Genomic DNA, 55,981 nt, shown 5'->3' with positions numbered 1-55,981 from the left:
TGACACGCTCTTCGTCGGCGTCCAGCACCTTCGTGGTGGAGGGCATACGGATCTCCGTTGCGGTAGGGGCGAGCGGATGAGGTGCGCGGCGGCGGCCGGGTGTCATGCCGCCGGCCGACACGCAGCCTTCAGCCGACCTACGGCGCGGCTGCGCCGCCGCTGCCACGCGCCGGCCGTGGTACCGGCGTGGGAGGCGGCCAGGGCGTCCGGGACAGGAGCGGTGTTGCAGTGCCAGGCGATCGCCTGACCGTCGGCCAGCGAGAGGGCGCCGGACTCCAACGCCTCCAGGACCAGCCCGAGCAGCTCCACCCGTGCGTCCCGTGCGTCGCCCGCTTCCAGCGCGGTGCCGGGCCCGGCCGGCTCCAGACCGGCCGCGGTCGCGGCGGCACGCACCGCGCGGGCGTGGGCCACCTCGTCCGGACCGGCCACGGTATCCGCCTGCTCCCCGGCGGCGGCCAGGTCGTCGCCGAAGAGCTCGCGCTCGGCGGCGATGTCACGGCACACACGGCCCAAGGCATCCAGCGTGAGGTTGGCGGCGGGACGGCCGGGCCGGGTGTGGATGCGGCCGGAGCGCGCCACGACGAACAGCGCGACCACCGCCATGTGACCGATCTCGTCGAAGGACCGGCCACCGAAGGGGCGGACCTGGCCACGGGCGATCCGCACCGCGGCCGGGATCATCGCCTGCACGATGATCCGGGCAGCCAGGACGGCCGATCGGCCACAGCTGGCGGCGCGCTCCAGGAGGGTGCGGAACACCGCGTCGACCAACTCAACGGTCAGCCCGTCGCCGCGCGGTTCGAGGGTGGCCAACACCTCGGCCGGGCCGAGGGCCCACCACGGGGAATCGGCCAGCGCGGCGACGCCCCCGGCCAGCCAATCGGTCACCCGCCATCCGGTCACGGTGGTCCGGGCGGAGGTGTCCGCGCACAGCACCGCCCACTCGGCATCCAGACGGTCGAAGATCCCGCCGGTGGTGAGGACGGGACACGACAGGTTGTCCACGGCACAGCTCCTTTCGGATCTCGTGCCGAGAACCCTCCTCACCTGGGCTTACCCAAAGGCTTGCCCGAAGGCTTGCCCAACCCCCTCAAAGAGCAAGTGGGAGGCTTGCCCACGTCGCGGGCAACCAGTCAGTGACCAATCAGGCAAGCCACCCAAGGAGCCGGGCAAGCCCCTGTCACCGATCGAACCGCCCCTGGGCAAGCCCCCTTCAGGGGCTGGGCAAGCCCGGAGGCTACACGGACTCGCGGCTACCGCCGGGGCCGCCGATCGGTCATGACCGATGCCCGATGAGGCCCGGATCGGTCACCGGTCACCAGCGCCCGGTATCGGTCACAGGCCCATCAGTCACCGGTCACCGCCATCGACCACGAGGCATCAGTCACCGCCCATCGGTCACGACCGCCTGTGGGCGAACACGAGTGGCCGATAACCGGCCCCAGTCATCAGCCACTGGCTGGACGACGTCGGTCAGCTACCGACCGACCGAAGGTGCGCACGGCCGGACCTCTGACGCTGCTCCTCCAGATACTCCGCCGCCGCAATGACCCGCCACTGCCCCGTCTTCGCGGACAGCTCGAACCTGCGAGCGACCTCCGACCCGGAAAGCTTCTTCCCGGTGCGCTCCGCCTCGGTCAGCCACTCGGCGACGAGGACGATCTACTGCCGCACCGGGTCCAGGTCCGGCTCCTGAGTCTGCTGCTCGGGGAGCCACGCCACAACCGCGCCCGAATCGGGCACCGCAGCCTCCCCGACAACCGAATCACCCGCAGCAGCCTCCAAGCCCCCGCTGGCCGCCGGGACATCGAGAACGGTCTCCCCCGGCACTCCCCCACCCGTCGTCGCCGGTGTCGCTTCTACGATCCAGCGCATGATCGACCCCGAGGTGCGGGAGCAGGTCACGGAGCCGCACGCGGAGCTGGAGTCTGGCGAGGTAGCTCTCGGGTGTTTTGTCGTAGCGGGTGGCGATGCCTCGCCAGTCCTTCAGTGTCCGCGTCCGTGGACACCGGACGATCTGCCGCGCGTTCACCGAGGCGCGGGGCTGATGGCGTCGGCCCGGCAGGCTCCACAGACCTGTGCGGGGCCGCCTTCGGTACGCACCAGGGCAGCGGCGGCGGCGACGAAGGCGCGGATGCGGGCGTTGTCCCCCGCTGTCCGCCATACCGCACCGAACTCGGCGGGTGGCGCATCCGAGTAGGGGACGAAGGCGATCGTCGGGCGGGTCTGGTACACCGCTGTCTGGCTCGGGACGGGGTGGACGCCATGGCCGGCGCCGACCCGGGCCAGCGTCTCCTGGAGCGAGCCGGCCGGCAGCACGCTCTCGCCGGCGAGGTCGCCTTCGCCGACCGCGTCGCGGCGGGCCAGCCGGTGGCGGGCGGGAACGGCGAGCATCACGGCGTCGGATATCAGCACCGGCCCGGCCGTCAAGTCCGGTTCGCTGACGGGGAATCGGACGATGGCCAGATCGACTTCGCCGGACCGGAGGGGCCTGTACGGATCGCCTTCGGGGACCTCATGGAGTCGCACCTCGCACTCAGGGTTGCCGGTGCGCAGGGCGGTCTGGACGGAGAGCGCCAAGTCACCCTGGAGCGCACCGGAGAAGCCCACGTGCAGCGGTCCGGCAACACCCCGGCCGGCCTCGGTCGCACGCGCGATCCCTTCCTGGATACGTACGAACGCCGGGCCGATGTCGTCCCGTAGGCGACGGCCTACCGGAGTGAGGGCGACCCGCCGGCTGGTCCGCTCGAACAGCGCGGTGCCGAACCGGCGCTCCAGCTTCTTGATGGTCTGGCTGACCCGGGCCTGCGAGACGAGCAGCCGCTCGGCGGTGCGCGCGAAGTGCAGTTCCTCGGCAAGCGTCAGGAAGATCTCGATCTCACGGCTTTCCATAACTCTCAGGTTATCGATCGTTGCAGGGATCGGCATTGTTCGGAAGTCGCCGCACGAGCAAGGTTGATGACATCACCTCCGCAGGTCCCGCCCGGAGGCGGTATCCAGAAGTCACGAGGAATGGAGCACACCATGGCACAGCCGCTCATCGTCATCACCGGCGCCGGTACGGGCATCGGCGCGGCCACCGCACGCGCCTTCGCCGACCGCGGTCACCCGCTCCTGCTGCTCGGCCGTCGCCTCGACCGGCTCACCGGCCTGGGCCTGCCCCGCGCGCTGGCGCGGGCGGTGGACGTCACCGACCGCTCCGCGGTGGCCGCCGCGGTCGCCGAGGCCGAGGCCGCCTTCGGACCCACCGACGCGCTCGTGAACAACGCCGGGACGATGCTGCTCGGCGAGGTCGCCGCCCAACCAGCCCAGCAATGGGACCAGATGGTGGACGTGAATGTGCGCGGCCTGCTCAACGGTATCGCCGCGGTACTGCCCGGCATGGTCGACCGCGGAACCGGCACAGTGATCAACATCGGCTCGGTGGCAGGTCTCAAGAGCTACCCGAAGCACACCGTCTACAGCGGCACCAAAGCCGCGGTGCACGCGATCTCGGAGAGCCTGCGCGAGGAGGTCGCCGCGCACGGAGTGCGGGTGGTGACCATCGCCCCGGGCGCGGTCCGTACGGACCTGCTGTCGCACACCACCGACGAGGCCGCCAAAGCCGATTACCAGGCATTCAAGGACGCGGTGGAACTGCCGACGGCCGATGAGATCGCGGAGGCGGTCCGTTGGGTCTACGAGCAACCGCAGCGGATCACCGTCCGCGAACTGGTACTGGCCGCGACCGGACAGGCCGCGTGACAGACCAGGAGAGGGAACCGCCGAGCGTGCGGCACAAACTCCCCGTGGGTACGCCGCACCCTCAGTTGGAGCGTGCGCCGAGTTCAGATCACGAGTTGGTCGTTCTGCTGTCCCGGCTGGGCCCGGGACGGTAGACAGGCGGCATGGCTCGGGGTGGTCTCACGGACGACGAGTGGGTGCTTCGCCCTCTTGGACTGCCTACATGGGCGGACAAGCTGGTTGGTGAAGTGATGCGACTCCTCCTGGAGGCGTACTACGAGCCGCAGTTCTCCGACCGTTCCTCGCCACCGTGCCCGCGCCCCGGGCTGCTTTGGCTCAGCCCAGCGCGTTCATCAGGGCGGTGACATAGGCATTCAGCCGCTCCTCCACGGCCCGCGTCGTCAGCTCTGCCCTCCCTGCCTCCCGCCATGGCTGCGCCATCTGCTGCACTTCTTCTGAGCACGCCAGCCCGTCCCGCACCCGCCAGTACAGCCGCTCGCTCGCGGCCGCGGCCAGCACCCCGCCGGCCTCCTCATACGCCTCGGCGAACCGCAGACCCCACGCCGGGCCGTGCAGAATCGCGAGGTTGGTGGAACAGTGCGCCACATCGAGATCCGCCGGGCCCCAGGAGGTCGCTGCCCAGTCGACGACCCCCGTGATCCGGGCACCCGCCGGCCTTGAAGGCGGCACGTCGAACAGCACGTTGCCGGGTTGGAAGTCCCGGTGCAGGAATCGCCCTGCATAGGGCGGCGCGGGCTTGCGGATCACGTCGATCGCCGCGGCCCATACCGCCGCGTCGGCGCCCTTCGGAACCACGACGGTGTCCGCGGTCGTCAACGCCACATACTCTGGGAGCCGCTCGGCGGGTCGCAACGCGTGGATCGCCACGAGTTGACGGGCCAGCAGAGGAACGTGCGTCTCCAATCCCTCATCGTCGAGGACCGTTCGTCCCGCCAGGTGTGTCATCAGGAGCGACGGATACTCGCAATGCGTGGCGGTCTGATCGACCGCGACCAGTCCAGGAGCCGGCACGCCGGTCCCCGCGAGCAGGGTCAGGGCGGCGGCTTCCCTGTTCAACCAGTCCTCGGCGTGCGCCACGTTGACGAAGGTCCGCAGCACCAGGTCACGGGCGCCTCCGTCCCGCGTGCTGATGGTCAGCCTCCGCATTTCGGCAGTGATGCCGCCCTGCAGCGCCTCGGCTCTGACGATCCGTTCGCCGACCTCCAGGTGCCGGCTCACCCAAGCCAGGGCCAACGGTCGGACAGCCGCCGCCTCATCGTGGTTGGTCACTGTGCCAGCTCATCATCCGGACGGCGGCACGCGCAAAAGCATTCGTTGGAGGCGATGGCACGCTGCTTTGCTCCTCTCACAGCTGCCACAGGCACCGTTCAGGCACTCGCATCGAACCGTGGCCACAGCTTGGAATTCCCCGTTCAGCGGACTCCGGCATTGATCGTAGGGAGCCGTCACGATCAGTCACTGAAGCAGGATCATCTTGCGGAGTAGTTCGAATCCGGCGCGTCCGTATAGCTGCCTTTTGATCTTCTTGATGCGGTTCACGGCGCCCTCGGTTCCGCCAGAGCTCCATTCCAGGGTGAGTCCGGCTGTCACAGCGTCGAAGTCACGGCGCAGGTGGCATGCGAAGCCGGTGAGGCCGGGCAGTTGGCCGGCTTCGACAGCGTCGATCCAGCTGGGGAGCATGGCGCCGAGGCGATCGGTGAGTATCTCGCCGAAGCAGCGGATGCGCTCGGCGGCCGTGTCCAACTCGGGGCAGTGGGCCAGGACGGCCTTCAAGGCTGTGCGGCCGTCCTCGCTCAAGGACGTGGGATGGCGGGTGAGCCAGCCAGTCACCTGCCGCACTGTCGGTGGTGGGGGCGGTGCTTCGGGCGGAGAAGCACGCAGGGCGGCGATATGAGCGCGGACCATGCCGTAGGTGACGGGAGCATTCTCGGCGAGCAGTTCACGGTGCAGCCGGGTGACACTCGTGCACCCTTCGGCGAATCGCCGCTCCAGGTAGGACTTGTACGGATCGAGTCGGCTGGGCCGGGGCCGGCCTTCGCGGATGGTGTCCTGCCAGCGGGGCGCGCTCGCATAGCGCAGCACGGTGTTGAGGCCCCAGCCCATGTGTCGGGCGACCGCCCGGCGCGAGTGGCCCTGCGCGAGCAGCTCGTGGACCTGGGCATGCGCGGCCTTCTTGCGCTGGGCCCGCGGCCCGGAAGGATCCCGGACACCGTGGTCCGAGTCGCTCTGTGGCAGGGCGGTGCCCGAACGCACCGGTTCCCACAGCGTGTCGGCGGACGACGGCTTGGGTTCCAGTGGCGGGGCCCGCAGGCAGTCACGGTGGGCGGCGACGCAAGTCTCCACCGCCCGGCCGAGGCCCTGCCAGAGGTGGAACCGGTCGGCGACCTGGAGAGCGTCAGGGGCACCGAGCCGGGCCCCTTCGGCGTAGGCACCTGCCCGGTCCCGGCAGATGATCTCCACGCCGGGGGTGCGCGGTGAGCCACGCGGCGAGCGGTCCCGCTGCACGTCCGGGCAGGACATCGATCGGATGGTGGCGTACACCGTCAGTGATCACAGTGGCGTACGACTGTCCGCGCCGGGTGGCGAAATCGTCAACCCCCAGCACCCGCGGCGTGCTGGACTGCGGATCCGGCATCGCCATGACCCGGCGCAGCAAGATCATCCTCCCTGCGCCAAAGCCCAGTTGGGCAGCCAGCCGGGAGCCAGCCCGTCCGGCCAGTGCCAGCCCGATGCGCTCCAAGGCGCGGTTGAGCCGACTGGTGAAGCGCGCGTACGGGGTGGTCAACTGTGCAAACGGCTCGGCGAACGTCCGGCGTGGGCAGTCCGCCGAGCCACAGATGAAACGCCGGACCGTCAACAGGATCACGACGCGGAACTCACCGAGCGGGAGATCTCTGAGTCTGCGCTGGTAGGAGTCATGCCACCCGGTCCGAAAAGCGCCTGCAGTCCGGGCGGGCCGCTCCGGCAGCCCGGCCTCTTGCCGCCACGTCGACCGTGCCGAAAGCGGCCGTCACCGCCTCGACGACCAGGTCGTCGATCCCGTCGAACACCAGCGAACCCCAGAACGATGCGTCGGCCTGCATACCCAACACCGTCACCGGCCACGGCCCCGAACGATGGAGAAATACAGCTACCTGACGGAGCGCCACTACCTACTGTTCGGCATCACGGCGTACGCGGTCTCACACTCGATTGGTGAATCGCGATCGAATACTGCGGTCACCCTCCGCGACCGCTCCCCAAGATCTGTGCCAGAGCCTTGTTTTGACGTCACTTGGGGGCTTGCGGTGGGACTGTGAGGTGTGCTTCTCCGCTGGGGGCCTCATGGGTAACTCGCAGTCGAAGGTCGAGTTGTACGCGGCGATCCGCCGGTCACCGGATGGGCATGTCGCTGCGTGCGCTTCAGCGCACGCACAACGTGACCTGGAGAACGTCCGGCGGGCCCTGGACGGGCAGTGGCCCGAGCCGCGGAAGAAGCAGCGGCGCAAGGAGTCCCGGCTCGATCCCCACAAGCCGCTGATCGACGGGATGCTGCGGGCTGGCCTGGACGCTCCGCCCAATCATCCAGACCGGCACCGAGTCCTACCGCCTCGCCCACACCAAAGCCCTGGCCGAGCAAACCCAGGCCAGCTGAACGGCGTCGCATGGCCGACCCCGGAGCCAGCGGGGTCGGCAGTTGGGCGAGATCAGCCGTTGACTTCCCGCGCCACGCGCTCCAGTCGGCACCGGTGGCCCTCCCACCATGCCTGATCACCTGGCGGCATGTTGTCCTTGCCCTGCAAATGCCCGACGGATCCGTCGATGAGCTCTCGCACGATGTCCGCGTGGCCGGCATGCCGCTGAGTATCGGAGATCACGCGCACCAGGATGTGGTGCAGTGTCACCTCTCCACGTTCCTCGGGCCACCACGGGACACGGCCGAGCGCTTCCAGCGTGAGTGCCGCGATCGTGCTGTCGGAGTGCTTCCACGCCTGCCGATACAGCCCGAGGATGTCTTCGCGCGACTCGTCTGCAGTGGCCCACATGTCTGAATTGGGTTCTGTGTCCTCGGTATACCACCAGGGCGGCGGGTCCGCGTCGAAGAACGGCCGCCCGAACGTGTCGCCGAAGTAACCCAGTTCCACGCTAGCGACATGCTTGACCAGCCCCAACAGGTTCGTGCCCGTGGGGGTCAGCGGGCGGCGGATGTCGTACTCCGAGAGCCCATCGAGCTTCCACACCAGGGCATCACGCGCCTCTTGCAGGTATCGGAGTAGGTCCGCTTTCGGGTTCGGTTCGATCATGCCGGGCAGTCTTCCACCCGGCACTGACAGTCGGGAGTGAAATCAAAAGCCACTGACATTGATCTTGTCTGACGTCGAGAAACGACTCCCCGTGAAAGTGGCACAGCCATGTCGGCGTACTTGAGAAAGTGCACAGGGAAGTACAGATGAACGTGCTCAGTCGGATGTTGGCCTGTGCGCTTGCGTGAGGTGAGCGCGTGCGACGATCGTAGCGTGGAGAGCCCTGATACCTCGTTCCGTCGACGTCTGCTGATCGAGTCGTTGTCAGTGCTGGCGGCCGATGCTCCGGTCCAAGTGGCCTGGCTGGTCAAGCATGATGTGGTGCCGGACGAGATCGCCTTGGACTTCGATCACGCTTTCCGCATGGCCGAGACCCTGGTTGAGGAGGGACAGCTCGATCGCGGTGCCTTGCCTGACCTGCGGGAGATCGATGTGGTCCTCCGCGGAATGAGCGGTGGAGAGAACGCTGATCGATGGACGAGAGGTGCACTGTCCATCGATGAGGGATGGAGTCAGGCCCGGCGGTTGGCCCGCCGGGTTCTCGTCGCGGAATTGGGCGGATGGGACCGGTCCATGCCGGAGATCTCTGTCATCCGGTGACTGGTTCCGCTGTTTTCGCTGGTCGGGCCAGCTGAGTGTCCCGTTCGATTGCCGCGAGCCGCTTCTTGAGCCGGTAGCTGGGGCCGTTGATGGAGACGACGTCGCAGTGGTGGAGGAGCCGGTCGAGGATGGCTGTGGCCCAGGACTTCGTCGCCGAAGACCTGGCCCCATTCGCTGAAGGTCTTGTTCGAGGTGAGGATGATCGAGCCCTTTTCGTAACGCTTGGAGATCACTTGGAAAACCAGGTTCGCCTCCCTCGTTCCAGGGGTTGGTAGCCGACCTCATCGACCACAAGGACGATCGGTCGAAGGTAGGTGCCGAGTTTGCTGGTCAGGCAGCCTGCTGTCTCGGCGACCGTGAGGTTGCGGACCATGTCGTCAAGGCTGGTGAAAGTAGATCGAGTAGCCGGCCCGGCAGGCCGCGACCGCAAGAGCGACGGCGATGTGGGTCTTGCCGACGCCGGGCGGCCCGAGCAGGGCGGCGTTCGCCTTGGATTCGACGAACGACAGGGTGGCCAGATCCTTGACCTTGCGCGGGTCGCGGTCAAACTGGAAGGAAAAGTCGTAGTCCCGGGTGGGGCAGGCCGAGCTTCCCGGCCGTGGTGCGGATGCGGGTGGAGACCAGCTCGCTCCTCGTCGGCCTGCACCAGCTTCGCGATCACCGGCACCCGGCCGCCGGCCGAAGCCAGCAGCATCACCGCGCGCCGGTAGCGCACAGAACCAGCACTTCCTCGGCGCACAATCTGCTGCAGTCTCTGCCCCTCCTGGTCGGTCAGTCTGCGCACACGGACAGGCTCAGCCACCACACCCCCAGCAGTCGGGCGGACCCATCCGGGCATCCAACCGCGGGAACCACCACCCCGGTCAGCCTTCGCGGTCAGAGCACTAGATCCGGGGGGCGCCGGTGACCGACATCACCAGGGAGTACAACGTGGTGGTCGCGGTGATGAACAGGCGGTTGTTCTTCGGGCCGCCGAAGGCGATGTTGGAGACGGGCTCGGGAACCCGGATCCGGCCGATCAGCGTTCCGTCCGGGTCGTAGCAGTGCACCCCACCGGCCATGGCCGCCGCCCACAGCCGCCTGTCCTTGTCGAAGCGAATGTTGTCGAACCGGGCGACACCGTCCGTGGCCTCGGCGAAGACCTTGCCGTCCGAGAGCGTGCCGTCCTCGCGCACATCGAACACGCGGATGTGACCGGCCCGGGTGTCGGAGACGTACAGCTGCTGCTCGTCGAGGGAGAAGACGAGCCCGTTGGGGCCGCCGAAGCCGTCCGCAACCAGGCGCACCTGTCCCGTGCCCGGGTCCACTCGGTAGACGTTGCACGCGCCGATCTCGCTCTCGGCGCGGTGTCCCTCGTAGTCGCTGGTGATGCCGAAGTCCGGGTCGGAGAACCAGATCGAGCCGTCGGAGCGCACGGTCGCGTCGTTGGGGCTGTTGAGCCGCTTGCCTTCGAAACGGTCGGCAATGACTGTGATCGCACCGTCGTGCTCAGTGCGGGTGACGCGGCGGTTGCCCTGCTCACAGGTGATCAACCTGCCCTCCCGGTCGAGGGTGTTGCCATTGCTGTGGCCCGCAGGCGAGCGGAAGAGGCCGACAGTGCCGGTCGCCTCGTCCCACCGCAGCATGCGGTCATTGGGGATGTCACTCCAGATGACCTGGCGCCAGGCCGGAAGGTAGAGCGGGCCCTCCGCCCAACGGCAGTCCTGGTAGAGCCTTTCCAGCCGCATATCCCCGTTGGCGCAGCGTCCGGTGCGGAACCGCTCGTCCACAACCTCGTAGACGTCGGGGCGGGTCTCGGATGACATAGGTGTTCCCTTCACGCCTGTCACAGAATTTCATTCGCTCAATCACGAACATTGCAGGATGAGATATGGTCTTCGCAAGAGGTGGCCGAAGGTCGGGGCACGGAAGAGGGAAGCATGGACGACATCGACCGCGAGCTTGTGGCACTGCTCCAGCAGGACGCCACCCAGCCATACGCCGCACTGGGCAAGGCGGTTGGCCTGTCGGCAGGCGCCGCCCACGAACGGGTACGCAAGCTACGCGAGCGCGGCATCATCCGTCGCACGACGGTGGACGTGGACCCGGCCGCGTTGGGGCGCGGGGTACTGGCCTTCGTCATGGTCGAGTCCTCGGCCTGGATGGGCGACTCGGCCGCCGACTTCGCCGCGATTCCCGAGATCCAGGAGGCGCACGTCATCGCGGGCAGTGCGTCCATCCTGGTGAAAGTGCGCACCGCAACCACCGAGCAACTCCAGGACGTACTGCGGCGGCTCTACGCCATCGACGGCGTGAGCGGCACCCAGGCCACAGTCTCCCTGGAGACCTTCTTCGAAAGGCCCGTCTCTCCCAGGGGCGGTCGTCGGCCAGTGCTCGGACCGGGAAGGAATGACGCGCCAACCCGGTAAACCTTCTCGGTCAGAGCACTAGGACTTGTCCGGGCGATCACGTGCGGAGCCAGATGACGATGGCTGCGACGGTGACGGTGCCGAGAAAGACGTAGCCGCGCTTGTCGTAGCGGGTGGCGACTGCTCGCGCGTGCTTGAGTCGGTTGATCGCTCGCTCGACGGTGTTGCGCTTCTTGTACCGCTCTTCGTCGAAGCTGGGAGGCCGTCCGCCGCGTGAGCCTTTGCGTAGGCGGGCGGCCTGGCTGTCTGTCTTCTCCGGAATGGTGTGCCGGATGCCTCGATGTCGCAGGTACTGGCGGCAGGGCCCGTTGCTGTACGCCTTGTCGGCCGCGACGCTCTGCGGCTTCTTGCGCGGCCTGCCGGGCCCGCGCCGTGGGACGCGGATCTTCTCCAGCACCGGTGTGAACTGGGTGCAGTCTGCCCGCTGGCCCGGCGTGACGACCAGGGACAGCGGGCGGCAGCGGCCGTCCGCGCTCAGATGGACTTTTGTGGTGAAGCCGCCGCGTGAGCGGCCCAGGCCCTCACCCGATGCGCCGCCTCCACCAGGTGGCCGTGCAGGTTCTGCCACGGCGTTTCGTTCTGGTGTTCTGTCGTTGCGCCCCCCTTTGATGCGGGGCTGGCGGCGGGTTGTTGCGGGCGCCGGCGGCGTTCTGGTGCGCGCGCACGATGGTGGAGTCCACGGAGATGTCCCAGTCGATCTCGCCCGCTGCATCGGCTGCGGCCTGGACCTGCTGCAGCAGACGCTCCCATGTCCCATCAGCCGACCACAGCCGGTGCCGTTCGTAGACCGTCTTCCACGGTCCGAAGCGTTCCGGCAGGTCACGCCACTGCACCCCGGTCCGTATCCGATACAGGATGCCGTCGATCACCTGACGGTGGTCCCGCCACCGGCCGCACCGACCGTTACTCATGGGCAGGAACGGCTGCAGCCGGTCCCACGCCTCGTCCGTCAAGTCCCCGCGAACGGTCATGCTGCGGAAAACGGGTTCTGCCGCGTGATCGGCACGGCCTACGCTTCCGTGATCGATGACACCGCATATCCAACGTCACGGGGGTCTTGGTGTGGGCGTGAACAACGGCAGCGGCCTTGCATCGCGGGAACGGTTGCCTGGCTACGTCTTCCGGCCGTATCGCGGCCACGACGACCATGGCGCGATGGCCGCTGTGCGGCTGGGCAGTGCACAGCGGGATCGGATCGACGCCCGCTCGGTTGTGGAGGGGCTCCCGACGGCAGCCGAGATCGCCGAATCCTGCGCCAGGCTGGACGACCCATCCGAGAACCAGGTCTTGGTGGAGCACGGCGGTGGCGTCGTCGGCTACTCGACGATCAGGTGGTGGCAGGAGCGGGACGGGACGTGGTTGTACCTGCACCGTGGCTACCTGCTGTCCGAGCACCGCGGCCAGGGCATCGGCTCAGCCATGCTCAACTGGGCGGAAAGCCGTATCCGCCAGCTCGTGCAGCAGCATGGAACCGCACAGACGGCTGTGTTCGGCGCGAACGCCATGGCCTCTGAACAGGATGCAACGGCGCTGCTGCTCGAAACGGGATACCGGCGTGTCTTCAGCCTGGTAGAGCTGGAGCTGGCCGATCTCCGACAGCTCCCCGACGGCAAGCCCTCCTTGGCCCCCCAGGTGAAACCATTGCCAGCCGGCATCCGAGTCGGTGCCGTCGATCCGAGCAGCTACCGCGCGGCCTGGAAGACGGTCGTTGATTCGTATGCGGATGCCGCCTTCACCGAGAGGTGGACGTTCGAGAGCTTCCTCGCCACGGCCGACTCGACCTGCTGGCGGGCGGCTTGGGATGGGGAACATATGGCCGGTGTCGCCCTGTGCTCCATCCGTCGGCAGGACCCCACTGTGGGCGAAGTCGAAGAACTGAGCGTCCGGACAAAGTCGAGGCGTCTGGGACTTGGGCGGGTCCTGCTACTGGACGGGTTGCGATGCCTTCGCGAGCACGGTGCAGAGACCGCCCGGTTGTACACCGGGACCGCGAATCCGCACCGATCCTACGACCTCTACGAGAGCGTAGGGTTCCGGCGCCAGAACGAGTACGTCCGCTACCGCAAACCGATCGCCGATCCGACAGAGGTGCATCCGTAGACCTTGGCGGTGCGGCTTCCCGAACATCGAGCCCGGCTTGATCGACCGGACAGGTCCTAGGCGGTGCTCTCGGAGGTGTCGGTGGTGCCCATGCACTGCTCCGCGATCGTGCACAGGTCGTCGATGAAGCGGCTGGTTGAGACCGGGGCGTACTGGGCTGCGCTCCACTGCTCCCAAAGGCCGCCGGGGGCAAGGAACCGGTCGGCATGCTGGCTGCCGTTGCGGCTGTCGATGTGCAGCAGCGCGCTGATGGCCCATCGCTGGTCGTACTGGCAGTCAGCTCTGCGCAGGTAGCGGTCCAGATAGGCAACCAGGTGCTCGGCGTCTTCGGCCGTGGCGAATCGGGCCAGCGCGAAGCAGTAGCCCTGGCCGGAGTAGCAGAGCCGGCTGGCCAGCAGAAGGTCGCTGAGGATGTCGCGGAACCAGTAGCGACGGTCCAGTCCGATCAGCCAAGCAGCCGTGAGCCGCGCACGCCATTCGCTCTCCAGCAAGGTCTCCAGTTCCTCGTCGCTGATCTGTCGAGCGGCCGCGCTGAGGGCCCGGAGGAAACTGCGGCACTCGGGCTCGTCCTGTCTGGTGAAGTTGCCGTGGAGCAGCTTGAGGTAGCGCCGGCCAGGTTTGACGTAGCGGTCGACGGCGTCGGTCAGTTCGGGGTCCGAGAGGCGAGGCAGGCGCATGGAGGCATCCTGGCGTGGCCGAAGATCCCCGACCAGGGGCTTTCTGCCCTGGTGTCGGCTGCCGGCGGTACGACGGCAGGCACGGCGGAAGCATCGGCAGCCGCGCGGCCTGGCCGCCGGCGCCAGGAACTGTCACCGGTCCCCCGCCGGGCAGGAACTGCGCGGCCTCGACTGGAGCCTGTCCGATGGGTCCGGTGACCGCGCTCTCGCTCGGTCGTTCAACTCGGCATGAGGAGGGGCGATCCAGCCACCCGCCCCGGGTTCAGCCCAGCGCTCCGGCGAGCCCGGCCCGTACCGCGGCGGATGTGAAGGGCTGCCCGGTGAGCAGATGCTGCAGCAGCAAACCATCCATGAACGCCACCACGGCCCGCGCGGTCCGCTCGTCGCCGATCCGCCGGCCGAGCAACCGCACCATCTCGTCCAGGCATTCCGCGGCGATCGGCCGCACCGCCTCGCGCCGCAGCGCCGCCAGATACAGCTCGTACTCCAGCTCCACCCGTGAACGGTCCCCAGCCAGCGTCGCCTCGGCCAGCTCGGCCACCTGATCCGCGAGCGGCACCGCAGGATCGATTCCGTCCACCCAGCGCGCGAAGTCGGCCATCCACTCCCCGTTGACCTGCCGCAGCGCGGCGACCAGCAGATCGTCGAGGCCGGCGAAGTGGTACGTCGTCGACCCCAGCGGCACGTCCGCGGCAGCGGCCACCGCGCGATGGCTGAGCCCCGCGATCCCCCGCTCACCGACCACCGCGATCGCCGCATCGATGATCCGCTGCCGCCGGTCGGGATCGTAGCGCCGCGCCATCAGTGAGCCCCATCCAGATTCAGCACCACAACCCCGGCGATCACCAGCAACACCCCCAGGATCTTCGCCGCGCTGGCGCTCTCCCCCAGGAACACGATCCCGATGGCCGCGATCACGGCCGTCCCGGCCCCGGACCAGATGGCATAGGCGGTCCCCACGCTCATCGACTTCAGCGTCTGCGCCAGCAACGCGAAGGCCACCAGATACCCGACCATGGTCCCCAACGACGGCCACAGCCTGCTGAAACCCTCGCTGTATTTCATCGCCGTGGTCGCCAGAATCTCGGAGAGTATCGCGCCTGCCAGCGTCACATAGACCACGCGTACGAGAGTACACGGCGTTGCGTACGGACGTACACAACGCCGAGCAACGACCGGCCGCAGGCCCTGACCCATCGGGCACGCCCTCACGAGCTTGTGCACGGTCGGCAGTGAGACGTCGAGGACTTCGGTGGAGCTCGGTGTTCACTGCCGCCGTGCCGGGATCAGGCCCGCGGTCTGCTGATGGGACAGCAGGCCGGCGACGGCCTGGACGGTGTCACTCACCAGCTCGCGGTGGGGAGGTGACGGGCCGGCGCCCGCCAGTTCTTCAGGTGGGCAATGCCGTGCTCGATCCGGATGCGGCGTGAGGAGTGCGCCTTGCGTTGCCGCTCGTACATCTCCTCGTACCAGTCCGGGGCGTTCTTCTTGAACTTGCGGTGCGGTGGTGTCACCACCGCACCGCTGGTCTGCGCGCCGAGGCCCTGGTAGCGGCGTCGGCGAGGACCTCCACTGCGGGACCATCGACCAGGAGCTTGACCAGTCCTGGCTGACGGGCGTGCGTGGTGTCCGCGCAGCTACCGGGCTTGGTTGGGCTGCAGAACAGCACCCGGCCGTCCCCGTCCTGGACCACCACGGTCTTGACGGCGTTCTGCTTGCTCTTGCCGGAGATGAACGTGTTCCGGTCCTTGCGTCCGGCGGCCGGCCGCCGGACCCGGATCTCGGTGTCGTCGATGATGCCCGTCATTCCACTGGCGCCGAGATGGTCGACGGCCTGGGCCGGAGTGCGAGTTCGAAGTGCGTTCGACGCCTGAACTTGACTCGGATCCGACCGGAATCCAGGCAGGCCGCTACCCAACTACCGTTGCTCCACATGACAGCCACCGAGACGGACATCACCGAGGACTTGATCCGGGATCTGCTGCGCGAGCAGCACCCCGACCTGGCGGATCGCCCCCTGAAGCTCGGAGCGCTCGGCTGGGACAACCAAGTGTGGCGGCTCGGCGACGACCTCGCCGTCCGGTTGCCCTGGGCGACGCAGTCCGCGGACGCGCTGCTGCGCAAAGAACACGCCTGGCTGCCCCTCCTCGCCCCGCACCTTCCTCTGCAGATCCCCGTCCCGCAGCGCCTCGGTGAGCCCTCCGAACGGTTTCCGCGGCCCTGGCTCGTCACCACCTGGGTACCGGGCGAGCCCGCCGACCGCGCCCCCGCTACGCGCGCCGCGGAGGCGGCCGTCACCCTGGCCGCCTTCCTGACCGCCCTCCACCGCCCCGCCCCCGACGGGGCGCCCGCAGGCCGAGACCGCGGTGGCCCGCTGGCCGACACCGCCGAACACTTCACCCAAGGGCTCGCCTCGGCCACCGAACTGGGGCTGATCCGCGACCCGGACGCCGTCCGCGCGGTCTGGGAAGACGCCGCCGCCGCGCCGGACTGGGCAGGCCCACGACTCTGGCTGCACGGCGACCTTCATCCAGCCAACGTCCTGACCGCGAACGGCACCTTCTGCGGTGTCATCGACTTCGGCGACCTCTTCGCCGGCGACCCAGCCTGCGACCTCGCCGCCGCCTGGATCCTGCTGCCGGACGGCGCCATCGACCGCTTCCACGAGACCTACCAGCCAAGCCCGGACGCCGCGACCCTACGCCGCGCCCGAGGCTGGGCGGTACTGCGCGCCCTCGCCGGCATCCACATCGGAGACGCCGGCGTCCACGGCCGCCCCGGAGGCAAGCCCACCTGGGGCCCACCCGCCCACGCCGCACTGCACCGCCTCACCGCAACGGTCCGCCAGTGATCAAGCATCCTGGCGGGAGGTCAGGACAAGGTCAGTGCCTGTGACAAAAGTGCTGTTGGAGTCTCGGCGCAATGTGGTGGCAGACCGAGCGTTGCCTGGGGCAGGCTCATGTGCATGGTTTCGGTGGTGCAGAACGTAGCGATCGACTGTGCGGATGCCTATGAACTGGCCCGATTCTGGAGCGAGGTGCTCGGCTATCCGCTGCATCCGGAGGACAAGCCGGGTGCCCCAGAGACTGAGGTGATGCTGCCGGAGGGTCCGCTGCTGCACTTCAACCAGGTGCCAGAACCGAAGACGATCAAGAACAGGATCCACCTGTGCCTGCGCCCGAAGACCTCGCGCGAGGAGGAGGTCGAGAGGCTGCTGAGCCTCGGTGCCACCCTGGTCACCGATCGCCGGGAACACGACGGCGCAGGCTGGGCCGTCCTCGCGGATCCTGAAGGCAACGAATTCTGTGTTCTCCGCAGCGAGGCCGACCGGGCTGCGATGTCGTCCTGAGGCATTCGTTCAAAGGCCCCGCAGCGAGTAGCACTACTGAACGCCGACAACCCCGCCGGCGTGACCGCCGACGTCAAGGCCCTCGCCCCCGTCAAAGATCGCGGCCTGCCGCGAGAGGGGGGACCGCCGCCAACTGTTCCGTGATCGCCCCCGTCACCAGAGCACGGTTGGCCTCGTCGAACAGCCCGAAGTGCCCGCCGGGGAAGAGGTGCACCCGGCACGGCGCGGAAGAATGCCTGCCCCACGCGCCCAGGGCATCCACGTCGATGAGACGGTCCTCACGGCCGCACAGCACCGTGACCGGCGCCTCGATGCGCACGCCCATACCCCGGCGGGAGGCTTCGGCGTCGAGCCGCAGGTCCGCCCGCATGTTGCCCACCAGGGTCGCGCGCCACGCGGCATCCTCGAACACCTCACGGGGCAGGTCACCGCCGAGGTCAAGCGTCCGCAGGATGCTCTCGTCCTCGACATCCTCGGGAGAACAGCCATCCGGCTCCCTGAGAACCTGACCGGAGGCGATCAGGCCGACGCAGTGCTCGCCGAGGGCTCGGGCGACGTGCAGGCCGAGAACGGCGCCAAGGCTGTGGCCGAACACCACAGTCGGCACATCGAGCCGCGGAAGGGTCGCCAGACTGGCGAGCACGTCATCGAGCGTCGCCCCCACCGGTTCCGCCAATCGGCGCTCACGACCCGGCAGAGTCAGCCCGAGTATCTCGATGTCCTGTGGGAGTCCGTCGACCAACCGCAGATACCGGTTGGGACCCCCGCCCGAATGCGGGAGGACCATCAACCGCGCGCGGGGGGCGGAGGCGGTCGCGGAGCGTGGGCGCAGCCGCGACCACCACCGCGGACCACCGGACGCCGGGTCGCGCCAGGGATTCGGGGAGCAGGTTTCAGTCGCCATGGGAGCCTTTCTGAAGGGTGCGGGTGGGGCGGCGGACAGCGTGACCAACGTACGTGTCCCGGTCGCGGCTCAGGTGGAACCTGGTGGCCCGCTGCCGCTCCTCCGGGGCGAGCAGGGCGGGCGGCTCCCGGCCCCGTTCACATGCCAGGTCCGCCGCCCGGACCCAGGCGCAGCAGCGGGCCCGGCGGGCCGTTCGGCGTACCGCCCGCCAGGGCGGGCGGTACTGCCGCGCCGCCTCGGCGGCGACCGGCCGCAGGAGTGCGGCCGGGCTCACACGAGCCAGGAGCCTGGTGCCGGGTTCCCGATCACCTTGATGCCGTCGGGCTCGTCCTCCTGGATGTGGCTGCTGCCGAGCATGGCCACGTCCCATACGTCCAGGTCGAGTCCGAGGCCGGCCAGCACGGGGGCGAACTCCCGCCACGGCAGCAGTTCGCCGCGGTCGGTGCCCTCCAGCCAGGTCAGGATCCGGCCGGCCGGCTCGCCGAGCTCCGGGCGGGTCGCGGCCCGGTCCCGGACGGCCTGCGTGATGCGCTGCACGGCGGCGTCGCGGTCGAGCACGGTGCCGCCGAACTCGCCGGAGTGCAGCACGTGGTCGAGGATCTCCTCGTCGGCGGCCGCGGGGGCGCCGTCCGCAAGCCGGGCGAGCAGGCGCTTGCGGGGCTCGGGGTCCGCCAGCAGGTTGAGCTCACGGACCAGGTCGGCCGGCTCGTCGGCGCAGTGGATCATGCTGCACAGCCGGTTGGGGCGGCCGATCACGCTGCGGAGGCTGTCTGCGGCCTGCTGGGTGATGTCGGCCTTGCCCTTGAGCGAGCTGAGGTGCACCGTCGCGGGAACGGCGTGGTCGCCGTGGCTGCGCAGGAGCAGCAGCAGGCTCGGCCCCGCCTGGAGCACGATGTCGTTGACGGCGAGCCGGTCCAGCGTGGCCAGGGTGTGCTGGTGGCGCCACAGCTCGCGGCCGGTGTGCCGGTTGAAGTGGAACAGCTCCGCGCCGATGATCGAGAAGCCGTGGCCCTGCAGGAAGTCGCGGATGACCTTGAGCTTGCCGGTGGCCATGCCGTCGGGCTTGACCAGCATGAGGGCCGAGCGGTGCAGGATCTCGGTGGTCCGGTCGCCGAATGCCTCGCGGACCTCGCCGTATCCCTCGCGGAAGCAGGTGTCGAGTTCGTAGTGGTACGCCTTGACCGGCATACGCGTGAGGGTGGACCAGTTGACGGTGCCCATGATGGGGGGTTCGCTTTCTCGTCGGGTCTCGTTCGCGGTGGTGTGCGGGCGTATTCAGCCGTGCAGTACGGCCGTCAGACGGGCGTGGTTGGCGTCCAGGTCCGAAGAGAGCCCGAACTCGAGGACGGTCATGCCGAAGAGCTGCTCCCGCAGGTCGTCCTCGACCCGGGCCAGGACCCCGGGGTCCTGCTTGCCGGCGGAGAAGTCGCTGCGGCACAGCTCCAGCGCGGCCTCTACGCTCACCGGCCGGACCTCCTGGTGCTCGCGGGTCAGGATGAGCAGCGCCCGCGGGCGGACGGCCGGCTTCAGGCGGCTTGCGAAGGAGGCGGGCCATTCGAGCCGGTGCTTGTCCCGGGCGGGGACGGGGGCAGTACGGGCCTCGGCCAGCTCGGGCCGGCTCTTGATGAGCGCCGGGTCGAGGTAGCCGACCCGGGGATAGCCCCAGAACCGGCCCTCGGGGTCGTCGAGGTGGCGCATCATCGCGTCCTCGCCCGCGAAGTGGGCGCCGTGCAGCAGGCCCCAGGCGGTGAACGTGGACTTGCCCACCCCGCTGTCCGCGGTGACCAGGGCGGCCCGGCCCTCCACGGACAGGGCGCCCGCGTGCAGCCCGTAGTGGCGGTCGGAGCGCAGGGTGAGGATGAGGAACGCCTTCTCGACCAGCCAGCGGCCCCACACGATGGGGTCGTCCAGGTCGGCGCGGGACAGGGTCAGGTCGATGGTGTGCCGGGCGGGCGTGATGGCCGCGGTGGAGCCGCCGGTGTCGATGACGACCTCGTCGAGGGTGTCCCAGCGCGGCGGGAAGTACGGCGGCGGCACGGTCTCCCGCCCGGTCCCGGTCACCTCCACGGTCAGCCGGACGGTGGCCGCGTCGGGCCACGGCGCGGTCCCGCCGGGCGCCAGCGGGGCGCCGAACAGCCGCGTGACCACGGCCTGGGCCTCGTCGGGGGCCGTGCAGGCCACCCGGTAGCCGTAGAACTCGTACAGGTTGTGATGCATGTGTCATGTCCAATCCGCGCTGCCCCGGGACGAGGGGCGAGGGGCCGCGACGCGCCGCGCGCCGCGGCCGATGGGGTGCCGCACCGGATACGGCGTCAGAAGGTCGCGGCCGGCCCGTCAGGGCCGCGGCCGTCGGCTGCCTGGGCCCGCTGGGCGCGGCAGGCGTCGTCGTACTGCTCGCGCACGAGGCGGCGCAGGGCGGGCGGGGCGCTGTCCTGGGCGTCCAGCCAGCGGGCGGCGGCCTCGGCCGTTGCCGCCTCGGAGAGCGGCGGGAAGAGCCCCAGGACGATCTGCTTGGCCATCTCGTGGCTGCGGGTCTCCCAGATGTCGCGGATCGCCTCGAAGTACCGCTGGGTGTAGGGGGCGAGGAGGGCGGGTTCGGTGCCGTCGGCGAACCCGGCGATGACCGCCTTCTGCAGTTGGTTGCTCAGGTCACCGCGCTCGACCACGGCCGCCCATGCCTCTGCCTTGGCCGCGGCCTCGGGGCGGGCCGCCCGAGCCGTGGCCGCGTGTGCGGCGCCGGGGGTGGGGTCCCGCCGTTCCTCCGCGGCGATCTCCTCCTGGCCGATGTGGCCGACCGCGGCCAGACGGACGACGGCCGACCAGCGCAGCTCCGTGTCCGCGGCCAGGCCGGGGGCGGGTTCGGCGCCGTCCAGGATGCCTGCGACCAGGTCCAGGTGGCGCCGGGTGCGGGCGGATGCGATGAACGCACGGAGCCAGGCGAGCTGGTGGTCGCTCCCCGGTTCGGCGGCGCGCAGCCGCTCCAGGGCGGCCTCGCTCCAGCGGGCGGTGAGCTCCTGGCGGGCGGCGGGGTCCGTGTAGTGCCGCAGTGCGTATGCCACCTGGCGGTGCAGGGACTCCACCACGCCGATGTCGGTCTCGGCGCCCGCGCCGGACAGGACCAGGTCGAGATAGGCGCGGGCGGGGAGTTCGCCGTCGCGGGTCATGTCCCAGGCGGCGGCCCAGCACAGGGCACGGGGCAGCGGTTCGGCGAGGGCACCGAGCCGTTCGGTGAGGGTGCGCAGCGAGGTCGCGTCGAAGCGGACCTTGGCGTAGGTCAGGTCGTCGTCGTTGAGCAGCACCAGGTCGGGCCGGGGGTGGCCCGCCAGTTCGGGGACGTCGGTGAGCTCCTGCGCGAGGACGTCGGTCTCGGTGCGGTGGATGCGGCGCAGGGTGCCGGCCTCGTCCAGGTGGTAGAAGCCGATGGCGACGCGGTGCGGCCGCAGCACGGCCTCGCCCGCGGCGCCGGCGGGGAGGGCGGGGGCCTCCTGCCGGACCCGGAAGCCGGTGATGGTGCCTTCGCTGTCGGTGTCGATTTCGGGCCGTAGCACGTTGATGCCGGCGGTCTCCAGCCACAGCTTCGCCCAGGTGCCCAGGTCCCGGCCGGAGGCCTGTTCCAGGGCCTGCAGCAGGTCGGGCAGGCGGGCGCTGCCGTGGGCGTGGGCGGCGATGTAGGTGCGTACTCCGGCGAAGAAGGCGTCGGTGCCGACGTAGGCCGCGAGCTGCTTGAGGACGGAGGCGCCCTTGGCGTAGGTGATGCCGTCGAAGTTGACGAGCACGTCCTCCAGGTCGCGGATCCCGGCGACCACGGGGTGGGTGGATGGCAGTTGGTCCTGCCGGTAGGCCTTGGCCTTCTGGTGGTTGGCGAAGGTGGTCCAGGAGTCGGCCCACCGCGAGCCGGGGGCCAGGGCCTGGCAGGCGAAGGAGCAGTAGGTGGCGAAGGACTCGTTCAGCCAGAGGTCGTCCCACCAGGCCATGGTGACCAGGTCACCGAACCACATGTGGCTGAGCTCGTGGAGGACGGTCGCGGCCCGCTTGCGGTAGGCGGCGTCGGTGGCGCGCGAGCGGAAGATGTACTTTTCGCTGAAGGTGACCGCGGCCGCGTTCTCCATCGCTCCCGCGTTGAAGCCCGGCACGAAGATCTGGTCGTACTTCTCGAACGGGTAGGGGTGTCCGAACCGCTCCGGGAACCAGTCCAGGCCCTGCCGGGTGACGGCGAACATGTCCTCCGCGTCGAGGTGTTCGGCCAGGCTGCGGCGGCAGTACAGGCCGAGCGGGATGGTCCGGTCGGCCCCGCGATGCTCGCTGTGCACGGCGTGGAAGGGTCCGGCGGCGAGGGAGACCACGTACGTGGACAGCCGCGGGGTGCGGCCGAAGGTCCAGGTTCGGCCGTCACCGTCGCCGAAGGTCCAGGTCCGGCTCTCGCCGCCGCTTCCCTCGGCGCCGCCCGCACCGGCGGTGGCGGGCAGGGTGTTGGAGATGACCGTCCAGTCCCGCGGGGCGGCCACGGTGAACCTGAACCGCGCCTTCAGATCGGGCTGGTCGAAGCACGCGAAGACCCGGCGGGCGTCGGCCACCTCGAACTGGCTGTACAGGTAGGTGTGTCCGTCGACCGGGTCGGTGAAGCGGTGCAGCCCCTCCCCGGTGGTGGTGTACGCGCAGTCCGCCGCCACCCTCACGTGGTTGCGGCCCGCCACCAGTCCGGGCAGCGCGATCCGGGAGTCCCGGAACACCTGGGCGGGGTCCAGGGCCTGCCCGTTGAGGACCACCTCGCGCAGGACCGGCGCGCGCAGATCGAGGAAGACCGGCGCGTTGGGGTCGGTGCAGTCGAAGTGGACTTCCGTCACGGAGGCGAAGGTGCCGGACTCGGCGGCCGCCCGCAGGTCGAGGGTGACGTCGTAGGTGTCGACCACGAGGGCGCCGGAGCGCAGCCCGGCCTCCTCGGCGGTCAGGTTCGTGCCCGGCATGCGTCAGTTGCTCCCGTCTGCGAGGAGCCGGGCGCGCAGGGCGCCGACCGTCTCGTCCGACAGGTTGACGCGGTCCTTGAGGTAGCCCTCGACCGAGCCGTGTTTCGCTTCCAGGTCGGCCAGGACCAGCTCCATGATCACCACGGGGGCGCGGCCGTATCCGGGCCACTTCAGCTCGCGGTCGGGGTTGGCCGTCTTCCAGTCCTCGATCAGGCGCTCGGTGGCCAGCTCGGTGAGCGCGAAGTCGGCGAGGACCGTCTCCCGGTCGACGCCGAGGAGGGTGAGGACGAGTGCGCCGATGAGCCCGGTGCGGTCCTTGCCGGAGGTGCAGTGGAACACCACCGGGCCGGGGGCCTGCGCGATCTGCTCCAGGACCTGCCGGATCTCCTCGACGCCGTCCTCGGCGACCTCCGCGAACCGGTCGGCGAGGTAGCGCCAGGGGTCGAGCTCGGGGTCGATCTCAGCCTGGTCGTACGGGCGGTGCTCGATGCTGAGGTTGACGTAGTGGAAGCGCTCCGGCTCCGGTACCCGGCCCTTGGACTCGATCTCCCACGGGTAGCGCAGGTCGATCACGGTCCGGATGCCGAGCTCCAGGAACGTCTCCCAGTCGGCGCCCTGCAGCTTGCCGAGCGAGTCGGAGCGGTAGAGGGTCCGCCACGCCACGGTGCGGCCGTCGGCGGCCCGGTAGCCGCCCAGGTCGCGGAAGTTGTGCAGGCGCTCGAAATCGACGTGCCGGTTCATCGGCTCTCTCCCTCGTTCTCCGGCATCGTCGCCTGTGACGATGCCGCCAGCTCTCGGTTGCTCCAGGCGGTGCTTCCGGTGACCTCTTCGCCGAACCAGTCCGGCGGTACGAACGCCCGGGCCTCCTCGGTGTCGGCGAACTCCACTTCGACCACGCGGAGTCCGGCCAGGGCCCCGTCGTACTCGTCGACCGTCGCCACATGCTCGCCGAGCGGGACGGTCCAACGGAACTTGCTCAGGCACTCGCCGCCGGCCAGCTCCCAGAGTTGTTCGAACACCTCGTCGGCGATGGGGAACTCGACCTCTTGGCGGACCATGGCGCCCGAGGCCGGGTCGAACGTCTTCGCCGTCATCAGCCGGGAGTTCTCCCCGGCGCGGACCCGGAACTCCACCGGGGCCCCGGGCGGGGTCAGGTAGGCCTGCCGCAGCCGCTCCCCCGTCGCCCCCGCGGGGACCTGCCAGTCCTCGGCAACCGTGAACTTCCGCTCGATCTCGGTCGTCATCGCAGCACCACCCGCAGTTCCGTGTCGGTGGACAGCCGTGCCCGGTCCAGCTTCCCGGAGGGGGCGAGCGGCATCTCGGAGAGCACGGTGATCCGGTTGGGCACCATGTGGGCGGGCAGCCGGGCCGCGCAGGCCTCCCGCAGCAGGGCGGCCGTGCGCGCGGTGTGCTCCAGCTCCCCGTCGAGCGTGGTGTAGGCGACGAGGACGGACTCCCCGCCGGCCGCGTCCTCGGTCACCGCCACGGCGTCCGCGACCCCGGGCACCGCCCGCAGGGCCGCCTCGATCTCGCCGAGTTCGATGCGGAACCCGCGCAGGTTGATCTGCCGGTCGTTGCGGCCCAGGTACTCGTACGTGCCGTCGGGCAGCCGCCGGGCCACGTCGCCGGTGCGGTACCAGCGGCAGGGCTCGGTGTCGCCCGCCAGCCGCAGCTCGGGGAAGCGCTCCGCGGTGAGGTCGGGCCGGTTGACGTAGCCGTACGCCAGGCCCTGGCCGGCGATGTACGCCTCGCCGGGCTCGCCGTCGGGGACCTCGGCGCCGTCCTCGTCCAGCAGCACCATCCTGTGGTGGGCCAGCGGGCTGCCGATCCAGGTGCCGCCGCCGTCGGAGGCCACCCGCTCGGGGGTGAGCGCCCCGAACGTGGTGTGCACGGTGGTCTCGGTGATCCCGTACATGTTGACCAGGGTCTCGGCGCCCGGCCGCAGGGCCATCCAGGCGCGCACCGAGATGCGGTCCAGCGCCTCACCGCCGAAGACCACGTACCGCAGGTCCAGCTCGGCCGGGCGACGCTCGTACGCCCTGGCCAGGTACTTGAAGAAGCTCGGCACCATGCTGAGCACCGTCACCCGCTGCTCGGCGAGGAATTCCAGCAGGGCGGCGGGCCGCTGGGCGGTGTCGGACGGGACGATCGTGATGCGGCCGCCGAACAGCAGCGCGCCCCAGATCTCCCACACCGAGAAGTCGAAGCTGTAGCTGAAGTACAGGGTCCAGGTGTCCTCGGGGCCGAAGGCGAACAGCCCGTCGGTGCAGGACCGGAAGAGCTCCAGGACGGCGCTCTCGGCGACGGCCACGCCCTTGGGGACCCCGGTCGAGCCCGAGGTGTGGATGATGTAGACCGGCACGTCCGCGGGCCGGGCCCGGGGCGCCGGATCCGGCGCCGCCGCCCCGTCCTCCCGCCGCACCCGGGTCACCCCGTCCGGCAGCGCGGAGCCGTCCGCCTCGGCGATGGCCACCCGGGTACCGGTGTTCCGTGCCATGAACGCGAGCCGGTCGGCGGGGTACGCCGGGTCCAGTGGCACGTAGCCGCAGCCGTGGCCGAGGACGGCGAGGATCGCGGCGACGACCTCCCAGCCCCGTTCCAGGCTGATGCCCACCAGCTCCCCGGGGCGCACCCCGTGCCGGGCCAGGCCGGCCCGGTACTCCCGGGCGGCCTGCTCCAGCTCGGCGTAGGTGATGTCGAGGGGGCCGTCAGTGATCGCGACGGCGTCCGGCCGCCGGGCGGCCTGTCCGGTGAACACCTCGTAGAGGGACACGGCGTGCTTCAGGTCGTGCATGGCCCTTCCTATCGGACTCGCGGGTACGGCGGAACGGGGCGGGGCGCCGGTCACCCGGCGGCGGGCGCGGGCAGTGCGGCCATGGCCGCGTGCAGCCGGCCGTAGCTCTCGTCGAGGTCGGCGGAGACCTCGAACTCCCACAGCGGCAGGCCGGCCAGCAGGCGGCGCAGGTCCTCCTCCACCGCGGCGGTCTCCTCGGCGCTCTTCGCGGTGGCGTAGTCCTCGCGGCAGCGGTTCAGCGCCTCTTCGATGTCCAGCTCGCGCAGCCCGCCGCCCTCGCCGCGGACCAGGAACACCAGGGCGTCCGGGCGGGCGCGGGACACCAGCCGGTCCTCGATGGACTCCGGCACGGTGACCCGGCTCTTGGTTCCGCTCTCGATGGGGGTGGCGGACGCCTCCTTCAGGGCCTCGCTGCGGACGATCATGTCCGGGGAGAGGTAGAGGGCCCGCGGGTAGCCCCACAGCACGCCCTCGGGCTCGTCCATGTTCCGGGCCAGGATGTCCTCGCCGATCAGGCGGGCGCCCCGGTGCAGCGCCCAGAAGGTGAACGTGGACTTGCCCACGCCCGCCGCCGCCGTCAGTACGGCGGTCCGCCCGGCGACCTCGACGGCGCCGGCGTGCAGCGGGTAGCTGCGCGGGTTGCGGCAGACCAGGTAGAGGAAGAGGCGCTCCAGGATCCAGCGGCCCCACACCTGGGAGTCGCCGAGGTCCGCACGGGCCAGGGTGACCGTGCCGGAGAGGGACGCGGGGTCGAACACGCAGCGGGAGGAGACCGTGTCGATCACGATCGGGTCGCCGGTCATGACCTCCAGGTTGTGCGGCGGGTTGGCCGGCGCGGCCGCCGGGCCGTCCTGCACGTCGAACTCCAGCCGCACCGTGCGGGTGTGGGCGGCCACGGGCGCGTCCGCGGCCACCGCCGGGCCGAAGAAGTCCCGTACCGCCCCGCGGGCGGCGATGTCGTACGAGCACTCCACGCGGTGGCCGTAAGCCTCATGCACGGAGTTCAGGCGGTCGGCGCCGAGGGTGGGGGCGGTGACCCGCATGGTCGTGGAGACGTCCTGGGCGGCGGGGGCCAGGTGCAGCCGCTGGATGCCGGAGTCGTCCTCGCCGACGGGGCCGCAGGCCTCGCACGGGTCCTGGCCGAAACCGGCGAACCGATAGGCCACTTCCATGATCCGGTTGCGGTCGGTGCGCTTGAAGTCGGCCGTCAGGTGGACCCCGGCGGCGTGCGCCTGCGCCATCAGCCAGCGCAGGATCGTGGCGCCGGTACCGAAGGAGACCACCCGGCAGGAGGTGGCGAGCAGCTTCAGGTGCCAGCGGCCCGGCAGGCGCTCCAGCAGCAGCACGCCCACCGCGCCGTGGCTGCCGAAACGGTCGGTCAGGCTTGTGACCAGCACGTCGTGGTCGGGGTCCGCGAGCAGGGCCGTGAGGTCGGCGTCCGAGTAGTGGATGCCCGTCGCGTTCATCTGGCTGGTGCGCAGGGTGAGTTCCTCGACGCGGGCCAGCTGCTCGGGCCCGGCGTGCTCGATGACCAGACGCAGGTCGAGGGTGCGCAGGAACTCCTCGCTGGAGCCGGTGTGCTCGGCCTCGGCGCGCTCGCGCTTCACGCCTGCCTGGTACATGGATCGCCGGTTGGCGGCGTCCTCGGTCACGTGGGCCGGGCTGAACTCGGGCAGGCTGGTGAGCTCGGTCGCGCGGTGGGCCTCGTAGGTGCGCACCGCGGGCAGTTCGTGTTCGACCTCGGCCCGCTCGGCGGGCTGGTCGTCGATGAAAGCGATGGCCGACTCGGCGAACTTCAGCTCGGCGGCGATGGTGCGGACGCTGTCGGACTTGCGGCCCCAGCCGATCTGCGGAACCAGGAAGTACTCGGCCAGGCCCAGCTTCTCCAGCCGTGCCCAGGCGTGGTCGTGGTCGTTGCGGCTGGCGACCGACTGCAGGATGCCCCGGGCGTCCAGCCGAAGGACGGTGCGCCGGATCTCCTCGGTCAGCTCGACCTCGTCGTCCTCCAGCAGGGTGCCCCGCCACAGGGTGTTGTCCAGGTCCCAGACCAGGCACTTGACCAGGGCCGGGCCGGATACGGCCGGGGGCGTCGCGGCGGCGGTGTCAGACATCGTCAGATCTCCCAGAGAGTGGCTGCCCAGGCGGCGACCGGGCTGTTGTTCAGGACGAGCACGTGGTCGCCGCGCTGCAGCCCGCCCTCGTCGAGGAGCTGCTGGAGGTTGAGCACGACGTCCATGGCGCCCAGGTGGCCGTATGCGGCCAGGTGGCGCCGGCACACCTGGTGGATGGGCAGGCCGAGCAGGGTCTCGTAGAAGTCGAAGGCTCCCGCGGTGACGTTCTGCATGAGGGTGGCGGCGACGTCCTGCTTGCCGATGCCGGCCTCGGCAAGGGCCTCGTCGACCAGCAGGGACAGCCGCTGGCGGCTGTGCATGGCCAGGTCGAACCGGTAGCGGTCCGCGGACCGGCACTCCTCCCGCCACTCGTACCAGGGGGCGGACTTGTAGTCGACGCGGAACAGGTCGTGGAAGCTTCCGTCGCTCTGCATCCGGTGTGCCTTGAGCACCGGGCGCCCGCCGCGCACCAGGGTCATGGCGTACGCGCCGTCGCCGATCACGGTGACGGGGTAGCGCACCCGGTCGGCGCCGGTGGGGCGGCTGGCGTGCGCGATGACGGCGCTCTCGCGGCGCGGGTCGGCGGCGATCAGATCGCGGGCCAGGGCCCAGGCCGCGCTGGAGCCGGTGCAGCCCAGGCCGTCCACCGTGAAGGAGAACGCCCCGGCCAGGCCGGACTCCGCCTGCACCTGGCCGACGTCCGAGCCGAGCAGCACGTCCGGGGACCGGGGGCTGACGAGCAGGAGCAGGTCCGGGGCGGAGCCGGGCGGCAGGCCGAGGCCGCGCACGGCCTCGGCGGCCAGCCCGGCCGTGGCGCGGTCCTCGTAGACGCTCACGGTCTCGATGCCCGAGCCGTGGGCGAACTCCCTCTCCTCGTGGCCGAGCAGCCCCAGTTCGGGCAGGTCGGCCACCTTGACCCGGTCCTCGGGAAGCAGGCAGTGGAGGGCGCCGATGCCGATCTCGCCACCGTTCCCGCCCTGCTGGTCGTGGTTCGTCATGCCCACACCGTCATTGCCTCGTCGGCCAGCAGCAGCTGGCTGATCTCGTTGCTTCCTTCGATGACTTCCATCAGCTTCGCGTCGCGGTAGGCGCGGGCCACCACGTGCGAGTTGGCCGCCCCTGCCGAGGCGAGCACCTGGACCGCGGAGGCCGCGCCGTGGGCGGCGGACCCGGCGGCCACGTGCTTGGCCAGCACGGCCGCGGCCGCGTGCCGCGGGTCCCGGGCGTCCCAGTCCCGGCTGGCCTGCTCGCAGGCCAGGGCCGAGGTCTTCTCGGCCGCGTGCAGCTCGGCGATGTGCCGCCGGACCAGCTGGTGTCGGGAGATCGGGCTGCCGAAGGTGTGCCGCTGCGCGCTGTGCCGTACGACAGCTCGCAGGCAGGCCCGCAGGATGCCCACGCAGCCCCAGGCCACGGAGATCCGGCCGTGGGTGAGCGGGGAGGTCACCAGCATGGCGGCCGGCATCCCGGCGCCGCCCAGCAGGTGGGTCGCGGGCAGCCGGACCCGGTCCAGGCGCACCATGGAGTGCCCGGCCGCCCGGCAGCCGAGCGGGTCGGGGATCCGCTCGATGCTCACCCCGGGCGCGTCCGCGGGCACCACGGCCATCGCGGCGCCGTCTCCGTAGCGGCCCAGGACCACGAGCAGGGAGGCGTAGTGCGCGCCGGTCACCCAGGTCTTCTCGCCGCTCAGGACGATGGCGTCGCCGTCCCGGGCGATCTCGGTGGCCACGGCCGAGAGATCGCTGCCGGCGCCCGGCTCGCTGAACGCGACCGCGGCGGTCTCACCGGAGGTCAGCCGTGGCAGGAATGCCTCCTTCTGGGCGGCCGAGCCGAACCGGGAGACGGTCCAGGCGGCGATGCCCTGGGAGGTCATGACACTGCGCAGCGAGCTGCAGGCCTCCCCGGTCGCGGCGATCAGCCCGCCGTGATCGAGGCTGCTCAGGCCGAGGCCGCCGAACGTCTCGGGTACGTCGGCGCACAGGATGCCCTTGGCGCCCAGCTCGCGGATGACCTCCCGGGGGATCTCGGTGGTCCGGTCCCAGTCCTCGACGCGGCCTTCGGTCAGCTCCGCCACCAGGGCGGCCGCCTGTCGGCCGGTCTCATGCATCGGCGCTGCCCGTCGCGCCGCCCGCGCGGAGCCGCTCGATGAGGGCGGTCATCGCGCGGACGCTGCGGAAGTTGTCCATCTTCAGCTCGTCGCCGCCGATGGTCACCGCGTACACGGTCTCCACGTGCACGACCAACTCCAGGGAGAACAGGGAGGTGACGGCGCCGGAGGCGAAGAGGTCGGTGTCGGGGCCCACCGGCACCTTCACGCGGCTCTCCAGGAAGGCGAGCAGCTCGGCTTCGGTCTCGGCGGCGCCGTGCTGGGGGGAGGAGGGGGTGGACACGGTGATCGGGTGCCTCTCGGTCGGTGGTGCGGCGGGGGAAGGGGTTGCGCTCCGCTCGGAACTCGTCCGCGCAGAGGCCGGGTCAGGGCCCGTACTCATAGAAGCCACGGCCCGTCTTGCGCCCGTGGTGGCCGGCGGCGACCTTGGAGAGCAGGAGGTCGCAGGGGTCGTATCCGGCGTCGCCGGTGCGCTCGTGGAGCACGCGGAGGCTGTCCACCACGTTGTCCAGGCCGATCAGGTCGGCGGTGGCCAGGGGGCCGGTGGTGTGGCCGAGGCAGCCGCGGAACAGGGCGTCCACCTCTTCGTGGCCGGCGATGCCCTCCTGCACGATCCGCGCGGACTCGTTGATCATCCGCTGCAGGATGCGGTTGATGACGAAGCCGGGCCCGTCGCCCACCACGACCGACTCCCGGTCCAGGGCGGTGAGCAGCTCCAGGGTGCGGCCGAGGGCGCCGTCGGTGCTGCGTGGTCCGCGGATCACCTCGACGGTGCGGATCAGGTAGGGCGGGTTCATGAAGTGGGCGCCGACGACGTCCTCGGGGCGGGCGCAGTGCCCGGCGAGCTCGTCGACGGGGATGCCGGAGGTGTTGGTGATCACCGGGGTGCCCGGCTTCACCAGCCCCGAGGCCTTGGTGAGGACGTCCGCCTTGACCTCGGGCAGCTCCACTACCGCCTCCACCACGGCCGTGGCGGGCGCGACCGCGCCGAGGTCGGTGGTGGCCAGCAGCTCCGGGTGCTGCTCGACCCGCGGCAGTTTGCCCAGCAGCTGGCCCTGCCGGATCCGCTGGCGTACGTCTCGGGTGGCGCGGGCGAGGATCTCCTCGTCCACGTCGACCAGGACGACTGGAACGCCGTGGCCGAGGGCGAGGGCGGCGATGCCCGTGCCCATCACGCCCGCGCCCAGCACGGCGAGTAGGTGGTTGTGCTGTTCCGTCACGTCTTCACTCGTTTCGGTCGGATGCGGCGACGAGGGAGCCGCTGAGCAGTTCGAGGTAGCCCGGGTCCTTGCCGGCGAGGTGCGCCAGGGCGGATCGCAGCAGCGCCCCGGTAGGCACGGGCCGCTGCCCGCTGTCCCGGAGCCAGGGCTGCCAGGCCTCGGCCTCCACGCCGGAGTCGGCGCCTTCGTGGCCGGCCAGGTCGTAGAGCGCCATGCTGGTCAGGACGTCGTTGCCGCCGGCGCGGGCCCGGTCGGCCACGGTGGTGAGCCAGTCGGACCGGCTCAGCGGCTCGGTGGCCAGCCCCGCCTCGCCGAGGAGGCCGAACAGGCGTCGGGCGCTGTAGCCCTCGGGCGCGACCAGGTGGAAGGCGCGGCCGGCGGAGCCCGGGGTGAACAGCAGGTCCACCACGGCCCTGGACACCAGGTCCACGGGGGCCATCGGCATGGGGCGGTCGTCAAGCGGGTGCGCCCCGGTGGCCACTCCGGAGGCGAGCATCCGCCAGAGCATGTCCTTGGGGTTGCAGGCGCCGGTGCGGGTGGAGCCGAGGATCAGGCCGGGCCGGAAGACCCGTACCCGCATGCCCTCGGACTCGGCGCGCTCCAGTAGCCGCTCGCAGACCCACTTGCCGACCCCGTAGCCGCCCTGGGCCGGGTCGAGGGGCTGTTCGCGCGTCTCCAGGGTGCGGCCGTCGGCGCCGAGTGCCGGGCCGGTCGCCGCGAGCGAGGAGACGAATCCGAAGTCGCGGACGCCGTGTCGGCGGGCCCAGCGCAGCAGGCCGAGGGTGGCCAGCACGTTCTCGGAGCGCAGTTCGCTGTACGGCTCGGTGAACACGACCTTGGCCGCGCAGTGCAGGATGTGCCCGACCTGCCGGGCCAGTTCGCCGCCCCGGTGGTTCTCGCAGACGTCTTCGACGGTGTGCAGGTCGCCGAGGACGACCCGGACCCGGTCCGGGTCGGGGGCGGGCAGGGCGTACGCGTCCGCGGCCCGGCGCAGCCGGTCCAGGCCCTCGTCCTCGCTGGCGGCCCGGACCAGGCAGTACACGCGGTGCCCGGTCGTGTCCAGCAGTTGGTGCAGCAGGAAGGCGCCGAGGAAGCCGGTGGCCCCGGTGAGGAGCACACCGGTGCCGGGTGCCCGGCCCGGGGCGGCCTCGCCCAGCGGCAGGGCGAGGTCGGCGTCGACGAGCGCGCCCTCGCCGTCGGCCACCTGTTCGTGCTCCTGCGGGTCGGTGTCCCCGCTCTGCCCGGCGTCCACGATGGCTGCCAGTCGGCGGACGGTGGCCTTGCTGCCGCCGGCCCGGTGCAGGTTGACCAGGACCCCGAGGCGGGCGTGGATCTCCAGGCCCATCCGGACGGACAGCAGTGAGGTCCCGCCGAGGGTGCCGAACTCGTCGTCCAGGCCGATGGCGGGGGTGCCGAACAGCTCCGCCCAGATGTCCAGGAGGGTGTCCACGGTGGCGGAGCCGGTGCGGGGCCGCTCCGCGGGCGCCGGGGCGGCGGCCGCCGCGGGGGCGTCGGCCGGGGCAGGGCGGTGCGGTCCAGCGCCCAGTAGCGGCGCCGCTGGTACGGGTAGGTGGGCAGCTCCAGCCGACGGCCGCGGCCGCCCCGGGCGAGGTGCTCCCAGTCGGTCTCGGCACCGTGCAGCCAGGCCGCGGTGACCGCCTCGTCGAGGGCGTCGGGGGCGGGTACGCCGTGGGCGTCGAGGACGAGCACGGGGTGCCTGCCCGCGGCCTCCGACTCGGCCGCCAGCTTCAGGACGTAGCTGTCCGCGGGCAGTTCGGCGGGGACGGCGGGCACCACGTCGGCCCGGCCGCCGAAGGCCTGCACCAGGTGTTCGAGAATCCGGGCCGGTACGGCCGGCTGCTCGGGGGCGACCAGCAGCACCCGACGGGAGGTGGCCCGTACGGTCTTGGCGTGCGGCGGCCGGGGCAGCCGCAGGGCCGCGGCGAGCTTGTCCGGGGCCGCGGTCACCACCCGGCGCTCGGCGAAGGCGCGGCGGCCGACCCGCAGGGTGTGGGCGACGTCTCCGGCGGGTGCGCCCGCGTCGAGGCGGTCGGCGACCGCGCGGGAGAGCGCGTCCAGTTCGGTGCGGGTCCGCGCGGAGAGCACGAGGCGCACCTGGTCGCCGGGTTCGGCGGCCGGGCGGGTGGGGGCGGGCGGCGGGGCGAGGACCACCGAGGCGTTCGTGCCCCCCAGGCCCATCGAGTTCACCAGCAAATGCCAGCCGCTCTCGCCCTGGAGGGAGACCGGCTCGGTGGGGATGTGGAAGGGGCTCTCGGCCAGCACCCCGGGGTCGCGGGGGTGCTCGAAGGACGGGTGCGGGGGCACCACACCGGTCCGGGCCACGTGGACGGCCTTGATGAACCCGGCGATGCCGGCGGCCCAGCCGGCGTGGCCGATGTTGGCCTTCACCGAGCCGAGGGCGCACCCGCCGGGGGCGGGCTGCGGGCCGCCGTCGCTCTGGCCGGCGGTGCGGAACCCCTGGGTCAGGCCGCGGAGTTCCAGGCTGTCGCCGAGCTGGGTGCCCGAGCCGTGCGCCTCCACGTAGCGCACGGTGTGCGCTTCCGCGCCGGCCACGGCGAGCGCCCCGGCGACCACACCGGCCAGGCCCGCCGCGCTGGGCGCGGTGAAGCCGGAGCGCGTCGCGCCGTCGTTGCCGATCGCGCTGCCGCGGATCACGGCGAGCACCGGGTCGCCGTCGGCGAGGGCGTCGCCCAGGCGGCGCAGGACCACGGCGCCCGCGCCCGCCCCGGCGGCGGTACCGGTGGAGCGCGCGTCGAAGGGCCGGCACTGGCCGTCCTCGGACATCACGCCGCCGGGCGCGTACGTGTAGCCCACCAGGGGGTCGCTGACCGCCGCGCCGCCGACCACGGCGAGGTCGCACTCGCCGGAGAGCAGGCTCAGGACGGCGTAGTGCACGCCGGTGAGCGAGGAGGAGCAGGCCGTCTGCACGCCGACCGAGGGGCCGCGCAGGCCCAGCTTGTACGCCACGCGCGAGGCGATGAAGTCGGCGGTGCCGCCGAGCGTGAGGTCCAGGTCGTCGACGGCGGCGGCGAGGCCGCCCTCGCGCACCTTCGCCGCCTGCAGGGCGAAGGTGTACGGGCTCGGCCCGCCGCTGGCGAACACGCCGACCACCGGGCCGGTGCCGGTGCCGGAGGGCGCGTGCCCGGCGGACTCCAGGGCCTCCCAGCACACTTCGAGGAACAGCCGGTGGGCCGGGTCGATGAGCTCGGCCTCGGCCGGGGAGTAGCCGAAGAACTCGCCCGCGAACAGCTCCACGCCGGGCACGGTGGCCGCGACCGGCACGAACGCGGGGTCCTTCAGCGCCGCGTCCGGCATGCCGGTGGCGCGCAGCCGCTCCTCGGTCTGCTCGCGGGTCGAGACCACGCCCGCGACCAGGTTGTTCCAGAAGGCGGCGGTGTCCGGGCCGTCGGGGAAGCGGCAGCCGGCGCCGATGACCGCGATGTCGGTGGCACGGCTCATGTGAGGCCCCCGGCGGTGGCGCCGCCGCTGCGGCCGAGCAGTTGGGACCGGTCGCGGCCGCCGAGTTCGGCGTCCACGGCGGCGCCGGCGTCCGGGCGGTCGGCGAGCAGGCCGGCCTGGGCGCGGATGGTGGGGTGCTCGAAGAGGTCCTCGATGGCGAGTTCGCGTCCGGCGAGTTCCTCCAGGTGCTCCTGGAGGACCATGACGAGCAGCGAATGGCCGCCCGCGTCAAAGAAGTTGACGTCCACGTCCTGGATCTCGGCACCGAGCACCGTGCTCCAGATCCGGCGTACGTCCTCCATCGGGTCCGTCATGGATGTACTTCTCCAGTCTCCGGGCCCGCATCGGGCCGGTCGGCGTGCGCGGTGTCGTCCGGGGGCGGCGGCAGGACCGGGGTGTCCGGGTCCGCGGCCAGCCGTCCGGCGGCCTGCACCAGGGCGTTCAGTAGCGTTTCTGCGGTCGAGGCGCCGAACAGTGCGGTGGCGTAGGCCAGTTCGAGTTCGATGCACTCGTCGGCGTCCCGCAGCGTGAACTCGAGTTCGTACTTGATGCGCAGTCCGGGCGGCGGGAGCTGCCGGGACCGCACCGCGGGACCCAGGTCGGGCGCGGCGGGCGGGTCCATCACCGCCGTGACCAGTACCGGGGTGACGGGCGGGCGGCCCAGTCCCCGGCCGGGGTCCAGCTCGGCGACCAGCGTCTCGAAGGGGACGTCCGCGTACCGGTAGGCGGCCAGGCTCTCGTCCCGGACCCGGCCCAGCAGGCCGCGCCAGGTGGGGGCGTCCCGCAGGTCGACCCGCAGCAGCAGAGTCTTGATCAGCATGGCCACGGCCTCGGTCTCGGCCGCGGTCGCCCGGCCTGCCCAGGGGAAGGCGAACAGGAAGTCCCGCTGCTCCCCCGTCCCGGCCAGCACCGCACCGAGCAGCGCGGGGGCCGCCATCGAGGCGGTGGCCCGCTCGGTGGCCAGCACCGCGCGCAGGGCGGCGCTGGTCGAGGCGGACAGCCGCGCCCGGCGGACGTCGGCGGACGTGTCCTGGACCCCGGTACGCTCCCGGTCGCGCGGCAGGGCGATGTCCGCGGGCGCCCCGCGCAGCCGGGCCAGCAGGGCCTCCGCCCGCTCGGCCTGCCCGGCCGCGGCGGCGGGCCCGGCGGCGGCCAGCTCGGCGGGGTGGACCGCGGGCGGCAGGACGGGCCGGCGGCCCGTCGTCAGCGCCCGGTACGCCTCACCGAGCTGGCGCAGCAGCAGTTGCTGCGCCCAGCCGTCGGTGACGATGTGGTGGATGACCAGCACCAGAAGGACGCGTCGGCCGACCATGAGGACCTGGGCCCGGACGGGGGCCTCCTCGGCGAGGTCGAAGGGCGTCCAGCAGTAGTCCGTGAGCTGTCGGGTGAGCTCCTCCTCGCCCAGGCCGGACCGGTCGGCCACCTCGACCGCGGGCAGCGGGGCGTCCGTGGTGCACAGCACCTGCCGGCTCGCCCGGTCCAGGCGGAAGCGGGAACGCAGCGCGGGGTGGTGCCCGAGGACCTCGGCCACGGCGGTGGCGAGCACATGGGGGTCCACCTCGCCGGTGAACTCCACGACCGTGGGGGCCAGGTAGGCGCTGCGCTGGCTGGCGATCCGGTCCAGGAAGACCATGCGCTGCTGGACGGGGGTCGCCGGGTGTCGGCCGTCCTCGGCCGGTCCCGCGCCGGGGTCCGCGGCGGCCCGGGCGGAGGTCGCCGCCTGTGCGGTGTCCCGCAGTGCGGTGAGGCCGGCGACGGTCGGCCGGGCCAGGAAGTCGCCCACGGCCAGCGCGATACCGTCCTCGCGCTGCACGGCGGCGAGCATCCGCACCGCGAGGAGCGAGTGCCCGCCGAGCGCGAAGAAGTCGTCGTCCGGCCCGAGCTGCGGTTCGGCGGTGTCCGGTCCGGCCGGGCCGGTGCGGCCCTCTGCTGCGAGGGCGGCCAGGAACCGGTCGCCGGCCCACCGGTACGCCGGGTCCGCCGCGGCGGGCCGATGCCCGGCCCGGGGCAGCGGCTCGGCGCGCAGCGCGCGCAGCGCCCGGAAGTCGGTCTTGTCGTTGGCGGTCATCGGCAGCCCGTCCACCGGGTAGACGGCCCCGGGCAGCACGGCGGCCGGGAGCCAGCGCAACAGCGGCCGGACCAGGTCCTCGTGCCCGGGCGGGGTGCCGGAGGCGTCGAGGACCACGTAGGCGACCAGGCGCGCCGGGTCGCCCTCGGCGGTGACCGCGGCGGACAGCACGGTCTCGTGCTGCTCCTCGATCAGGGTGGCGACCTCGGCGGGCTCGATGCGGTTGCCGAGGATCTTGACCTGCTCGTCGGCACGGCCCAGGTACTCGACCGTGCCGTCCTCGCGGACGGCCACCCGGTCTCCGGTGCGGTACATCCGGGCCTCGGGCTCGTCCGCCGGGGCGAACGGGTCCGCGAGGAAGGCGGCGTCGGTCAGGTCGGGCCTGCCGAGGTAGCCGTGCGAGACGCCGACGCCCGCGAGGTACAGCTCGCCGGGTACGCCGGGCGGCAGTTCCTCCCCGGCCGGCCCCAGCACGTAGGCGCGGGTGTTCCACACCGGCACCCCGATCGGGGGCGCCTGCGGGTCGGCCGGGTTCACCGGGGCGGACAGGCTCGTGCACGACACCTCGGTGGGGCCGTAGACGTTGCGCATCGGCACGCCCCAACGGGTGTGGCACTCCGCGGCCAGGGCGCGGGTCAGTTTCTCCCCGCCGAGGTAGAGCATCCGGAGGGTGCCGGCCCGGGGTGCCGGTCGGGGCCGCATCCCCTCGGCGGCGTCCTCGGCGGCGTCCTCGGCCGCGGTCTCTTCGGCTGCGGTCTCTTCGGCGGCCTCCTCGGCGTCGAGTACGGCGCGCAGCAGGCCCGGGGTCATGGCGGCCACGGTCGTGTCGCGCAGCAGGGCGAGCAGCGCCCGGCCGTCCTTGCGCTCCACGTCGTCGGCGTAGACGAGCTCGGCCCCCGAGACCAGCGCCCGGAAGGTCTCGAAGGTGGCCGGGTCGAAGGAGGTGCCCACCACGCACAGCAGCCGGTCGGCCGGGCCCAGCCCGGAGTCCTCGGCCCACCACAGCACGGTGTTGGCCAGGCCGCGGTGCGGTACGGGCACGCTCTTGGGCCGGCCGGTGGTGCCGGAGGTGTAGATGACCACGGCGGTGTCCTGGCCCGCCGGTTCGGGGGGCCGGCGCTCGCCGGTCGGCCCGTGCCGCAGCGCGCCGAGGTCCAGGACCCGTACGTCGGCGCCGGCCTTGCGGAGCACCTCGGCCCCGGCCTCGTCCGCCAGTACGGTGTCCACGCCGAGGTCGCCGAGGATGTACTCGAGGCGCTCCACCGGCGTGTCCAGGCCGAGCGGCACGTAGGCGCGGCCCGCGCGCAGCACGCCGAGCCAGCCCGCTGCCAGGGCCGGTCCGCGGGCGGCCAGGACGGGCACGGCCCCCTCGGCTCCGGGCGGCCCGGCCGTGGCGCCGGACGGCTCTTCGGCGGAGGCGAGGGCGTGGGCGACGGCCCAGGACCAGTCGTCGAGTTCGCCCCGGCTGATCCGGTCCGCGCTCCCGGAGACGGCCACGGCCGCGGGGTCCTCGGCGAGCCGGGTGGCCAGCAGGCCGAGCAGCGAGCGGTCGGCGGGCGGCTCGGTGCGGCTGAGGTCCCGGTGTGCCCCGGTGAGCACGCCCTGGACCGGGGTCTGCGGGGTCCGGACCGACAGCGGCAGCGCCGCCAGCGGGGTCTGCGGGGCTTCGACGGCCGCGGCCAGCAGCGCGAGGAAGGCGTCGCGGAAGCGGGCGGCGGTTTGCGGGGAGCAGAGCCCGAGGTCGTACTCGATGGTGCCGGCCACCCCGTCGGGGCGGTCCTCCAGGAGGAACAGCAGGTCGTAGCGGGCGGCGCCGGTGGGCAGCAGCTCCGGTTGCTGCCAGCGCCGGTGGCCCGCGGTCCGCGGCACCGGCATGTTCTGGACGCCGAAGGCGACCTCGACCAGCGAGCCGCGCCCTGTGCCGCGCTTGGCGGCGGTCAGGGCGGTGAGCCGGTCGAAGGGCAGGTCCTGGTGGGCCATGGCCCGGAAGGACTCGGTGCGCGCCTCGCGGCACAGCTCCTCGAATGTCTGCCCGGCGGCGGGGCGGCAGCGCAGCGGCACGGTGTTGACGAAGCAGCCGACCGCTCCTTCCAGGCAGCGCTTCGGCCGGTTCGCCATGACGGTGCCGACGACGAAGTCGGAGGCGCCCGACCAGCGGCGCAGCACCTCCTGGAAGGCGGCGAAGAGCACCACGAAGGGGGTGGCGCGCAGCTGCGTGGCGAGGGCGCCGGTGCGTTCCCACAGCTCGGCGGGTACGGGGAATGCGAGGTGGCCGCCCGGGCGGGCCTCCGCGCCGCGGGTGCCGCGGCTGGGGAACAGCGGCGAGTCGCCGGCGTCGGTCAGCTCCTCGGCCCGCGCGGCGGCCCGGCCCTCCACGTCGCGCAGGCCCCAGGAGGCGCGCTCCCAGTGTGCGAAGTCCGCGTACTGGACGACGGGTTCGGGGGTGGCGTCGGCGGTGCCGGGCTCAAGGGCCGCCTCGTACCCCTCGAGGAGGTCGTCGAGGAGGGTGCCCAGGGACCAGCCGTCGAAGGCGATGTGGTGCAGCGTGAGAAGCAGTGTGTCGCCCTCGGGGGCGCCCTGCCACAGGTCGCAGCGCAGCGGCTGCCCGGAGGCCAGGTCGAAGGGGGCGCGGGCGCGCTCGGCGAGCTCGGTCGGGCCGGGCCGGGCGGCGGAGCGGTGTACGGAGATCTCGGGGGCCGCGGGTCGAGGATCAGCTGCACGGGGCGGCCGTCGCGCAGCCGGTAGGCGGTGCGCAGGGCCTCGTGGCGGGTGACCACGCGCAGCAGGGAGCGGCCCAGGGCGGGCAGGTCGACCGCCTCGTTCCAGCGCAGCAGCAGCGGCACGTTGTAGGCGGCGGTGTCGGGGTGGGCCTGCTCGATGAACCAAAGGCTTTCCTGGGCTGCGGACAGGGGCGCTTCGGCGGCGCCCCGCCGGATCAGTTCCAAGGTGATCTGTTCAGGCATGATGTGCCCCTCCGTCAGCTCCGGGCGGTCGCAGAGTGCCGTGCCGTCTCGGTCAGTTCGGCCAGGTCTGCGGCCAGCAGGACGTCGGTCGGCCCGAGATCGGCCGACGCGGCCTCGTTGACGCGGGCGGCCAGCTGGATCGCCAGGATCGAATTGCCGCCCGCTTCGATGAAGTTGTCCTCGTCCCGGGCTTCCGCGACCTCCAGGACCTCGCACCACAACCGCCGGATCTCGGCGGCCAGCCCGTCGGGTGTCCGGCCGGGTCGCGCTTCCGCTCCGCCGGCGGCCGGCTTCGGGGCGGCGGCAGCGGGTGCGTCCGGCGCGTCCAGGGCGAGCAGCGCGTCGCGGTCCGCCTTGCCGGTGGGCCCCAGCGGAAGGGAGTCGAGTACGGTCCACCGGGCCGGCAGCATGTAGCCGGGCAACTCGGCGGCGAGTGCGGCCTGCAGGCCGGCCACCACCTCGGCGGGTGTGCCCGCGTCCGCGGCCGGCAGCACGAAGCCCACCAGCACGGCCGAGGACCCCTCGCCGGTCTTCTCCACGACGGCCGCGGCCGCCAGGCCGGTGGCCACCGCCGCCCGCTCGATCTCCTCGAGCTCCACGCGGAACCCGCGGATCTTCACCTGGCGGTCGAGCCGCCCGAAGATCTCCAGCCCGCCGCCGGGGAGCCTGCGGACGACATCGCCGGTCCGGTAGAACACTCCCTGCCCGGGGTCGTCCGGCAGCACGGTGAACCGCTCGGCCGTCAGCTCGGGGCGTCCCAGGTAGCCGAGGGCCACGCCGGGTCCGCCGATGTACAGCTCGCCGCGCTCGCCGTCGGGCACGGGCGCCAGGTCTTGGCCGAGCACGCGGAGTTCGGTGTGCTGGATGGCATCGCCGATGGGCACGCGCGCCGCCCCGCGAAGCCGCTCGGGGTGAGGTCGTGATACGTGGCGAAGGTGGTGGTCTCGGTGGGCCCGTAGACGTTGACCAGCCGGTCCGGCCCGCCCGCGGCGAGCACCCGGCGGGCCGCCTCGGGGGTCAGCGCCTCGCCGCCGACGAGCAGGGTCGCCAGCGTGCCGAGGGCGGCCGGGCGCTCCTGGGCGATCATGTGGAACAGCGAGGTGGTCAGGAACATCGCCGCCACGCGCTCGGTGCGCAGCAGCTCCAGCCAGCGGTCCAGGCCGGTGGCGGCCACGGCGGGCATGACCACGACCGTGCCGCGGGCCGCCAGGGTGGCCCAGATCTCGAACGTGGTGGCGTCGAAGGCCGGGTTGGCGGCGTTCGCCACGCGCGTGCCGGGCCCGAGGGTGCAGTACGCCGGGGTGTCCACGAGCCGGAGTACGGCTCGGTGCGGCACGACCACGGCCTTGGGGCGCCCGCTGGTGCCGGAGGTGAAGTTCACGTACAGCGGATCGTCCCCGCCGACGCCGTCGTCGGCGACCTCGGGGGCCTGTGCGGTGCCGGCGGTCGTGCGGACCACCTCGACCGTGGGCAGCCCCGGTGCCAGGGCGGCCGCCCGGCCGCCGTCCTCCGGCGCGGTGACCACGCAGCGCGCCGCGGCGTCGGCCAGTTGGGCCGCGGAGCGCTGGGGCGGGGCGCCCATGTCGAGCGGGACGTAGAAGGCGCCCGCGCGGGCGGCGGCCAGCATGGCCACCACGAGGTCGGCGCCACGTTCCAGGGCGATGCCGCAGGCGTCGCCGGGGCGGATGCCCGCGGCGGCCAGCCGTGCGGCGAGGGCCCCTGCCAGGTCCCACAGTTCTCCGTAGCCGAGCTCGCGACCCGTGGCCGCCTCGCGCACGGCCGGTGCGCCGGGGTGCTGCTGCGCGTGCTGTCCGATGAGGTGGTGCACCCCGGTCGGGAGAACGGCCGGAATGCTCGGGTGCGTGTGGGTGTCCATGGCGGTGGCGTCTCTGCTGAGGTCGGATGGGGGCGGTCGGGCGCGCGGCCCTCGTCAGCCCCCCATGCCTGCCTGGTTCCGGAAGGTGCGCAGCCAGCGGAGGGTGAACCGCATGGCGTGGTGGTTGGCCGCCGGCTTCATCGCGCCGCCCTGGAAGAACTTCCGTCCTTCGATGGCGGGTCCGAGGACGCTGATGCGCCGGTCGACGCTGCCGTCCGGGCGGATCACGCAGAAGTCGTCGGTGAGGTCGAGGCCGCCGGGCTCGAAGCCCTCGCCGCCGCCCTGGTGCGGGTTGTGCCACTTGCGGACCAGGCCGCGGCGCAGCAGGTTCGGGTAGAGCGGGGCGATGTCGGCGGAGGCATCGAAGGCCGGTACCCGCGCGTCGACCAGGACGTCGATCCGGCGGACGGCACCGGTGTGCGGGCCGGTGACGATCAGCCCCTCGCCGTCGGTGTCCACGCGGGCCCGGGGGCCGGGAGACACGTCGAGGATGCCGTGCTCGATGAGCGCCTGGATGCGGTCCATGACGTCCGGGACCGGACCGTAGGCCAGCCGGTTGTGGTGGCGCAGCCAGGTGCTGAGGAAGGTGCGGTGCGCGTCGGCGTGCAGGCCGCCGTCGTTGACGGCGTGCACGATGACCGGGCGCAGGCCCCGCCATACTCCGTCGGCGGCGGTCTTGGCGGGGTTCTCGAAGACGCCCTGCCGGGCCCACAGATGGTCGGTGGCCATGAACTCGGCCATGGCCTTGCGGTACTGCGCGGGCGAGGTCCGGTCGCCGGGCGCGATGGGTTCGAGGGTGCGCTCCCAGGAGAACAGGTTGCCGGAGGGCAGTACGGCGTGCCGGGTGGGGGAGGTCAGCGCGGCGGCGAGCGCGGCCGTCTCGGCCGGGTCGTCGAGTGCGGCCTCCAGGCGCTGCCGGTTCTCGGCGCCGAGCACCACGTCCGCGTAGCGGCGCAGCAGGTCGGCGAAGGACCAGTCGCGCGGCTGCGCTGCCAGTTCGGCGTACCGGGCGCGGCCCAGCATGAGGGACTCGACGGCTTCCGCGGCCTCGGCCGCGGCCCGCTCCAGTGGGGCGGTGAGGAGAGTGACGGAGTCCTGTGCGGGCGCGGTGCCCCCGGCCCGGTCGAGGAATTCCTCGCGGGCGGCGGCGGACACGTCCGCGAGGTGCCGGCTGAAGTCCGTCCCGAACAGGGTCGCGTAGTAGAGCAGCGTCATCTCGGCGACGATGAGCGGGAACAGGTGGCGCTCGTAGTCGATCTGGCGCCGGGTCACCTCGCCGACGCGCACGGGTGCGCTGCCGAAGTTCTCGCGGATCCGGTCCACGGCCTCGACGGTGAGGAAGACGCCCTTGTGCTTCTTCTTGGCCCGCGGGAGTGGTCGAGCGGCCGGGCGAAGGCGAACAGCCCGGATTCGCTGAAGGCCACGATGGAGCGGGGCTCGCGGCCGGAGGGCTCGTAGCGTAGGGCGCCGTCCTCGGTGCGGGCGAAGCGTCCGCCTCGGCCCTCGGTGAGGTGCAGGACGGCGTCGACGCCGGTGAGCATGGTCCCGGCGCAGCCGACGACCGTGCCGGGGCCCGCGATGTCGGCGGTGAGCCGGTCTTCCAGCGGGTACGCGCTCGGCAGGAACACGGCGCCCGCGGTCCGCTCGGCGGCCTCGGCCCACTGGCGGGTTCGCGGGAACCGCTGCGGGTCGTTGTACGAGTGGCCGGTGAGCAGCAGCACCTGGTCGACGTCCGTGTGCACGGCGGCGGCCGGGTCGGCGGAAGGGGCGGCGTCGACCGGGACGGATGTGATGCGCAGCGGGCCGTCCGTGCCGGGTGCGGCGAGCTCCTCGATGTCGGTGACCTCGTGGTGATGCAGGGAGACCGTCACGCCGGGGTGGGCTCGCAGGATGTCCACGTACGCGTCGAACTGCTCGCGCAGCGCGAGGCCGTGCAGGTAGCGCTTGGGCCAGCTGTCCGGCTCGATGTCGAAGCGGGGGTCGCCGGTCTCGTCGAACTTCCGGCGGGCCCAGGTGTAGAGGTTGGGGCGGAGTTCCTCGGGAAGCAGATGACCTGCGTCTTCGACGCTTTCGTCGGCGCCGAAGGAAACGTGTCCGGCAACGCGATTGAGAAAACTCGTGGGGGCCTGCAGAGGGCTGTGTACCCGACCCGCGCCGAATTGCCCGGTGCGCTCAAAGACATGAATGCCGAGTTCCATGGGGCCGTCCTCGGCGGCGATCGAAGCAGCCAGCCGCTCCATCGCGTACGCGCAATACGGCCCGCCACCGACAATTGCCAGGCGTATCGGGGTCACAACTTCCTCTCTAGATCCGTAGTTCCTTGCGAGGACCGATCCGGGCGTCATGTTCGAGGCGGTCGGATGCGCGGCGCAGGGCATTTACGCGCGCCGAATCACAAACCGCCCCTCGTTGGTGCGAAGAACGCCGGGAGGGACTTCCGTACCAGTGGCGACAGCGGGGCAGTTGCCGGCAGCGCAGGCCAGCCATCCCGCAGGGCGCAACCGTCCCGGACGGCACGCTAAAACGACTCTGACCTGCGCAGATGTCAGACATGGAGCCGCTGCGGCACAGGCAAAAAGTGCCAAACTCCCCCGTCTTGCGACACCTCCCGACTACTGGAGATCCGGTCGAGGTGCGCTCGAGAACGATCAAGATAGCCCCTGAAATTCCAGTCTGCTACCCCCATCGCACAGAACCCGAACAAGTGGAAAGCCTCCCACCGCTTAAAACCCGCCAACGGCCTTCTCCGGAGGTCATCTCAATTGGATCGGTGGGTAAGGTGCCGGCCATGACAGGGATCATCGACCGGCTGGTGCCGGACGAACTGTGGGAGCTGTTCCAGCAGGTGGCACCGGGGGCGCCGACACGGCACCAGGGCGGCGGTCGGCGCCGCCACGGCGACCGGGCGGTACTGGCGGCGATCGTGTTCGTCACCACGTCGGGCTGCCCGTGGCAGCAGCTGCCGGCGACCTCGTTCGGCCCTTCGGGAGCCACCGCCCACCGGCGCTTCACGGAGTGGGCCAGGGCCGGGGTTTGGGCTGATCTCCGGCTTCTCGCCGCGGAACGACTCGGCATCACCACGGAGTCGGACTGGTCGCGCCGCGCGGTCGACGCGGTGTGCATGCAGGCGGCGCAGACGCACCAAATGAGATGACTTTAAATCGCCGCAAAACCGTCGGCAATCCGGTCGGATGTCCGGTTCTGGCGGCCTCCGTGCCGCTTTCGCCGTCAATAGAGGATGAACCGGACATAGCCCGCCGGTGATGTGGCGTGCCTCACATGGGCCTCTTGCGGAATTCCCGAGTCCTTTTAATTTGATGGTGGCGGCGCTCAACTGCGCGGGCTATGTTGATCGTTCTCGGGCGCCTCCCGGCCGTACCGAACGCAATTCGACGTCCGGGATTCTTTGGGGAGGAGAAGAAAGTTTGACTGCGCCGTCACCGTCTCTGAGGTCGCCACGCGGCCCCCTGGCCCAACGCAATTTCCTGATGCTGTTCGGTGCCCGGGCGGTCTCGTCCCTGGGTGACGGCATCTCCTTGGTGGCCCTCACTTTCGCCATGCTGGATCTGGCCGGCCCCGGAGGCCTCGCCCTGGTCCTGCTGGCACGCGAGATCCCCACCGTGGCCATGCTGTTGATCGGCGGCGTGTGGGCCGACCGGATGTCCCGCCGCAAGCTGATGATCGGCGCCAATCTGGCGATGTTCGCGGCGCAGGCGGCATCCGGCGCCCTGGTCCTGGCCGACTCGGCCGCGGTCTGGAACATCGCCCTGCTGCAGGTCGTCTACGGCCTGGGCAACGCGCTCTTCCTGCCGGCCTCGCTGAGCGTGGTCCCGCAGACCGTCACCTCCGAGCACCTGCAGAAGGCGAACGCGCTGCTGTCGCTGTCGCGCAACAGCCTGGGCGTCATCGGCCCGATGGCGGGCGCCCTCCTGGTGGCCACCGTCGGCGAGGGCTGGGGCATGGCCGCAGACGCCGGAACGTTCCTTCTCGCCTCGCTCGCCTTCACCCTCATGCGGATCACCGAGCCCGAGCGGGAGGAGTCGGAGTCCGTCCTGAAGGAACTCCAGGGCGGCTGGAAGGAGTTCACCTCCCGGACCTGGGTGTGGACGATCGTCTCCTCGTTCGGCCTCTTCCAGCTCGCGGTGTTCCCCGTCTTCATGGTGCTGGGCGCCCGCATCGCCAAGGAGGACCTCGGCGGCGCCGGAGCCTGGGGCGGCCTGCTCGCGGCCACGTCCGCCGGCGCCATCCTCGGCGCACTCGTCGCGACGAAGCTGAAGCCCAAGCTGCCCTTGGTCTTCGGTCAGTTCCTGATCCTGCCGGTCGGCCTGTTCTTCGCCCTGTTCGCCGTGGGCGCGCCGCTGCTGGTACTCCAGGCGGTGGCCGTCTTCGCCTGGGCCTGCTCCGAACTCGGCGACACACTCTGGTACACGGCCCTGCACGAGAACGTGCCCGAAGAGGCCCTCGGCCGCATCAGCTCCTTCGACTTCTTCGGCTCCCAGCTCTTCAAGCCGATCGGCTTCGCGCTGGTCGGCCCGGTCGGGGCCGCCGTGGGCGCCAACACCGTCATGCTCGGCTCGGCCGGACTGCTGGTGCTGGTGACCGTGGCCATCCTGTTCGTGCCCGGCGTGTGGCAGATCCGATCGGCAGAGGCAGCGACAGAGGCAGAGGCGACGCCAGAGGCAGCGGCGGTGGACTCGAAGTGAGCACCGACCTTCGACAGCGACCCGCCCCGGCCACCCTCGTCACCTGGGCGCCCGGCACCGCCGACGGCCCGGCGCTGATCTGCCTGCCCTGGGCCGGCGCCAGTGCGGTGGTCTTCCGCACCTGGGCGTCCGCCTTCCCGGAGGACGTCGGCGTGTACGGCGTACGGCTCCCGGGCCGGGAGAACCGTATGGCCGAACCGGCCCTGACCGACGTGGCCGAGGTCATCGAGGAGGTGCGGCGGGCCATCGACACTCTCCCGCACGAGCGCATTGCCCTGTTCGGGCACTGCTCGGGCGCCTTGGTCGCCTTCGAGCTCGCCCGGGAGCTCGGACCCGCCGTCGTCCAACTCTCCGTGGCCTCGCAGCTTCCGCCCGCGCAGGCCGCCCGGGCCGCCGACGAAGAGCTCGTCTCCCGCGAGCAGCTCGCCCGGCGCTATCTGGACCGCGAACTGCTCGACGAGCCGGACATCGTGCAGCTGCTCCTGCCCGTCCTGGAGGCCGACATGCAGGCGATCTCCATGTACCGCTACCGCGAGGGCCCGCTCCAGGACGTGCCGCTGGCGGTCTTCCGCGGCACGGCCGACGAGGAGATCGGCCTCGACGACATCATCGGCTGGCACGCCCAGACCACCGGTCACGCGCAGATCCGCGAGCTGGCGGGAGCCGACCATCTGTTTTCCGGCCCGGCGTGGACCGGCCTCGCGGCGTGCGTGGCCGAGGAACTCGGCGCGGCACTGCGACGGTGAGGCCCCCGGCGGGCCAGCGATCGAAACGGCCGCCTCGGCGCGGTGCGTGAGTGGAGGAGTGGGAGTGACAGCGGGTTACGAGTGGCGGCACGCCGACGTCGTCGCGCGGGCGAGGGAACTGGCCGCCGAGATCGGCGCGACCGGCGGCACGGGCCGCAAGGTGGTGGCGCTCGAATGCGACCGCGGACTGCCCTCGGTCATCGCGCTGCTGGCGGTGTTGGAAGCCGGCGACATCCCCCTGCTGGGCTCCGCGGCCGACCCCGCCGACCGGCGGGCCAGGCTGCGCGAGGCATCCGGGGCCGCGGTCGTGGTGACCGGATCCGCCGCCGGCGCGTTCACCGTCGCCGCCACCGGCGCGGGCCGACCGGACCCCTGGCCGGACGCCGTGTACCTGGCGGCCACCTCCGGCACCACCGGGGACCCGAAGATCGCCCCCATCGACCGCGAGGTCTTCGAGGCCTACCTCCACGACATCCGCGAGGTCTACGGGCTGGCGGACACCGACCGGGTGCTGCAGTTCGCCCCGGCCGGGTTCGACGTGTTCGTCGAGGAGGTCGTCCCGACCTTCCGGGCCGGCGGCACCGTGGTGGTCCCGCCGTGGGAGCACGCCCCGGCCGCGGAGTCCTTCCTGGACTTCCTGGAGGCCCAGGCGGTCACCGTGGTCAACCTGCCCAGCTCCTACTGGATGGGCGTGGCCGACTTCATGCGCAAGGCGAGGCGCGGTCTGCCGTCCTCGGTGCGCCTGGTCGTCATCGGCAGCGAGCCGGTCACCCGGCCGCTCATCGAATGGGCCCGCGAGAGCCTGCCCGACGTCAAGCTGCTGAACGCGTACGGCACTTCGGAGCTCGCCCCGACCTGCTTCGTCTTCGACTGCGACGAACTGCCCAAGGCCACCGCCCACCCCGACACCGTGCCCATCGGCGGTCCGCTGCCGTTCATGCGCTACGAACTGCTTCCGGAGTCGGAGGCCGACGGGCGCGGCCGGCTCCAGCTCGGCGTGCAGCCGCTGGCCGGCGGCCGTCCGGGGCCCGTGTACGACACCGGCGACCTGGCCTCGCACGAATCCGACGGGTACGTCTACCTGCACGGGCGGGCCGACCTCACCCGCCTGAAGCGGGGCGGGGTCACCGTCAACGGGGAGTCCCTGGCGGCGGTCGCCCGCGAATGCCCCGGGGTCCTCGGCGCCGCCGCCCGCCTGGACCGGCACTCCGGTGCGCTCCTGGTCATCGTCCAGTCCGCGGAGGCTCCCGAGGAGGTCCGCGAGCGCGTCGCGGCCCACCTGAAGTCGGTGCTGCCACCGGCCTGGCAGCCGGACCGCATCCAGGTGACCTCGGGCCTGGAGCACGCCCAGGGCGCCAAGCTCAGCACCCTCACCGCACAGCACGCCGGCACGGCCGCCGGAGCACCGGCCGAGGCGACCGCCGAAGAGGCCGCCGAAGGGCCCGAACTCGCCTCCGTGGTACGGGACGCGTGGATCCGCTGGACCCCGGCCGAGGAGGTGGACGCCGGAACCGACTTCTTCGACGCGGGCGGCGACTCCATCGGTGCGGTCCGGATGTGCTCCCAGCTCTCCGACGCCCTGCTGCGGAAGGTGCCGGTGCAACTGATCTTCGCCAACCCGCGATTCGGCGAGTTCGTGCAGGCCGTGGACACCTTGCGGAAGTCCGCCTGATCGGCCTTCTGCCCCGGCCGGCCGCCGGGCGGCGCCGCGGGTGCGCGCCCTGGCAGCCCGCCACGAGGCCGTCGGCGCCCCGGCCCCGCAGGCCGGTTTCACCACCTTGGGAACCTTGGAGGACAGCCCTATGACGGACCAGAACGCCTTTGCCCCCTCGCTCAAAGTCCTGTGCGACCAGCCCAGCGACCTGACCGCCCCCGACGTCTCCCTCGCCGGCCTGCTCGCCCAGTTCCCCAGCCTGGCCGAGGCGAAGGCGGTCTGCCTGACCGGCTCCACCGCGGCCGGCTGGGCCAACCCGTTCAGCGACGTCGACGCGTACGCCTTCGCCGATGTGGACCTCGACCTGCCCGTCGACGACACCATGGAGATGTGGCGCAGCACCGACGACAGCGGACTGTCGTGCCTGACGTGGATGGGCCGGTACGGCGACTCCCGCATCGACCTGAAGATCTGGCCGACCGATGCGCCCCAGCAGGCGCTGGCCGCCTACCTGGAGCAGGAGGAGCCGGAGTTCTGCGAGTCCGGCACGATGGTCAAGGACTTCGTCTACCGGCTCTCGATCGCCAAGCCCCTCAAGGGCGAGGAGTTCTTCGAGGAGTCGAGCCGGCTGATCGCCTCCTCCTCGTACCAGCGCGCCCTGGCCCGCACTCTGAAGATCGACGCCGAGAACCGGCTCACCGACGTGGCCGGCATGCTGCAGAACGACGACATCAAGAGCGCCCGCATCGCGGCCCTGACCGCGGCCCAGTGGATCGCCGACGGCGCCCTGGTCCTGGCCGGCTCCCTGTGCCGCAGCGACAAGTGGCTGCTGCGCCGCATCGAGGAGACCCCGGCGTCCGGCCTGACCGTCGAGGACTACTGCACGCAGGTCCTCGAAGGCCCCGCCCGGGTGAATCCGAGCGCGACTGCGTCCTGCGCGTCGCCCACTGGGCCCGCAACACCGTCACCGCCCTTGAGCAGGTGGCCCTCGGGTGACCACCGGCAAGCCCGCACAGGGCACGACCTGGGCATCGCTCGACTCCGTCATGGCCGGCTACCTCAGCGGGCACGTGCCGTGGGGCGTCGGCGACGAGATCATCTGGCGGGTCCCCGAGCCGCGCTTCTACCTCGACCTCGCACACGCCCGCTTCCCGCACACCGTGTGGAAGCGCACGCGCCGCCGCGGCTGGACCGGGCGGATCAACGGGGACTTCGAGCAGGTGATGCGCGGCTGCGCCGAGGCCCCCCGAGCCAACGACACCGAGTGGATCACCCCGGCCGTGGCCGAGCAGTACCGGGCCCTGCACCGGGCCGGGCTCGCCGTCTCCTTCGAGGTCTGGCACGGCGAGGACCTGATCGCCGGTGAGATCGGCGTCCTGGCCGGTGGCGTGTACTTCTGCGAGACCAAGTTCCACCGGGCGGACGAGGCCGGCAACTTCCTTTCCGGGATGGCCGTCCTCACGCTCGCCGACGCCGGGTTCTCGGTCTACGACACCCAGTACGGGCCCGCGTACCTGGGGCGCTTCTCCTCGAAGGGGCTCGAACCCCTCGACGCCGACGCGTTCCCGATGGTCATGGCGCGTGCCGCGGCCAAGCGCTTCGAGCGCATCGGCGCAGGGGCCCCGGCCGTGCTGACCAAGCCGGTCCTGCCCGAGTAATGACCGTTCGAACGAAGAGGATTCCCAAGCCGTGACTGGCGATGTCATCACAGCGGCGACCCCGATCGCCATCATCGGAATGGCCTGCCGCTACCCCGGTGCGGACAGCCCGGAAGCGTTCTGGGCCAACCTGGCGGCCGGTGTCGAGTCGATCGTCCACGGCCCGGCCGACGGGGACTACGTGCGGGCGGTCGGCAAGGTCGACGGCACCGAGAACTTCGACGCCGAGTACTTCCGGATCCCGCCGGCCGAGGCCGCGGCCATGGACCCGCAGAACCGGGTGCTGCTCGAAGTGGCCGCCGCCGCCCTGGAGGACTCCGGCTACCTCGGACGGAACGACTGCGTCATCGGCGTCTTCGCCGGCTCCGGCGAGAACGTCTACCTGCGCGACCACATCGCTCCGAACGCCGCTGCCGTGGAGAACCTGGGCGAGCTGCGCCTGTCCCTGGCCAACGAGAAGGACTTCCTCGCCCCGCGCATTGCCTTCAAGCTGGGCCTGCGCGGCCCCAGCCTGACCGTCCAGGCCAGTTGCTCCACCGGCCTGACCGCGGTCGCCCTGGCCTGCCAGGCCCTGGCGGCCGGCGACTGCGACATCGCGATCGCGGGCGGAGTCAGCCTGCTGCTGCCGGACGTGGACGGCTACGAGTACGCCGAGGGCGGCATCAACTCCGCGGACGGGCACTGCCGTACGTTCGACAAGCAGGCCTCCGGCACCGTGCCGGGTTCCGGCGCGGGCGTGGTCGTGCTCAAGCGCGACGGCCAGGCGCGCGATGACCGCGACCGCCGCTACGGCGTGATCCGCGGCTGGGCCACCAACAACGACGGCGGCTCCCGGGCCGGGTTCACCGTGCCCAACGTGGAAGGCCAGGAGACCGTGGTGCGCGCCGCGATGCGGCGAGCGGGCGTGCACCCGCGTGAGATCTCGTACGTCGAGGCGCACGGCACCGCGACCCCGCTGGGCGACCCGATCGAAATCGAGGCCCTGAGCCGGGTGTTCGCCTCCGACGACCGGGGCGCCGGCGCCGTCGCCCTCGGTTCGGTGAAGACGAACATCGGGCACACGGACGCCGCGGCCGGCGTGGCCGGGCTGATCAAGGCCACCCTCGCCGTCCGGCACGGGGTGATCCCGGCCAGCCTCCACTTCACCGAGCCGAACCCGGCGATCGAGTTCGACGGCACCACCCTCTACGTGAACACCGGCGCCACGCCCTGGCCCGAGCGGGACACCGCGCGCATCGCGGGCGTCAGCTCGTTCGGCCTGGGCGGCACCAACGCCCATGTGATCGTGGCCGATGCGCAGGAGGCGGGCGCCGACCCGGTCCGCCGGGACCGGCAGGCCGTGGTGCTCTCCGCACGCAACGACGCCGACCTGGCCCGTGTCAAGGCCCGGCTGGCCGACCGGCTGGAGGCCGCCGATCCGCTGTCGGCGCAGGAGTTCGCCGACACCGCCTACACCCTGGCCGTGGCCCGGCCGCCGCACGCCGCCCGCTGGGCGGGCTCGTACGCCGGCACCGAGGACCTGGTGGCGGCGCTGCGCGCGCCGCACCTGGCGACCGGCCGCAGCACGCGCGTGTCGCTCGCGGTCGAGGGCGGCCCGGCGGAGCTCGTCGCCATGGCGCGGCGCGAGGCGGCGGCCGAACCGCTGGCCGGTGCGGCGCTGGCCGAGTACGCGGCCCTGCTCGGCGCCGAGGCCGGGGAGGCGGTGTTCGACACCCTGCCCGCGCCCGCGGCGGGCGCCTTCGCCGTGGTCGTCTCGCTGCGCGCCCTGCAGTTGGCCGGGGTGAGCCTGGCCCGCGTCGACGCCCCGCGGTTCGCGACTCCCGCCGTGGACTGGCTGCTGGCCGGTGGCCCCGCAGAGGAGCTGGGCCGGGCTCTGCGTGCCGGTGCGGACGCACCCGAGGCGCCGAAGGCGCTGCTCGCCCCGGACTGCTTCGTGCTGGGGCCCGAACACCGGGTCGCCGACGCGGTCGCCCATGCCTGGGCCCGCGGCACGGCGATCGACTGGGCCGGGTACTACGGGTCCGAGGCGCGCCGCGTGGTGTCGCTGCCCACCTACCCGTTCGCCGCCCAGCGCCATTGGCTGGAGAAGGCGGCCCCGCAGCCGCGGCAGGAGGACGGGGCCACCGCACCGGCCGGCCCGTCCTCGGCGACCATCGCCGAGGTGGTGGCGACCGCGTGGGCCGAGGTGCTGGGCCTGGAGACGGTCGGCCCCGATGCGGACTTCTTCGAACTGGGCGGCGACTCCCTCTCCGCGGTGGAGATCGGCGCGCGGATCAACGAGGAGCTGCGGCTCTCGCTGCCGCTCGACCTGCCCTTCCAGACCCCGACCATCGCGGCGATGACGGAATTCGTCGAGAACCACCAGCTGACAGGAGCAGACGCATGACAACCCTGATGGACGAGGTGCTCGTCCGTGCCCTCGACGTCACCGTGCGCCGGGGTGAGGACGACGGCCTGCTGGTAGAGACCCTGATCGGGCGCTACATGTTCGACACCCAGGCCCGGGACGTGTGGCGCCAGCTCGACGGCCGCCGCTCGGTGCGCGAGGTCGTCGAGCGGGTGGCCGAGGTCACCGCCAAGCCGGTGGACGAGGTCCGCGCGCCGGTGGAGGCATTCGTCGGCCAGTTGCTGGACCTCCGGCTGCTGGAGCGGGCGTGAGCGGAACACCGTTCACGCGCGTCGGCTTCCAGTTCGCAAGTTACGCCTTCCCCCAGGTGCCGGACAGCCGGCTGTTCGACCACGTCGTCGCGGTGGCGCAGACGGCCGAGGAGGCGGGCTTCGACAGCATCTGGGCGATGGACCACCTGCACCAGATCTCCAGCGTGGGCGAGGCGGCCGACCCCATGCTGGAGGCGTACACCACCCTCGCGGGCCTGGCGGCGCTGACCTCAAAGGCCAAGCTGGGCGTCCTGGTCTCCGCCGTCGGGTTCCGCAACCCGGCCCTGCTGGCGAAGATGATCACGAACATCGACGTGATCAGCAAAGGGCGGGCGGTGGTCGGCCTGGGCGCCGGCTGGCACGGCGAGGAGTACGAGGCGTACGGCATGCCGTTCCCCGAGCTGGGGCAGCGGATGCGCGAGCTGCGGGAGGCGGTGAGGATCTGCCGGGCGATGTTCACCGAGCACGCGCCGTCCTTCCACGGCAAGCAGTACCGCATCGAGGGTGCGCTGAACGTGCCGCAGCCGATCACCCCCGGCGGCCCGCCGATCCTGATCGGCGGCAGTGGCGAGAAGACCACCATCCCCATGATCGCCAAACTGGCCGACGGCTGTAACTTCTTCGGCGGCCCGGCGACCGTGCGCCACAAGATCGACGTGCTGAACCGGGCGTGCGAGGCCGCGGGCCGTGATCCCGACACGATCACCAAGACCTGGCTGGGCACGGCGATCATCGCGGACTCCGAGGCGGAGTTGCAGCGCGGTATGGAGGCGCTGGGCAAGCTGCACGGCATCCGCCCTTCGGCGGTGCGCGCCATCGCCCTGTGCGGCACCCCCTCCGAAGTGGCCGAACGGGTCCGGGAGTACCGCGCCTGCGGCATCGACGGCGTGATCGTGAACATGGACGACGCCGGCGATCTGGACCGTGTGGCCCAGGCCGGCAAGGTGCTCTCGGAGGCGATGGCATGACCGTCATGGAAACCGCGTGCGAGACCATCGCGCACGCCTTCGCCGAGGCCCTGGACGTGCCCGCGATCGACTGGGAGACGGGCTTCTTCGACCTGGGCGTGGACTCGAAGATGGTGGTCCGCGTCGTCTCGGATCTGCGCGGGCAGTGGCCGGGGGTGCGGGCGGTCGACGTGTTCTCCCACCCGACGGTCAGGGACCTGGCGGCCCATCTGGCCGCCACGCACCCGCCGGCCGCCGGCTGACCACCGGGGCCGGTCCGGCGCCTCGCCGGACCGGCCCCGCCACGGCCCGGCCACGGAACACCGGACCGGCCCCGGGGCGTCGGCTGCGCCCCCTGGCGTCCCGCCGACCGCACCCGCGGCGGCGCGTCCGAAGAGCAAAGGAATCCCGATCATGCCGCTGGTCCCCACCGCGTCGATCGTCGACGCAGCACGCTCGGCCGGCGTCAGTGCGCTGGCCTTCAACGTCATCCACCTGGAGACGGGCGAGGCCATCGTCGCCGCCGCCGAGCGGACCGGAATCCCCCTGATCCTGCAGATCAGCAAGAACTGCATCGACTACCACGGCAGCATGCTGCCGCTGCTCCGCGCGACGCTCGCCCTGGCCGAGGGCTCCGGAGCGGATCTCTCCGTCCACCTCGACCACCTGACCGATCCGGACGCCATCCGTACGGGTGTCGAGGCGGGGGTGCGGTCGGTCATGGTGGACCACTCCGACCTGCCGTACGAGGAGAACGTGCGCGCCACGGCGGAGATGACCGCCTGGTGCCACGAGCGCGACGTCTTCGTCGAGGCCGAACTCGGCAAGGTGGGCGGCAAGGGCGGCGCGCACGCCTTCGGCGTCCGGACCGATCCGGACGAGGCCCTGGCGTTCGTCCGGGCGACGGGGGTGGACGCCCTGGCCGTCGCGGTCGGCTCCTCACACCGTATGCGCGAGCGGACCGCAGTGCTGGACAAGGAGCTGGTCACGGCGCTGAGCAAGGCACTGCCGGTGCCGCTGGTGCTGCACGGTTCATCGGGTGTGGCCGACGACGAACTCGCCCGGGTGGTCGCCGCGGGCATGACGAAGATCAATATTTCCTCGCGCCTGACCACGGTCTTCACGGGCGTCGTCCGGGACATGCTGGAGGCGGATTCCGCTCTCACGGACTCGCGTGCGTGCTTCAAGCCCGCGCGCGAAGCGGTCACGGAGGAAGTGGCACGGCTGCTCACCTCCCTCGGTTCCTGACAAACCCGCCCTCTCGGGCGGTAGGCGCGCAGCCGACGCGGCGCATTCCCCAAGTGAGGTAAAACAAACGATAGTTGAACGGGAAGACGTGTTGACCCTAAGCGAACATGCTGCATAGCATCACGCGAAGGCTGTTGGCTGAGAGGAGTCACGATGCAAAGTCCCGTCTCAACAACCGGCACCGCTGAAGCAACCACCTACGAATCGCTGGTCGAGGACGCGCTGCGGGAACTTTCCGCGGCCGAATCGGACCAGATCCTCGAGCCCGTGGGGAGTGGCGAAGAGGGCCCCCTCATGGCGTGGTTCGTAGCAACCTGATTGTTCCGGCAGGGTCCTTGGGAGTTCCAGTCGCACCGGATACCGCGGCTGGAACTCCCGCGGACACGACCAAAGGCCAGGGGGAGCACGTCTTGACCGTTGTGCAGTCCAGCCGCGAACTGCGGGATGGAGTCGATGCACTCCTCGACCGGTACGTCGGCATCTCCGACCGCGACCACTGCGTCGTCGCCTTCTCCCCGGACAGCCGGGAGGCAGCCGCCTGGCTGGTGGCCGGCCTGAAGCAGCGAAAACTCAGCACACAGGTCGTAGGCATGCGGCCACTCGTGGACTACGAGTTCGCCGAGCGGCTGAATTCCGCCGTACCGGACGCCGACTCTTTCACCGGCCGGCTCGTCATCTTCACCCTCGAAAGAGACACAATGTCTCACTTCGCGCCGCTCCTC

The 55,981-nt window shown here is 71.6% G+C and carries 50 protein-coding genes and 7 pseudogenes (1 of these 57 running past the window's edge); 19 read left to right on the top strand and 38 right to left on the bottom strand.

What is annotated here, in order from left to right; genetic code table 11:
• Nucleotides 1–102: 102 nt before the first annotated feature.
• Both Q3Y56_RS32855 and Q3Y56_RS32850 read right to left on the bottom strand, forming a co-directional pair.
• On the bottom strand, nt 103–1,005 hold the full coding sequence (locus Q3Y56_RS32855) for a hypothetical protein (protein WP_304465357.1): 903 nt from the start codon (nt 1,003–1,005) through the stop codon (nt 103–105).
• A 1,023-nt stretch (nt 1,006–2,028) separates the two neighbouring features.
• Complete coding sequence (locus Q3Y56_RS32850; RefSeq protein WP_304465356.1) at nt 2,029–2,892, bottom strand: LysR family transcriptional regulator; 864 nt, start codon at nt 2,890–2,892, stop codon at nt 2,029–2,031.
• Between the two features lie 132 nt (nt 2,893–3,024).
• Here Q3Y56_RS32850 and Q3Y56_RS32845 point away from each other — a divergent pair, with 132 nt between their 5' ends.
• Together Q3Y56_RS32845 and Q3Y56_RS32840 are read left to right on the top strand one after the other, a co-directional pair.
• The gene (locus tag Q3Y56_RS32845) at nt 3,025–3,744 is read left to right on the top strand and encodes an SDR family oxidoreductase (protein ID WP_304465355.1); all 720 of its coding nucleotides are present in this window, start codon (nt 3,025–3,027) and stop codon (nt 3,742–3,744) included.
• Nucleotides 3,745–3,926: 182 nt separating this feature from the next.
• Nucleotides 3,927–4,025 (top strand): annotated as a pseudogene (locus tag Q3Y56_RS32840) (RNA-directed DNA polymerase); the annotation flags it as partial.
• Between the two features lie 34 nt (nt 4,026–4,059).
• Here Q3Y56_RS32840 and Q3Y56_RS32835 read toward each other — a convergent pair.
• The 4 genes from Q3Y56_RS32835 to Q3Y56_RS32815 all read right to left on the bottom strand — a co-directional run bounded on the left by Q3Y56_RS32835 (nt 4,060) and on the right by Q3Y56_RS32815 (nt 8,027).
• Nucleotides 4,060–5,013, bottom strand: a complete 954-nt coding sequence (locus tag Q3Y56_RS32835) for a phosphotransferase family protein (protein WP_304465354.1) — start codon at nt 5,011–5,013, stop codon at nt 4,060–4,062.
• A 186-nt stretch (nt 5,014–5,199) separates the two neighbouring features.
• Nucleotides 5,200–6,264 (bottom strand): transposase, encoded by a 1,065-nt coding sequence (locus Q3Y56_RS33675; protein ID WP_369696832.1) that lies wholly within the window; start codon nt 6,262–6,264, stop codon nt 5,200–5,202.
• Between the two features lie 395 nt (nt 6,265–6,659).
• Nucleotides 6,660–6,827: a hypothetical protein gene (locus tag Q3Y56_RS32820; RefSeq protein WP_304465353.1), complete on the bottom strand. Its 168-nt coding sequence runs from the start codon at nt 6,825–6,827 to the stop codon at nt 6,660–6,662.
• A 603-nt stretch (nt 6,828–7,430) separates the two neighbouring features.
• The gene (locus Q3Y56_RS32815) at nt 7,431–8,027 is read right to left on the bottom strand and encodes a DinB family protein (protein WP_304465352.1); all 597 of its coding nucleotides are present in this window, start codon (nt 8,025–8,027) and stop codon (nt 7,431–7,433) included.
• Nucleotides 8,028–8,240: 213 nt separating this feature from the next.
• Between Q3Y56_RS32815 and Q3Y56_RS32810 the strand changes: the two genes are divergently transcribed.
• A complete protein-coding gene (locus Q3Y56_RS32810; RefSeq protein WP_304465351.1) occupies nt 8,241–8,627 on the top strand; it encodes a hypothetical protein in 387 nt (128 codons plus the stop codon).
• Here the strand turns inward: Q3Y56_RS32810 and istB are convergent.
• From istB to Q3Y56_RS32795, 3 genes and pseudogenes are all read right to left on the bottom strand, one after another.
• Nucleotides 8,617–9,251 (bottom strand): annotated as a pseudogene (gene istB, locus Q3Y56_RS32805) (IS21-like element helper ATPase IstB). The gene Q3Y56_RS32810 and the pseudogene istB sit on opposite strands and share 11 nt — an antisense overlap.
• 4 nt (nt 9,252–9,255) lie before the next feature.
• Nucleotides 9,256–9,429 (bottom strand): annotated as a pseudogene (locus tag Q3Y56_RS32800) (IS630 family transposase); the annotation flags it as partial.
• An 82-nt stretch (nt 9,430–9,511) separates the two neighbouring features.
• Nucleotides 9,512–10,432 (bottom strand): SMP-30/gluconolactonase/LRE family protein, encoded by a 921-nt coding sequence (locus tag Q3Y56_RS32795; protein WP_304465350.1) that lies wholly within the window; start codon nt 10,430–10,432, stop codon nt 9,512–9,514.
• Between the two features lie 114 nt (nt 10,433–10,546).
• Here Q3Y56_RS32795 and Q3Y56_RS32790 point away from each other — a divergent pair, with 114 nt between their 5' ends.
• The gene (locus Q3Y56_RS32790; RefSeq protein WP_304465349.1) at nt 10,547–11,035 is read left to right on the top strand and encodes an Lrp/AsnC family transcriptional regulator; all 489 of its coding nucleotides are present in this window, start codon (nt 10,547–10,549) and stop codon (nt 11,033–11,035) included.
• Nucleotides 11,036–11,072: 37 nt separating this feature from the next.
• On the opposite strand, the pseudogene Q3Y56_RS32785 reads toward Q3Y56_RS32790, so the two are convergent.
• Nucleotides 11,073–12,006 (bottom strand): annotated as a pseudogene (locus Q3Y56_RS32785) (IS5 family transposase).
• A gap of 91 nt (nt 12,007–12,097) precedes the next feature.
• Here Q3Y56_RS32785 and Q3Y56_RS32780 point away from each other — a divergent pair.
• Nucleotides 12,098–13,135, top strand: a complete 1,038-nt coding sequence (locus Q3Y56_RS32780; RefSeq protein ID WP_304465348.1) for a GNAT family N-acetyltransferase — start codon at nt 12,098–12,100, stop codon at nt 13,133–13,135.
• Nucleotides 13,136–13,191: 56 nt separating this feature from the next.
• Here the strand turns inward: Q3Y56_RS32780 and Q3Y56_RS32775 are convergent, their stop codons facing one another.
• The 5 genes from Q3Y56_RS32775 to Q3Y56_RS32755 all read right to left on the bottom strand — a co-directional run bounded on the left by Q3Y56_RS32775 (nt 13,192) and on the right by Q3Y56_RS32755 (nt 15,619).
• Nucleotides 13,192–13,812: a DUF6000 family protein gene (locus Q3Y56_RS32775; protein WP_304465347.1), complete on the bottom strand. Its 621-nt coding sequence runs from the start codon at nt 13,810–13,812 to the stop codon at nt 13,192–13,194.
• Between the two features lie 262 nt (nt 13,813–14,074).
• Entirely contained in the window at nt 14,075–14,614 is a 540-nt protein-coding gene (locus tag Q3Y56_RS32770) for a TetR/AcrR family transcriptional regulator (protein ID WP_304465346.1), read from the bottom strand.
• Entirely contained in the window at nt 14,614–14,934 is a 321-nt protein-coding gene (locus Q3Y56_RS32765; protein ID WP_369696831.1) for a multidrug efflux SMR transporter, read from the bottom strand. Before Q3Y56_RS32765 ends, Q3Y56_RS32770 begins: the two co-directional genes overlap by 1 nt.
• Before the next feature lie 221 nt (nt 14,935–15,155).
• Nucleotides 15,156–15,326 (bottom strand): hypothetical protein, encoded by a 171-nt coding sequence (locus Q3Y56_RS32760; RefSeq protein WP_304465345.1) that lies wholly within the window; start codon nt 15,324–15,326, stop codon nt 15,156–15,158.
• The gene (locus tag Q3Y56_RS32755; protein WP_304465344.1) at nt 15,323–15,619 is read right to left on the bottom strand and encodes a transposase family protein; all 297 of its coding nucleotides are present in this window, start codon (nt 15,617–15,619) and stop codon (nt 15,323–15,325) included. Before Q3Y56_RS32755 ends, Q3Y56_RS32760 begins: the two co-directional genes overlap by 4 nt.
• A 126-nt stretch (nt 15,620–15,745) precedes the next feature.
• Here Q3Y56_RS32755 and Q3Y56_RS32750 point away from each other — a divergent pair, with 126 nt between their 5' ends.
• A complete protein-coding gene (locus Q3Y56_RS32750) occupies nt 15,746–16,663 on the top strand; it encodes an aminoglycoside phosphotransferase family protein (RefSeq protein WP_304465343.1) in 918 nt (305 codons plus the stop codon).
• 114 nt (nt 16,664–16,777) lie between these two features.
• Entirely contained in the window at nt 16,778–17,161 is a 384-nt protein-coding gene (locus Q3Y56_RS32745; RefSeq protein ID WP_304465342.1) for a VOC family protein, read from the top strand.
• 91 nt (nt 17,162–17,252) lie between these two features.
• On the opposite strand, the gene Q3Y56_RS32740 is transcribed toward Q3Y56_RS32745, so the two are convergent.
• From Q3Y56_RS32740 to Q3Y56_RS32640, 22 genes and pseudogenes are all read right to left on the bottom strand, one after another.
• Nucleotides 17,253–17,948, bottom strand: coding sequence for a thioesterase II family protein (locus Q3Y56_RS32740; RefSeq protein ID WP_304465341.1), 696 nt, complete (start codon nt 17,946–17,948; stop codon nt 17,253–17,255).
• A gap of 106 nt (nt 17,949–18,054) precedes the next feature.
• The gene (locus Q3Y56_RS32735) at nt 18,055–18,339 is read right to left on the bottom strand and encodes a hypothetical protein (RefSeq protein ID WP_304465340.1); all 285 of its coding nucleotides are present in this window, start codon (nt 18,337–18,339) and stop codon (nt 18,055–18,057) included.
• Entirely contained in the window at nt 18,336–19,286 is a 951-nt protein-coding gene (locus Q3Y56_RS32730; RefSeq protein ID WP_304465339.1) for a nucleoside-diphosphate kinase, read from the bottom strand. Before Q3Y56_RS32730 ends, Q3Y56_RS32735 begins: the two co-directional genes overlap by 4 nt.
• Nucleotides 19,287–19,340: 54 nt before the next feature.
• Nucleotides 19,341–20,282 (bottom strand): hypothetical protein, encoded by a 942-nt coding sequence (locus Q3Y56_RS32725; protein ID WP_304465338.1) that lies wholly within the window; start codon nt 20,280–20,282, stop codon nt 19,341–19,343.
• Between the two features lie 95 nt (nt 20,283–20,377).
• Entirely contained in the window at nt 20,378–23,029 is a 2,652-nt protein-coding gene (gene pepN / locus Q3Y56_RS32720) for an aminopeptidase N (protein WP_304465337.1), read from the bottom strand.
• Nucleotides 23,030–23,032: 3 nt separating this feature from the next.
• Nucleotides 23,033–23,770 (bottom strand): tyrosine-protein phosphatase, encoded by a 738-nt coding sequence (locus Q3Y56_RS32715; RefSeq protein ID WP_304465336.1) that lies wholly within the window; start codon nt 23,768–23,770, stop codon nt 23,033–23,035.
• On the bottom strand, nt 23,767–24,273 hold the full coding sequence (locus tag Q3Y56_RS32710) for a CYTH domain-containing protein (protein ID WP_304465335.1): 507 nt from the start codon (nt 24,271–24,273) through the stop codon (nt 23,767–23,769). The genes Q3Y56_RS32715 and Q3Y56_RS32710 overlap by 4 nt, the downstream gene beginning before the upstream one ends.
• Nucleotides 24,270–25,823, bottom strand: a complete 1,554-nt coding sequence (locus Q3Y56_RS32705; RefSeq protein WP_304465334.1) for an amino acid adenylation domain-containing protein — start codon at nt 25,821–25,823, stop codon at nt 24,270–24,272. Before Q3Y56_RS32705 ends, Q3Y56_RS32710 begins: the two co-directional genes overlap by 4 nt.
• A 1,019-nt stretch (nt 25,824–26,842) precedes the next feature.
• Nucleotides 26,843–27,934 (bottom strand): annotated as a pseudogene (locus Q3Y56_RS32700) (HAD-IIIC family phosphatase); the annotation flags it as partial.
• 2 nt (nt 27,935–27,936) lie between these two features.
• Nucleotides 27,937–28,932 carry a 3-oxoacyl-[acyl-carrier-protein] synthase III C-terminal domain-containing protein gene (locus Q3Y56_RS32695; protein WP_304465333.1) on the bottom strand — a complete coding sequence of 332 codons (996 nt, stop codon included), beginning with the start codon at nt 28,930–28,932 and terminating at the stop codon, nt 27,937–27,939.
• Complete coding sequence (locus tag Q3Y56_RS32690; protein WP_304465332.1) at nt 28,929–30,038, bottom strand: acyl-CoA dehydrogenase family protein; 1,110 nt, start codon at nt 30,036–30,038, stop codon at nt 28,929–28,931. The genes Q3Y56_RS32695 and Q3Y56_RS32690 overlap by 4 nt, the downstream gene beginning before the upstream one ends.
• Nucleotides 30,031–30,321: an acyl carrier protein gene (locus Q3Y56_RS32685; protein ID WP_304465331.1), complete on the bottom strand. Its 291-nt coding sequence runs from the start codon at nt 30,319–30,321 to the stop codon at nt 30,031–30,033. Before Q3Y56_RS32685 ends, Q3Y56_RS32690 begins: the two co-directional genes overlap by 8 nt.
• Before the next feature lie 82 nt (nt 30,322–30,403).
• Nucleotides 30,404–31,258, bottom strand: a complete 855-nt coding sequence (locus Q3Y56_RS32680; RefSeq protein WP_304465330.1) for a 3-hydroxyacyl-CoA dehydrogenase family protein — start codon at nt 31,256–31,258, stop codon at nt 30,404–30,406.
• Between the two features lie 4 nt (nt 31,259–31,262).
• On the bottom strand, nt 31,263–32,708 hold the full coding sequence (locus Q3Y56_RS32675) for a thioester reductase domain-containing protein (protein WP_369696830.1): 1,446 nt from the start codon (nt 32,706–32,708) through the stop codon (nt 31,263–31,265).
• A gap of 866 nt (nt 32,709–33,574) precedes the next feature.
• A pseudogene (locus Q3Y56_RS32670) lies at nt 33,575–34,738 on the bottom strand (polyketide synthase); the annotation flags it as partial.
• Entirely contained in the window at nt 34,735–35,052 is a 318-nt protein-coding gene (locus Q3Y56_RS32665; RefSeq protein WP_304465329.1) for an acyl carrier protein, read from the bottom strand. The pseudogene Q3Y56_RS32670 and the gene Q3Y56_RS32665, both read right to left, overlap by 4 nt.
• A complete protein-coding gene (locus tag Q3Y56_RS32660) occupies nt 35,049–39,494 on the bottom strand; it encodes an amino acid adenylation domain-containing protein (RefSeq protein WP_369696876.1) in 4,446 nt (1,481 codons plus the stop codon). Before Q3Y56_RS32660 ends, Q3Y56_RS32665 begins: the two co-directional genes overlap by 4 nt.
• Nucleotides 39,495–39,562: 68 nt before the next feature.
• Nucleotides 39,563–39,769, bottom strand: a pseudogene (locus tag Q3Y56_RS33670) (condensation domain-containing protein); the annotation flags it as partial.
• Nucleotides 39,770–39,783: 14 nt separating this feature from the next.
• Nucleotides 39,784–40,614 (bottom strand): non-ribosomal peptide synthetase, encoded by an 831-nt coding sequence (locus Q3Y56_RS32655; protein ID WP_304465327.1) that lies wholly within the window; start codon nt 40,612–40,614, stop codon nt 39,784–39,786.
• Nucleotides 40,512–41,645: an AMP-binding protein gene (locus Q3Y56_RS32650; protein WP_304465326.1), complete on the bottom strand. Its 1,134-nt coding sequence runs from the start codon at nt 41,643–41,645 to the stop codon at nt 40,512–40,514. The genes Q3Y56_RS32655 and Q3Y56_RS32650 overlap by 103 nt, the downstream gene beginning before the upstream one ends.
• 54 nt (nt 41,646–41,699) lie before the next feature.
• A complete protein-coding gene (locus Q3Y56_RS32645) occupies nt 41,700–42,968 on the bottom strand; it encodes a hypothetical protein (protein WP_304465325.1) in 1,269 nt (422 codons plus the stop codon).
• Nucleotides 42,914–43,885 (bottom strand): FAD/NAD(P)-binding protein, encoded by a 972-nt coding sequence (locus Q3Y56_RS32640; protein WP_304465324.1) that lies wholly within the window; start codon nt 43,883–43,885, stop codon nt 42,914–42,916. Before Q3Y56_RS32640 ends, Q3Y56_RS32645 begins: the two co-directional genes overlap by 55 nt.
• Before the next feature lie 548 nt (nt 43,886–44,433).
• Between Q3Y56_RS32640 and Q3Y56_RS32635 the strand changes: the two genes are divergently transcribed.
• The 4 genes from Q3Y56_RS32635 (at nt 44,434) to Q3Y56_RS32620 (ending at nt 48,766) form a co-directional block, all read left to right on the top strand.
• Complete coding sequence (locus Q3Y56_RS32635; RefSeq protein ID WP_304465323.1) at nt 44,434–44,799, top strand: transposase; 366 nt, start codon at nt 44,434–44,436, stop codon at nt 44,797–44,799.
• A 109-nt stretch (nt 44,800–44,908) separates the two neighbouring features.
• Nucleotides 44,909–46,348 carry an MFS transporter gene (locus Q3Y56_RS32630; RefSeq protein WP_369696875.1) on the top strand — a complete coding sequence of 480 codons (1,440 nt, stop codon included), beginning with the start codon at nt 44,909–44,911 and terminating at the stop codon, nt 46,346–46,348.
• A complete protein-coding gene (locus Q3Y56_RS32625; protein ID WP_304465321.1) occupies nt 46,345–47,094 on the top strand; it encodes a thioesterase II family protein in 750 nt (249 codons plus the stop codon). The genes Q3Y56_RS32630 and Q3Y56_RS32625 overlap by 4 nt, the downstream gene beginning before the upstream one ends.
• A 64-nt stretch (nt 47,095–47,158) precedes the next feature.
• Nucleotides 47,159–48,766 (top strand): non-ribosomal peptide synthetase, encoded by a 1,608-nt coding sequence (locus Q3Y56_RS32620; RefSeq protein WP_304465320.1) that lies wholly within the window; start codon nt 47,159–47,161, stop codon nt 48,764–48,766.
• A 549-nt stretch (nt 48,767–49,315) separates the two neighbouring features.
• On the opposite strand, the gene Q3Y56_RS32615 is transcribed toward Q3Y56_RS32620, so the two are convergent.
• Nucleotides 49,316–49,588, bottom strand: coding sequence for a hypothetical protein (locus Q3Y56_RS32615; protein ID WP_304465319.1), 273 nt, complete (start codon nt 49,586–49,588; stop codon nt 49,316–49,318).
• Between the two features lie 206 nt (nt 49,589–49,794).
• On the opposite strand from Q3Y56_RS32615, the gene Q3Y56_RS32610 reads away from it, so the two are divergent.
• The 8 genes from Q3Y56_RS32610 to Q3Y56_RS32575 all read left to right on the top strand — a co-directional run.
• Complete coding sequence (locus tag Q3Y56_RS32610) at nt 49,795–50,406, top strand: leucyl/phenylalanyl-tRNA--protein transferase (protein ID WP_304465897.1); 612 nt, start codon at nt 49,795–49,797, stop codon at nt 50,404–50,406.
• 31 nt (nt 50,407–50,437) lie between these two features.
• Nucleotides 50,438–52,792 carry a beta-ketoacyl synthase N-terminal-like domain-containing protein gene (locus Q3Y56_RS32605; RefSeq protein ID WP_304465318.1) on the top strand — a complete coding sequence of 785 codons (2,355 nt, stop codon included), beginning with the start codon at nt 50,438–50,440 and terminating at the stop codon, nt 52,790–52,792.
• Entirely contained in the window at nt 52,789–53,064 is a 276-nt protein-coding gene (locus tag Q3Y56_RS32600; protein ID WP_304465317.1) for a PqqD family protein, read from the top strand. The genes Q3Y56_RS32605 and Q3Y56_RS32600 overlap by 4 nt, the downstream gene beginning before the upstream one ends.
• Nucleotides 53,061–54,032: an LLM class F420-dependent oxidoreductase gene (locus Q3Y56_RS32595; protein WP_304465316.1), complete on the top strand. Its 972-nt coding sequence runs from the start codon at nt 53,061–53,063 to the stop codon at nt 54,030–54,032. Before Q3Y56_RS32600 ends, Q3Y56_RS32595 begins: the two co-directional genes overlap by 4 nt.
• The gene (locus tag Q3Y56_RS32590; protein ID WP_304465315.1) at nt 54,029–54,274 is read left to right on the top strand and encodes an acyl carrier protein; all 246 of its coding nucleotides are present in this window, start codon (nt 54,029–54,031) and stop codon (nt 54,272–54,274) included. The genes Q3Y56_RS32595 and Q3Y56_RS32590 overlap by 4 nt, the downstream gene beginning before the upstream one ends.
• 151 nt (nt 54,275–54,425) lie before the next feature.
• Complete coding sequence (locus tag Q3Y56_RS32585; protein ID WP_304465314.1) at nt 54,426–55,259, top strand: class II fructose-bisphosphate aldolase; 834 nt, start codon at nt 54,426–54,428, stop codon at nt 55,257–55,259.
• Between the two features lie 153 nt (nt 55,260–55,412).
• Complete coding sequence (locus tag Q3Y56_RS32580) at nt 55,413–55,577, top strand: hypothetical protein (RefSeq protein ID WP_304465313.1); 165 nt, start codon at nt 55,413–55,415, stop codon at nt 55,575–55,577.
• A gap of 92 nt (nt 55,578–55,669) precedes the next feature.
• On the top strand, nt 55,670–55,981 hold the beginning of the coding sequence (locus Q3Y56_RS32575) for a hypothetical protein (RefSeq protein ID WP_304465312.1). 822 nt of this gene lie beyond the right edge of the window; 312 of the gene's 1,134 nt are visible here — the first part of the coding sequence; it begins with the start codon at nt 55,670–55,672; its stop codon lies off the right edge, out of view.

The organism is Streptomyces sp. XD-27, from assembly GCF_030553055.1.
Lineage (GTDB): Bacteria > Actinomycetota > Actinomycetes > Streptomycetales > Streptomycetaceae > Streptomyces.
The sequence above is the reverse complement of the archived record's forward strand: the minus strand, read 5'-3'. Positions and strand labels throughout refer to the sequence as shown.

Coding starts and splice junctions, on each gene's coding strand:
- Q3Y56_RS32580 (WP_304465313.1), top strand. CDS start 55,413: ATGCAAAGTCCCGTCTCAACAACCGGCACCGCTGAAGCAACCACCTAC.
- Q3Y56_RS32590 (WP_304465315.1), top strand. CDS start 54,029: ATGACCGTCATGGAAACCGCGTGCGAGACCATCGCGCACGCCTTCGCC.
- Q3Y56_RS32615 (WP_304465319.1), bottom strand. CDS start 49,588: ATGCGGCGCAGCAGCCACTTGTCGCTGCGGCACAGGGAGCCGGCCAGG.
- Q3Y56_RS32650 (WP_304465326.1), bottom strand. CDS start 41,645: ATGGACACCCACACGCACCCGAGCATTCCGGCCGTTCTCCCGACCGGG.
- Q3Y56_RS32630 (WP_369696875.1), top strand. CDS start 44,909: ATGTGGCGTGCCTCACATGGGCCTCTTGCGGAATTCCCGAGTCCTTTT.
- Q3Y56_RS32710 (WP_304465335.1), bottom strand. CDS start 24,273: ATGACGACCGAGATCGAGCGGAAGTTCACGGTTGCCGAGGACTGGCAG.
- Q3Y56_RS32715 (WP_304465336.1), bottom strand. CDS start 23,770: ATGAACCGGCACGTCGATTTCGAGCGCCTGCACAACTTCCGCGACCTG.
- Q3Y56_RS33675 (WP_369696832.1), bottom strand. CDS start 6,264: ATGTCCTGCCCGGACGTGCAGCGGGACCGCTCGCCGCGTGGCTCACCG.
- Q3Y56_RS32845 (WP_304465355.1), top strand. CDS start 3,025: ATGGCACAGCCGCTCATCGTCATCACCGGCGCCGGTACGGGCATCGGC.
- Q3Y56_RS32850 (WP_304465356.1), bottom strand. CDS start 2,892: ATGGAAAGCCGTGAGATCGAGATCTTCCTGACGCTTGCCGAGGAACTG.
- Q3Y56_RS32755 (WP_304465344.1), bottom strand. CDS start 15,619: ATGACGGGCATCATCGACGACACCGAGATCCGGGTCCGGCGGCCGGCC.
- Q3Y56_RS32635 (WP_304465323.1), top strand. CDS start 44,434: ATGACAGGGATCATCGACCGGCTGGTGCCGGACGAACTGTGGGAGCTG.
- Q3Y56_RS32795 (WP_304465350.1), bottom strand. CDS start 10,432: ATGTCATCCGAGACCCGCCCCGACGTCTACGAGGTTGTGGACGAGCGG.
- Q3Y56_RS32730 (WP_304465339.1), bottom strand. CDS start 19,286: ATGGGCACCGTCAACTGGTCCACCCTCACGCGTATGCCGGTCAAGGCG.
- Q3Y56_RS32815 (WP_304465352.1), bottom strand. CDS start 8,027: ATGATCGAACCGAACCCGAAAGCGGACCTACTCCGATACCTGCAAGAG.
- Q3Y56_RS32600 (WP_304465317.1), top strand. CDS start 52,789: ATGACAACCCTGATGGACGAGGTGCTCGTCCGTGCCCTCGACGTCACC.
- Q3Y56_RS32750 (WP_304465343.1), top strand. CDS start 15,746: ATGACAGCCACCGAGACGGACATCACCGAGGACTTGATCCGGGATCTG.
- pepN (WP_304465337.1), bottom strand. CDS start 23,029: ATGCCGGGCACGAACCTGACCGCCGAGGAGGCCGGGCTGCGCTCCGGC.
- Q3Y56_RS32740 (WP_304465341.1), bottom strand. CDS start 17,948: ATGGTCCTCCCGCATTCGGGCGGGGGTCCCAACCGGTATCTGCGGTTG.
- Q3Y56_RS32690 (WP_304465332.1), bottom strand. CDS start 30,038: ATGCATGAGACCGGCCGACAGGCGGCCGCCCTGGTGGCGGAGCTGACC.
- Q3Y56_RS32820 (WP_304465353.1), bottom strand. CDS start 6,827: ATGCAGGCCGACGCATCGTTCTGGGGTTCGCTGGTGTTCGACGGGATC.
- Q3Y56_RS32745 (WP_304465342.1), top strand. CDS start 16,778: ATGGTTTCGGTGGTGCAGAACGTAGCGATCGACTGTGCGGATGCCTAT.
- Q3Y56_RS32775 (WP_304465347.1), bottom strand. CDS start 13,812: ATGCGCCTGCCTCGCCTCTCGGACCCCGAACTGACCGACGCCGTCGAC.
- Q3Y56_RS32610 (WP_304465897.1), top strand. CDS start 49,795: ATGGCCGGCTACCTCAGCGGGCACGTGCCGTGGGGCGTCGGCGACGAG.
- Q3Y56_RS32790 (WP_304465349.1), top strand. CDS start 10,547: ATGGACGACATCGACCGCGAGCTTGTGGCACTGCTCCAGCAGGACGCC.
- Q3Y56_RS32770 (WP_304465346.1), bottom strand. CDS start 14,614: ATGGCGCGGCGCTACGATCCCGACCGGCGGCAGCGGATCATCGATGCG.
- Q3Y56_RS32695 (WP_304465333.1), bottom strand. CDS start 28,932: ATGACGAACCACGACCAGCAGGGCGGGAACGGTGGCGAGATCGGCATC.
- Q3Y56_RS32725 (WP_304465338.1), bottom strand. CDS start 20,282: ATGCATCACAACCTGTACGAGTTCTACGGCTACCGGGTGGCCTGCACG.
- Q3Y56_RS32640 (WP_304465324.1), bottom strand. CDS start 43,885: ATGGAGCGGCTGGCTGCTTCGATCGCCGCCGAGGACGGCCCCATGGAA.
- Q3Y56_RS32665 (WP_304465329.1), bottom strand. CDS start 35,052: ATGACGGACCCGATGGAGGACGTACGCCGGATCTGGAGCACGGTGCTC.
- Q3Y56_RS32585 (WP_304465314.1), top strand. CDS start 54,426: ATGCCGCTGGTCCCCACCGCGTCGATCGTCGACGCAGCACGCTCGGCC.
- Q3Y56_RS32705 (WP_304465334.1), bottom strand. CDS start 25,823: ATGCACGACCTGAAGCACGCCGTGTCCCTCTACGAGGTGTTCACCGGA.